The 41,158-nt window shown below is 51.7% G+C and carries 42 protein-coding genes, 2 tRNA genes and 1 rRNA gene (2 of these 45 cut by a window edge); 9 read left to right on the top strand and 36 right to left on the bottom strand.

Features of this window, described 5'->3' with window-relative positions; all coding sequences use genetic code 11:
* The 11 genes from EAW52_RS11080 to thrS all read right to left on the bottom strand — a co-directional run.
* A 16S ribosomal RNA gene (locus EAW52_RS11080) occupies positions 1–604 on the bottom strand (it extends 933 nt beyond the left edge of the window).
* A 1,141-nt stretch (positions 605–1,745) separates the two neighbouring features.
* A protein-coding gene (locus EAW52_RS11075; RefSeq protein ID WP_256680784.1) for an IS5 family transposase occupies positions 1,746–2,560 on the bottom strand; the annotation gives its coding sequence in 2 pieces (ribosomal slippage) (positions 1,746–2,245 and positions 2,245–2,560; 816 coding nt in all).
* Between the two features lie 405 nt (positions 2,561–2,965).
* Positions 2,966–3,042: transfer RNA gene (locus tag EAW52_RS11070), tRNA-Pro, on the bottom strand.
* Positions 3,043–3,109: 67 nt separating this feature from the next.
* Positions 3,110–3,466 carry a MerR family transcriptional regulator gene (locus EAW52_RS11065; protein ID WP_122042440.1) on the bottom strand — a complete coding sequence of 119 codons (357 nt, stop codon included), beginning with the start codon at positions 3,464–3,466 and terminating at the stop codon, positions 3,110–3,112.
* A complete protein-coding gene (gene ihfA / locus EAW52_RS11060; protein ID WP_010794558.1) occupies positions 3,447–3,749 on the bottom strand; it encodes an integration host factor subunit alpha in 303 nt (100 codons plus the stop codon). Before ihfA ends, EAW52_RS11065 begins: the two co-directional genes overlap by 20 nt.
* Before the next feature lie 3 nt (positions 3,750–3,752).
* On the bottom strand, positions 3,753–6,131 hold the full coding sequence (gene pheT / locus EAW52_RS11055) for a phenylalanine--tRNA ligase subunit beta (RefSeq protein ID WP_122042439.1): 2,379 nt from the start codon (positions 6,129–6,131) through the stop codon (positions 3,753–3,755).
* Positions 6,132–6,148: 17 nt separating this feature from the next.
* Entirely contained in the window at positions 6,149–7,153 is a 1,005-nt protein-coding gene (pheS, locus tag EAW52_RS11050) for a phenylalanine--tRNA ligase subunit alpha (RefSeq protein ID WP_122042438.1), read from the bottom strand.
* A 94-nt stretch (positions 7,154–7,247) separates the two neighbouring features.
* Complete coding sequence (gene rplT, locus EAW52_RS11045) at positions 7,248–7,604, bottom strand: 50S ribosomal protein L20 (protein WP_010794561.1); 357 nt, start codon at positions 7,602–7,604, stop codon at positions 7,248–7,250.
* Positions 7,605–7,630: 26 nt separating this feature from the next.
* A complete protein-coding gene (gene rpmI, locus EAW52_RS11040; RefSeq protein WP_010794562.1) occupies positions 7,631–7,825 on the bottom strand; it encodes a 50S ribosomal protein L35 in 195 nt (64 codons plus the stop codon).
* Positions 7,826–7,886: 61 nt separating this feature from the next.
* Positions 7,887–8,438: a translation initiation factor IF-3 gene (infC, locus tag EAW52_RS11035; protein ID WP_010794563.1), complete on the bottom strand. Its 552-nt coding sequence runs from the start codon at positions 8,436–8,438 to the stop codon at positions 7,887–7,889.
* Positions 8,438–10,360: a threonine--tRNA ligase gene (thrS, locus tag EAW52_RS11030; RefSeq protein ID WP_122042437.1), complete on the bottom strand. Its 1,923-nt coding sequence runs from the start codon at positions 10,358–10,360 to the stop codon at positions 8,438–8,440. Before thrS ends, infC begins: the two co-directional genes overlap by 1 nt.
* A gap of 900 nt (positions 10,361–11,260) precedes the next feature.
* On the opposite strand from thrS, the gene EAW52_RS11025 reads away from it, so the two are divergent.
* From EAW52_RS11025 to EAW52_RS10980, 8 genes are all read left to right on the top strand, one after another.
* A complete protein-coding gene (locus EAW52_RS11025; protein WP_162997623.1) occupies positions 11,261–12,469 on the top strand; it encodes an integrase family protein in 1,209 nt (402 codons plus the stop codon).
* Complete coding sequence (locus tag EAW52_RS11020; protein WP_122042435.1) at positions 12,466–13,113, top strand: hypothetical protein; 648 nt, start codon at positions 12,466–12,468, stop codon at positions 13,111–13,113. The genes EAW52_RS11025 and EAW52_RS11020 overlap by 4 nt, the downstream gene beginning before the upstream one ends.
* 580 nt (positions 13,114–13,693) lie before the next feature.
* Positions 13,694–13,909, top strand: a complete 216-nt coding sequence (locus tag EAW52_RS11005; RefSeq protein WP_122042432.1) for a hypothetical protein — start codon at positions 13,694–13,696, stop codon at positions 13,907–13,909.
* The gene (locus EAW52_RS11000; protein WP_256680783.1) at positions 13,909–14,253 is read left to right on the top strand and encodes a helix-turn-helix domain-containing protein; all 345 of its coding nucleotides are present in this window, start codon (positions 13,909–13,911) and stop codon (positions 14,251–14,253) included. Before EAW52_RS11005 ends, EAW52_RS11000 begins: the two co-directional genes overlap by 1 nt.
* Positions 14,250–16,181, top strand: a complete 1,932-nt coding sequence (locus EAW52_RS10995; protein WP_122042431.1) for an AAA family ATPase — start codon at positions 14,250–14,252, stop codon at positions 16,179–16,181. Before EAW52_RS11000 ends, EAW52_RS10995 begins: the two co-directional genes overlap by 4 nt.
* Positions 16,182–16,736: 555 nt before the next feature.
* A complete protein-coding gene (locus EAW52_RS10990; protein ID WP_122042430.1) occupies positions 16,737–17,108 on the top strand; it encodes an HK97 family phage prohead protease in 372 nt (123 codons plus the stop codon).
* Positions 17,030–17,404 carry an HK97 family phage prohead protease gene (locus EAW52_RS26810; protein ID WP_122044777.1) on the top strand — a complete coding sequence of 125 codons (375 nt, stop codon included), beginning with the start codon at positions 17,030–17,032 and terminating at the stop codon, positions 17,402–17,404. Before EAW52_RS10990 ends, EAW52_RS26810 begins: the two co-directional genes overlap by 79 nt.
* Complete coding sequence (locus tag EAW52_RS10980) at positions 17,397–18,521, top strand: phage major capsid protein (RefSeq protein WP_122042429.1); 1,125 nt, start codon at positions 17,397–17,399, stop codon at positions 18,519–18,521. The genes EAW52_RS26810 and EAW52_RS10980 overlap by 8 nt, the downstream gene beginning before the upstream one ends.
* 367 nt (positions 18,522–18,888) lie before the next feature.
* On the opposite strand, the gene EAW52_RS10975 is transcribed toward EAW52_RS10980, so the two are convergent.
* The 3 genes from EAW52_RS10975 to EAW52_RS25935 form a co-directional block, all read right to left on the bottom strand.
* A complete protein-coding gene (locus tag EAW52_RS10975) occupies positions 18,889–19,788 on the bottom strand; it encodes a hypothetical protein (RefSeq protein ID WP_122042428.1) in 900 nt (299 codons plus the stop codon).
* Between the two features lie 66 nt (positions 19,789–19,854).
* Positions 19,855–20,448, bottom strand: a complete 594-nt coding sequence (locus EAW52_RS10970) for a type VI secretion system-associated protein TagO (protein WP_162997622.1) — start codon at positions 20,446–20,448, stop codon at positions 19,855–19,857.
* Positions 20,449–20,642: 194 nt separating this feature from the next.
* Positions 20,643–20,768 (bottom strand) — tRNA-OTHER (locus EAW52_RS25935).
* A gap of 164 nt (positions 20,769–20,932) precedes the next feature.
* Between EAW52_RS25935 and EAW52_RS10965 the strand changes: the two genes are divergently transcribed.
* The gene (locus tag EAW52_RS10965; protein ID WP_122042426.1) at positions 20,933–21,427 is read left to right on the top strand and encodes a hypothetical protein; all 495 of its coding nucleotides are present in this window, start codon (positions 20,933–20,935) and stop codon (positions 21,425–21,427) included.
* A 436-nt stretch (positions 21,428–21,863) separates the two neighbouring features.
* On the opposite strand, the gene EAW52_RS10955 is transcribed toward EAW52_RS10965, so the two are convergent.
* The 22 genes from EAW52_RS10955 to EAW52_RS10845 all read right to left on the bottom strand — a co-directional run.
* Positions 21,864–22,208, bottom strand: a complete 345-nt coding sequence (locus EAW52_RS10955; protein ID WP_122042424.1) for a hypothetical protein — start codon at positions 22,206–22,208, stop codon at positions 21,864–21,866.
* Between the two features lie 8 nt (positions 22,209–22,216).
* Positions 22,217–24,034 carry a hypothetical protein gene (locus tag EAW52_RS10950; protein ID WP_162997621.1) on the bottom strand — a complete coding sequence of 606 codons (1,818 nt, stop codon included), beginning with the start codon at positions 24,032–24,034 and terminating at the stop codon, positions 22,217–22,219.
* Between the two features lie 135 nt (positions 24,035–24,169).
* The gene (locus EAW52_RS10945; RefSeq protein ID WP_122042422.1) at positions 24,170–26,230 is read right to left on the bottom strand and encodes a hypothetical protein; all 2,061 of its coding nucleotides are present in this window, start codon (positions 26,228–26,230) and stop codon (positions 24,170–24,172) included.
* 128 nt (positions 26,231–26,358) lie between these two features.
* A complete protein-coding gene (locus tag EAW52_RS10940) occupies positions 26,359–26,910 on the bottom strand; it encodes an HNH endonuclease (RefSeq protein ID WP_122042421.1) in 552 nt (183 codons plus the stop codon).
* Positions 26,911–26,918: 8 nt separating this feature from the next.
* Complete coding sequence (locus EAW52_RS10935; protein WP_256680782.1) at positions 26,919–27,440, bottom strand: hypothetical protein; 522 nt, start codon at positions 27,438–27,440, stop codon at positions 26,919–26,921.
* Complete coding sequence (locus tag EAW52_RS10930; protein WP_256680781.1) at positions 27,437–30,142, bottom strand: host specificity factor TipJ family phage tail protein; 2,706 nt, start codon at positions 30,140–30,142, stop codon at positions 27,437–27,439. Before EAW52_RS10930 ends, EAW52_RS10935 begins: the two co-directional genes overlap by 4 nt.
* A 37-nt stretch (positions 30,143–30,179) precedes the next feature.
* Positions 30,180–30,599, bottom strand: coding sequence for a hypothetical protein (locus EAW52_RS25930; protein ID WP_162997620.1), 420 nt, complete (start codon positions 30,597–30,599; stop codon positions 30,180–30,182).
* Positions 30,600–31,037: 438 nt separating this feature from the next.
* Positions 31,038–31,523, bottom strand: a complete 486-nt coding sequence (locus EAW52_RS10915; protein WP_122042418.1) for a DUF1833 family protein — start codon at positions 31,521–31,523, stop codon at positions 31,038–31,040.
* Positions 31,520–34,405, bottom strand: coding sequence for a phage tail length tape measure family protein (locus EAW52_RS10910; RefSeq protein WP_122042417.1), 2,886 nt, complete (start codon positions 34,403–34,405; stop codon positions 31,520–31,522). Before EAW52_RS10910 ends, EAW52_RS10915 begins: the two co-directional genes overlap by 4 nt.
* A gap of 2 nt (positions 34,406–34,407) precedes the next feature.
* Positions 34,408–34,632: a DUF1799 domain-containing protein gene (locus EAW52_RS10905; RefSeq protein WP_256205713.1), complete on the bottom strand. Its 225-nt coding sequence runs from the start codon at positions 34,630–34,632 to the stop codon at positions 34,408–34,410.
* An 86-nt stretch (positions 34,633–34,718) separates the two neighbouring features.
* Positions 34,719–35,036: a phage tail assembly chaperone gene (locus EAW52_RS10900; protein ID WP_122042416.1), complete on the bottom strand. Its 318-nt coding sequence runs from the start codon at positions 35,034–35,036 to the stop codon at positions 34,719–34,721.
* A gap of 8 nt (positions 35,037–35,044) precedes the next feature.
* Entirely contained in the window at positions 35,045–35,689 is a 645-nt protein-coding gene (locus tag EAW52_RS10895; RefSeq protein ID WP_122042415.1) for a phage tail protein, read from the bottom strand.
* An 82-nt stretch (positions 35,690–35,771) separates the two neighbouring features.
* Positions 35,772–36,182 carry a phage tail terminator-like protein gene (locus EAW52_RS10890; protein ID WP_122042414.1) on the bottom strand — a complete coding sequence of 137 codons (411 nt, stop codon included), beginning with the start codon at positions 36,180–36,182 and terminating at the stop codon, positions 35,772–35,774.
* Positions 36,179–36,586, bottom strand: a complete 408-nt coding sequence (locus tag EAW52_RS10885; RefSeq protein ID WP_122042413.1) for an HK97 gp10 family phage protein — start codon at positions 36,584–36,586, stop codon at positions 36,179–36,181. Before EAW52_RS10885 ends, EAW52_RS10890 begins: the two co-directional genes overlap by 4 nt.
* Positions 36,583–36,813: a hypothetical protein gene (locus tag EAW52_RS10880; protein ID WP_122042412.1), complete on the bottom strand. Its 231-nt coding sequence runs from the start codon at positions 36,811–36,813 to the stop codon at positions 36,583–36,585. The genes EAW52_RS10885 and EAW52_RS10880 overlap by 4 nt, the downstream gene beginning before the upstream one ends.
* Positions 36,810–37,175 carry a hypothetical protein gene (locus EAW52_RS10875; RefSeq protein WP_122042411.1) on the bottom strand — a complete coding sequence of 122 codons (366 nt, stop codon included), beginning with the start codon at positions 37,173–37,175 and terminating at the stop codon, positions 36,810–36,812. Before EAW52_RS10875 ends, EAW52_RS10880 begins: the two co-directional genes overlap by 4 nt.
* 1 nt (position 37,176) lies before the next feature.
* Positions 37,177–37,677 carry a DnaT-like ssDNA-binding protein gene (locus EAW52_RS10870; RefSeq protein ID WP_122042410.1) on the bottom strand — a complete coding sequence of 167 codons (501 nt, stop codon included), beginning with the start codon at positions 37,675–37,677 and terminating at the stop codon, positions 37,177–37,179.
* Between the two features lie 5 nt (positions 37,678–37,682).
* Positions 37,683–37,997 (bottom strand): hypothetical protein, encoded by a 315-nt coding sequence (locus EAW52_RS10865; protein WP_122042409.1) that lies wholly within the window; start codon positions 37,995–37,997, stop codon positions 37,683–37,685.
* Between the two features lie 48 nt (positions 37,998–38,045).
* A complete protein-coding gene (locus tag EAW52_RS10860; protein ID WP_122042408.1) occupies positions 38,046–39,065 on the bottom strand; it encodes a coat protein in 1,020 nt (339 codons plus the stop codon).
* A gap of 11 nt (positions 39,066–39,076) precedes the next feature.
* Positions 39,077–39,805 (bottom strand): hypothetical protein, encoded by a 729-nt coding sequence (locus tag EAW52_RS10855; protein WP_122042407.1) that lies wholly within the window; start codon positions 39,803–39,805, stop codon positions 39,077–39,079.
* Positions 39,806–39,875: 70 nt separating this feature from the next.
* A complete protein-coding gene (locus EAW52_RS10850) occupies positions 39,876–40,982 on the bottom strand; it encodes a minor capsid protein (RefSeq protein ID WP_122042406.1) in 1,107 nt (368 codons plus the stop codon).
* On the bottom strand, positions 40,957–41,158 hold the end of the coding sequence (locus EAW52_RS10845) for a DUF4055 domain-containing protein (RefSeq protein ID WP_122042405.1). The gene runs 1,247 nt beyond the window's last position; 202 of the gene's 1,449 nt are visible here — the last part of the coding sequence; its start codon lies beyond the right edge, outside the window — the gene reads right to left on this strand; it ends in the stop codon at positions 40,957–40,959. The genes EAW52_RS10850 and EAW52_RS10845 overlap by 26 nt, the downstream gene beginning before the upstream one ends.

Here is a 41,158-nt window from a genome sequence, read left to right as displayed (position 1 = left end):
ATTTCACATTCAACTTACCAAGCCACCTACGCGCGCTTTACGCCCAGTAATTCCGATTAACGCTTGCACCCTCTGTATTACCGCGGCTGCTGGCACAGAGTTAGCCGGTGCTTATTCTGCTGGTAACGTCAAAGCTGCAACGTATTAGGTTACAACCCTTCCTCCCAGCTTAAAGTGCTTTACGACCCGAGGGCCTTCTTCACACACGCGGCATGGCTGGATCAGGCTTTCGCCCATTGTCCAATATTCCCCACTGCTGCCTCCCGTAGGAGTCTGGACCGTGTCTCAGTTCCAGTGTGACTGATCATCCTCTCAGACCAGTTACGGATCGTCGCCTTGGTGAGCCGTTACCCCACCAACTAGCTAATCCGACCTAGGCTCATCTGATAGCGTGAGGTCCGAAGATCCCCCACTTTCTCCCGTAGGACGTATGCGGTATTAGCGTTCCTTTCGAAACGTTGTCCCCCACTACCAGGCAGATTCCTAGGCATTACTCACCCGTCCGCCGCTGAATCAGAGAGCAAGCTCTCCTCATCCGCTCGACTTGCATGTGTTAGGCCTGCCGCCAGCGTTCAATCTGAGCCATGATCAAACTCTTCAGTTCAAACATATCCGGGTTTTGAGAAAACCCTAAACTTGGCTCAGCAATCGCAAATAAACTCTCGAATTCACGAGTGTTACTTGTCTTGCTGATAATCTTGTCGATCCATCAGTCTTACAGCACAAGCACCCACACGAATTGCTTGATTCAACTTGTTAAAGAGCGGTTGGTTAAGACCTTGTCTCAACCGAGGCGCGCATTCTACGCTAACCTCTTGTCCTGTCAAGCTTTTTGTTCAACCGGTCTAACCAGCCGAACCGCTTGCCGGACCTGCCGGATCAGAAAACCTGTTCTGGCAGCGGGAGGCGTATTCTACACAAGCCCAGGGGCTTGTCAACTACCGCTTCCCTCTTTCCACTTCTGCCAGACCGGAGGCCTGACCTTGACTAAACAGCTAAGCCATTGATCTACAAGGCTTTTTGCTGTTCCGTTGCAGCGGAAGTGGGGCGCATTATAGGCCCCTCCGCTCACAGGTCAAGCTTTATTTGAGAACGAACCCAGGATCAGCTATCTATTTATCAGCATTCTTTGAGGCCTAGCGCAGAAAGCCCCCCCGTAAAGCGCATCATTAAAGGCACTACATCTATGCATTTTACTAAATTGGAACAGCACATTTGTATTACATGCCTAAAGCATAGGCGACACATAGGTGCTCGCCGAAGCAAGACCTTACATAGAAATTACTAAGCTACTAGTATCAGCAGCTCTTTGAATGAATATCAGAGATTGATATAGCCTCAAAAACATCAACCTAATAGCTCTCAAGCCAAAGGAACCAACCCAATAACAGCTCATTTACTTTTAAACAACATTGATGCCTCCGTTACCGTCACCCCGGACATCGGCTCACACCGGACCAACTAAGAGTCACAGACTGCCAAAGCATGCCCTTAGGAGCGAACCTAGGCGTCATGGTGATAAGGAGCATTGAAACATCGTCAAGCCTATGAAGTGCTGCCGAATCAGGATGGACAAAGCAAAACCAATAAAACCAGTGATCTTGCTAGGACCGCCTTGAGATGACATCACAATTGGCTGAGCTAGTAACCGTCTATCGATCCGGCGGAGCATTTATTTAAATGCGAGGGAAAAGATCACCGGATGGCAACTGACGAGAGACTCCGGAAGAAAGCTTTTAAGGATATTAGGATTTGTCTGAAAAGTCGGCATGCATGCATCGCTCGATGCAGGCCAGCGTTACCATGGCCTTGAAGCTGTTAGCCAGCTTGTCAAAGCGAGTACAGCGCCGACGCTTCTCCTTTAACCAACCGAATAGCCGTTCGATTACGTTACGCTGTTGATACTTGGGCCTATCAAACAGGCGAGGCAGACCTGGCCGGGGCTTGCGGTGCATCGTGCGCTGGGCAATCACCGGCTGCATACCGAAGCGGTCGAAATAGCGACGCAACCCTTCACTATCGTAGCCCTTGTCTGCGATCACTGTCCGGCAACGCTTGCGTGGTCTGCCCTGAGAGCCAGGAAGACGTACCTGATCCAGTAACGGAATAAAGTTGCGCGAATCGGCCTGCTGACCAGGCGAGAGGGTAAAGCTCAGCGGATAACCATTGGCATCGCAAAGCAGGTGAATCTTGGTACCTAACCCACCCCGGCTGCGTCCCAGGCAGTGATCTAAAGGTTCGTCCGCCCCCCCTTTTTTCCGCCTCCTGCCGCGGCACGGGTAGCTCGAATGATCGTAGAGTCCACCATCCAGGTATCCAGATCGATAAAGCCATCCTGGCGAAGCCGCAGATGCAGACGAGTCAATACGCGCTCAAACGTTCCGTCGTCCCGCCATTGGCGAAAACGCTGATAGACCGTTTTCCAAGGGCCGTAGCGTTCGGGTAGATCACGCCACTTGGCGCCGGAGCAAAGGATCCAGAAGATACCATTGAGCATCTGTCGATCATCCCGGCGAGGACGGCCCATGGTCTGGGGAGGAGAAACGATGTCTTCAATCAATGCCCAGCGCTAACTCGAAAGCTCGTAACGACCTGTCATGTCTGCCTCCGCTTGCCACAACGACATTAGGCTAACAAACGCGACCTTTCAGACAAACCCAAGAGACGCAGCAGGCTACTAATGAAATGGCATTGAAAGGAAATGCTTGGTTTTCATTGGTAAAGGCAACACTGCTGGCGACCTATTACAAGCGCGAAGGAAGGATGGTAGTAACTGCCAACCATACTAGCGAGATAATAATTAAGAATTACCAGCGAGGCCATTAAGAAATTGTTCAGCCAGATATGAACAGAACCATATATCGAAAAGATATCTAGCGAATCACATATATACCGCAGCGTCTTCATGACGCTTAAAAGCAAAACGGGTCAACAATCATAGATTGTTGACCCGTTTTTAGATATTTGGTCGGGACGGAGTGATTCGAACACTCGACCCCTTGCACCCCATGCAAGTGCGCTACCAGGCTGCGCTACGCCCCGACTCTATCCCTTGCGAGATGGCGAACATATTAAGCTAAGGTTTTGATAAATGGAAGGTTTTTTTAAATTATTTTTGAAGAACTCCCAAAACATCCTCTAATTCGCTAATCATTTGCTTTATTAGCTGACGATACTGGGTAGTATCATCCTTAGCATCATCACTCGACAACCTTAGACGAGCCCCGCCTATGGTAAAACCTTGGTCATAAAGCAGAGCCCTGATCTGACGGATCATAGTGACATCTTGTCGCTGGTAATAACGACGATTACCTCGCCTTTTTACCGGGTTAAGCTGAGGAAACTCCTGCTCCCAGTATCTAAGGACATGGGGTTTTACCAAACAGAGGTCACTTACCTCACCAATAGTGAAGTATCGCTTACCCGGTATAGCAGGTAACTCATTGTTATGGCTTGGTTCCAGCATACGCTTCTACCCTGGCCTTAAGTTTTTGCCCAGGACGGAAAGTCACCACACGGCGTGCCGTGATTGGTATCTCTTCACCTGTTTTAGGATTGCGTCCAGGGCGCTGACGCTTGTCTCGCAAATCAAAGTTACCAAAACCTGATAGCTTAACCTGCTCGTTCTGCTCTAAAGCATTTCGAATTTCTTCGAAAAACAACTCCACTAGCTCCTTGGCCTCACGCTTATTCAGACCAAGCTCCTCATAGAGACGTTCAGCCAACTCAGCTTTCGTCAGAGCCCCCATACGCTATTTCCTTAATGTGGCGTTAAACCTTTTTTCTAGGGAAACGAGGATTTTCTGTGTCGTTTCGTTGATTTCTTCATCAGTAAGAGTGCGTGATGGATGCTGCCAGGTCAAGCCAACTGCAAGACTTTTTCTAAGCGGATCAATGCCCTTGCCTTGATATACATCAAACAGCCTTAAATCAACCAGACACTCACCAGCCTTGCCCCGTACAACCGACAAAACATCCGCCGAAGATACCTCTATATTCACTAGAATTGCCAAGTCTCTACGTACTTCTGGATAACGTGACAGCTCTTGGAAACGCGGTAGGCATCTCTGCTCCGCCTCACCTAGCAACACTTCAAATACATAAACAGGTTGATCTAAATCCAAAGCTTTTAATAGCTCGGGATGTAATGCTCCCACATAACCCACCAGCCGGCCGTCACGCTCAATGCGTGCAGTCTGTCCAGGATGCAGCGCAGGATGCTCTGCCGCGACAAAGGTAAAATCACCTACATCCTCACCGCAACCTAACAGCGATTCAACATCGCCTTTGATATCGAAAAAATCTACACGCTCAGAACCAGAGCTCCAGCTTTCTGGAAAGCGTGAGCCCGAAATTAGACCAGCCAAGACACGCTCTTGCGCCAAATCATCTAGTGAACCGACAAAACGAAGCCCTGACTCAAACAAGCGCACCCGACTCTGCTGGCGATTAAGATTGTGCTGCAGCGCCTTGACCAAGCCCGGCCAAAGTGAAGCGCGCATAGCAGCCATATCTTGAGAAATCGGATTAGCCAACAATACTGGATCAAGCGCTGGCGAGAATAGCTTGAATGTCTTTTCGTCTATGAAACTATAAGTAATAGCTTCCTGATAACCCCGAGCAACCAGCTGGTGTCGAAATTGCGAAAGGCCAGTACGCGCCTCGGCATATCCTTTTGGAGCCAAGCGTGCTTGTGGAAAACGAGTCGGAAGGCGGTTATATCCATAAAGGCGCGCCAGCTCTTCTATCAAATCGACTTCGATTGCTATGTCGAAACGATGACTAGGAACGCCAATTTGCCATTGGCTTTCATCAGTAGACTCAACGGTCAAAGCAAGACCTTTTAGCAGGCGCTCAACTTCATCACTTTCAAGACGCAGACCTAGCACTTGCTCGATGCGCTCACTACGCAAAGTAATAGGGGTCTTAACAGGCAAATGTTCAGCACTTGCTATCTCTATCACCGGACCTGGTTCGCCGCCGACAATATCTACCAGTAGGGCTGTAGCGCGCTCCATTGCACGACGAGGCAGATCAAAGTCTACACCGCGCTCAAAGCGGTGCGAAGAGTCAGTATGAAGACCATAGGAGCGTGCCTTACCAGCAACAGCAATAGGATCGAAGAAGGCGCTTTCCAGGAACAGATCCACGGTAGTGGCGCTTACACCACTGTATTCCCCCCCCATGATCCCAGCTATAGCTAGCGCGCGCTCATGGTCGGCGATAACTAACGTATCCGGGCGAAGAGTAATCTCTTGGCCGTCTAACAGAACCAGCTTCTCGTCGGGCTGCGCTAAGCGAACACGAATGCCGCCCTTGATCTCGTTGAGATCAAAAGCATGCATAGGCTGCCCAAGCTCAAGCATAACGTAATTAGTTACGTCGACTGCAGCATCAATGCTGCGAATCCCGGATCGCCGCAGGCGCTCTACCATCCATTGTGGCGTAGGGCGGGAGAGGTCAACATTTTTTAGCACACGCCCTACATAACGAGGGCAAGCAGAAGGCTCAACAACCTCAATTGGGCGTACATCGTCTATACTTACTTGTGCAGGTGGAACATCAAGCTCATGCACCGGGACGCCATAGAGCGCACCAACTTCACGAGCGAGGCCGGCGATTGATAAACAATCGCCGCGATTAGGCGTTAGATCAACGTCTATAGAAACGTCGTCCAACCCCAAGTAATCACGGAAATCCTTGCCTACTGGTGCATCTGACGGCAGTTCCATCAGACCTGCATTATCTTCTGATACGCTCAACTCACTAGCAGAACACAGCATGCCTTGAGACTCAACGCCGCGCAGCTTGGCTTTCTTTATAGTGAAATCACCTGGCAGCTTGGCGCCAATCATAGCGAAGGGAATCTTCAGACCAGCACGCACATTTGGCGCACCGCATACGACCTGAAACTCTTCCTGGCCATTACTAACACGGCATACATTCAGCTTATCAGCGTCAGGATGCCGCTCAGTAGCGAGCACCTCTCCTACTACCACACCGCTGAACTGCCCGGCCACCGGCTCGACGTCGTCCACTTCAAGACCTGCCATGGATAACTGAGCGACTAAATCGTCCCGAGAAGCCGGTGGACTTACCCAAGATCTCAACCACTGTTCACTGAATTTCATTGTGCCCCCTATTAAAGCTAGCGGAATTGCGCCAGGAAGCGCAGGTCGTTATCGAAGAACAGCCGTAAGTCATTTACGCCGTAACGCAGCATGGCTAGGCGCTCAACGCCCATACCAAACGCGAAGCCCTGATATTTCTCAGGATCGATACCCGCCATTTGCAACACGTTAGGGTGCACCATTCCGCAACCTAAGACTTCAAGCCAGCTAGGGGTCAGCTGGCCATCTTTATTGACATGTCGACGGATGTCGACTTCTGCAGAGGGCTCAGTGAATGGGAAATAAGAGGGCCTGAAACGGACCTCTAGGTCTTCTTCAAAAAACTCGCGTAGAAAACTCACTATCGTGCTCTTGAGGTCGGCAAAGCTGACCTTCTTATCAATCACAAGCCCTTCTACCTGATGAAACATCGGCGAGTGCGTCTGATCGGAATCGCAGCGATAAACTCGGCCTGGGCAGATGATACGAATCGGAGGCTGCTGCTGTTCCATGACACGAATCTGCACGGGTGAGGTATGCGTACGCAGTAGACGTGTAGCATTAAAATAAAACGTATCGTGCATAGCACGAGCCGGGTGGTGACCTGGAATATTAAGCGCCTCGAAGTTATGGTAGTCGTCTTCGATTTCAGGGCCTTCAGCCACGCTGTAACCAATACCTGTAAAAAGTCGCTCGATACGTTCCAAAGTACGGGTAATAGGGTGCAAACCACCCGTTTTTTGCCCTCTGCCAGGCAACGTTACGTCAACCCGCTCCGCTGCTAATTTTTCAGCCAAAGCGGATTCTTCTAAAAACTGTTTGCGGGCGTTAAGCGCATCTTGCACACGCTCTTTAGCCGCATTGATCAGCGCACCGACTTTCGGCCGCTCTTCTGCAGGCAGATTGCCCAGCGTCTTCATGACTTGGGTAAGCTCACCTTTTTTCCCTAGGTAGCCAACCCGTAGCTGTTCAAGAACAGTCGTGTCTTCAGTTTGCTGCACGGCCTCCAACGCTTGGCTGACCAGTGCCTCCAGGTTTTCCATTCACTGACTCCAGATACAAAATAGGGGAAGAGCTTTAGGCCCTTCCCCTACTGGTGACGTTACTGTCGGGCCAAGGCCCTGATTGACACAGGGCTTAAGCCAAAGAAGCTTTAGCTTTCTCGACAATCGCAGCGAACGCTACTTTTTCATTTACCGCCAGATCGGCCAGAACCTTACGGTCGATCTCGATGGCCGCTTTCTTCAAGCCAGCGATGAAACGGCTGTAAGACAGACCGTTCATACGAGCACCAGCATTAATACGAGCGATCCATAGGGCGCGGAACTGACGCTTGCGCTGACGGCGGTCACGATAGGCATATTGGCCTGCCTTGATCACAGCCTGCTTAGCAACACGGAACACGCGAGAGCGAGCACCGTAGTAACCTTTAGCCAGCTTCAGAATTTTTTTATGACGACGACGGGCAATTACGCCACGCTTAACACGAGCCATGAGTTATACCTTTACCTTGTGACCGATTAACGAACGCGCAGCATGCGCTCAACTTTTTGAACGTCAGACGGGTGCATCAGAGATGTACCACGCAGCTGGCGCTTACGCTTGGTGGTCATTTTGGTCAAGATGTGACTCTTGAACGCGTGCTTGTGCTTGTAGCCGGAAGCGGTCTTTTTAAAACGCTTCGCTGCACCACTTTTGGTTTTCATCTTTGGCATGTTCATATACTCCGCATTGGGTGATTACGCATAACCGCAAGGCCTGCCAGTGCCCTGGTGGTTACTTTTTCTTTTTAGGGGCGATGACCATAATTAGCTGGCGTCCTTCCATCTTAGGATGCTGTTCTACGGCACCGTATTCAGCAAGGTCAGCCTCGACCCGCTTTAACAGCTCCATACCCAGCTCCTGGTGAGCCATCTCACGACCACGGAATCGCAAGGATACCTTGGCCTTGTCCCCCTCATTAAGGAAACGTACCAGGTTGCGTAGTTTTACCTGGTAATCCCCTTCTTCCGTCCCTGGACGAAACTTGATTTCTTTTACCTGAACCTGTTTTTGGTTCTTTTTCGCTGCTGCGGTCTGCTTCTTCTTCTCGAAAAGATGCTTGCCATAATCCATGATGCGGCACACAGGAGGTACTGCATCGGCGGAAATTTCCACCAAGTCCAGCTTGGCTTCATCAGCAGCGCGTAGCGCTTCATCAATCGAGACGACGCCAATCTGTTGGCCGTCAGCACCAATCAACCGGACTTCACGAGCCGAGATATTCTCGTTGATCGGAGCCTTGGGTTGAGTTCGCTTATCCTGTCTCATTTCACGCTTAATAGTCATTACTCCAATTCTTGTCGACCGCGACGAGCAACTGCTTGAGCTAGAAGCTCCTTGAAGTCCGCAATAGGCATTGAGCCCAGATCAGCACCTTCACGCGTGCGTACAGCCACGGCTCTTGATTCAACTTCCCGATCACCTATAACAAGAAGATAGGGAACCTTGAGCAAAGTATGCTCCCGAATTTTAAAGCCGATTTTCTCGTTTCTCAAGTCAGCTTTAGCTCGGAAACCGCTTTGATCAAGAATTTGCACCACTTCGTTAGCGAAATCGGCCTGTTTGTCAGTGATATTCATGACCACTGCCTGAGTTGGAGCAAGCCACGCCGGGAAAGATCCCTCGTAATGCTCAATCAAAATACCGATGAATCGCTCAAAAGAACCAAGGATAGCACGATGCAGCATTACTGGGTGCTTACGGCTATTATCTTCACTGACGTATTCAGCACCAAGACGAGACGGCAAATTAAAATCAAGCTGTAGCGTACCGCATTGCCATACTCGACCCAGACAGTCCTTCAAAGAAAATTCAATTTTTGGACCGTAGAATGCACCTTCTCCCGGCTGCAAGTCATAGGCCAGCCCTGCATGATCAAGCGCCGCAGCTAATGCTGATTCTGCCTGATCCCACAAATCATCTGAGCCAACACGCTTTTCAGGACGGGTAGAAAGCTTCAGTTGTATATCAGTGAATCCGAAATCAGCGTAAACCGCTAAAGTAAGCTTAATGAAAGCAGCCGCCTCTTCCTGCATTTGGTCTTCTGTGCAGAAAATGTGAGCGTCATCTTGAGTAAACCCTCTGACACGCATAATGCCATGTAAAGAGCCTGATGGCTCATTACGGTGACAAGCGCCGAACTCTGCCAGACGAAGAGGCAGTTCCTTGTAACTCTTTAGCCCCTGATTAAACACCTGCACGTGACACGGGCAGTTCATTGGCTTAATGGCATAGTCACGACTTTCCGATTCAGTCGTAAACATGTTGTCGGCATAGTTAGCCCAGTGGCCGGACTTTTCCCAAAGGGAACGATCCACAACTTGTGGCGTACGGATTTCGGAGTAGCCGTTTTCATGCTGAATACGGCGCATGTATTGCTCAAGCGCCTGATAAACAGTCCAGCCGTTAGGATGCCAGAACACCATTCCTGGCGCCTCTTCCTGAGTATGGAAGAGATCCAGCCGCTTGCCCAGCTTGCGGTGGTCACGTTTTTCAGCTTCTTCAATGCGCTGAATATAAGCTGCCAGCTGCTTTTTATCGGCCCAAGCCGTACCATATATACGCTGCAGCTGTTCGTTTTTGGAGTCGCCACGCCAGTAGGCACCAGACAGCTTCGTTAGCTTAAAAGCCTTCAAAAAGCGGGTATTGGGCACATGCGGACCACGACACATGTCCACATACTCTTCATGATGATACAACCCCATTGCCTTTTCATCAGGCATGTCTTCAATCAAGCGGAGCTTGTAATCTTCCCCTCTCGCTTTAAACGTCTCGATAACCTGCTCTCGCGGAGTCATACGCTTGATGACGTCGTAGTCCTTATCGATCAACTCACGCATCCGCGCCTCGATAGCAGCCAGATCATCCAGCGTAAAAGGACGCTCATACGAGATGTCGTAATAGAATCCTTCATTAATAACAGGACCAATTACCATCTTCGCTGTCGGGAACAGCTGCTTTACAGCATGACCAACCAGATGAGCACAAGAGTGACGGATGATCTCCAAACCCTCTTCATCTTTAGGCGTAATAATTTGCAGGGACGCGTCATGATCAATAACGTCGCAAGCATCCACCAGACGTCCATCTACTTTGCCTGCCAGAGTAGCTTTCGCTAATCCAGCGCCTATAGACTGAGCGATCTCTGTGACTGTAACAGGATGATCGAATAAACGTTGGCTACCGTCGGGAAGAGTAATAGTGGGCATGGCGCCTCCTTTAACAGTGGTGACCCATACCAAGGGCCACATGGTTCGGATGAGCCAGTAAGCTACAGCATCGAATTATATATCCTACCGAACGATGGCAGGCCTATGCACTTTTCAATTAATCGATGAAGGATCACTGGAGCAACAAAGAATATATATGCTTTCAGAAAATGATTGGCTATACAACCAAGCATTAGGCCACACCTAAAAATATTAGCCCTCCACACCAAGCTAGTCAGTCTAGCTACCTAGTGGTTTTCACGCAGCACAACTTGAAAGCAAGCCATCACCTGGGCACTTGATCAAAGATCACTTTTGGCATGCCGTAGCTGTAAAAACTACTGGATTGAAACTGAAGAATAGCCAACACAGGCCGATAACTCGCATAACCAAAGCGGGATCGACTTGCCGTGATCATTCCAGACATACCGATTGTAAGAATAAGCCTGAAAGACTACGCGTTGTTAGCAAGGGCGCTAGATTCAACGGTGTTTTCAATTACATTGAAAACAGACGAAGGAAAGCCCATTGCCTGGCGCTTTTCAAAGGGTTACTTCACGAATAAAAGAATGTTTGAGCAGATAGTAGGCCGATTGCCACTATAAAGCAGCCAGACCTTGCCTCAAAAAATAAGGGCCTGACCAATCAAGTCAAGCCCTTATTACAACTGGTGCCCGGAGCCGGAATCGAACCGGCACGGAGTTTCCTCCGAGGGATTTTAAGTCCCTTTCATATACGTTTGAAGCTGCTTGAACCTGTTTGAGTAAGCATCTACACCCCTTGATTTTCCTAGCCTTTAGCGCACAATGATCCCATTCGTGGTTTGAAGTAGCCCCTGCTTACTTTAAATGAGCCGCTTACTATCTGCTTACTTTGATCGCAGACAGAGGGATGATTGGCGTGACTAACAAGCTGAAATTCACCAAGGGTGCTATTGAAAAAATTCTCGCCCCCTCCTCCGGCCAATACTTTTATTGGGATACAGAGGTGCGCGGTTTTGGCTTGCGCGTATCGGTCAGCGGCTCGAAATCCTTCATTTACCAAACCCGCGTCAATGGCAAAGAAAGACGGATTACCATTGGTCGATTTGGCTCTATTACAGTCGAGCAGGCACGAGATCAGACACGCAAACATGCCGCCCAGGTTGCCAGTGGGATCGACCCGGTAGCAGAGAAACAGAAAGCAGGCCGCAAAGGGATAACCCTTGCCCAGGCAACAGAAGCTTACCTAACCGGGCGCAACCTCAAAGATTCCACCAGGAAGGACGTTGAGCGCGCCATGAAAGGATTTAGCGACTGGAATAAAAAAGCCTTGGTTGATATCAAGCCAAACATGATTGAGGCTCGACATAAGGAGCTATCAGAGGCCAGCCCTACCCGCGCCAACCTTGCCATGCGCTACCTACGCGCCGTCGTGAACTATGCCAATGCCAAATATAGTGGGGATGAAGGCGAGCCGCTTCTCTCATCCAACCCGGTAAAGCGTCTTTCAGTGATCAAGTCCTGGAACCGCGTTAGTCGCCGCCGTAGTTTCGTCAAGCCATACCAAATGAAAGCCTGGTTTGATGCTGTGAACACCGGCCTTACAGCCCTTAAGTTTGGTGCAGAGCTTCGTGACTGCTTTTTGCTTTCCATGCTTACTGGCGTGCGTCCCTCGGAAGCATTACAGCTTCAGTGGAAAGGCGTGGACTTTAAGCACCGTACCCTCACCTTCTTTGACACCAAGAACCACAGCGACCACGAGCTACCACTCACTGACTGGCTAAAGGACCTGCTTGAAGCTCGCAAGGCCATTGCAGGCCCGGAGTATGTGTTTAGCACTGCCGATGGCACCAGGCTCAAGGACACTCGCACCGGCATTGCCAAGGTTATCGAGATATCTGGCGTTGAGTTCATGCCAACAGATCTGCGCCGTTCGTTTATTACTGCAGCTGAGCGCCTGGATATTGGTCCTTATACGCTAAAGCGAATGCTAAACCACACGATTAGCAACGACGTAACCGCTGGCTATATCGTCCCGACTACTGACCGACTGAGAGAACCTATGCAGCAGATAGAAGACGTGTTGTTGCGGGATGCTGGCGTTAAGGAAGCGGAGGCACAAGCATGAGCATTAAGGGCAAGCGCGCACAAGCACTACCTATTCTTGATCCTAGCAACAAACGGCGGAGCGGGGGCGCGTTTGATGACTCTCTACCAACCGAAGCCCTGGAGCTGATTGCCCGTCAAATTAGTCATGACAAAGAAGATTTTATTAAATGGCTTAGTGAAGAAATGCTGAATTTCCGAATTCATGAATTTGCTAAGGACCAAGAAATCCCTCTTTCACAAGAGTTGAAGCTCTTAGCAGAACTTCAGTCTTACATGCTTGAAACCAGAAACCGCCTACTAAACCTGCCAGCAACTGCCATGGCCTATCTTGAACAGGAGCAATGGCAACTAAGCAAGACAACTTTTTTCGAATGCCAGCACAACCTCGCAGACCAGCTAGTTAAAGCATGGGCAGTGCTCGGCAGCGCCAGCAATGAAATCGAAAAGATTCCTAATCAACCAGGCGCCCGGGAAAAGCACAGTAGAGATAATTTGCTTGCCGCCACGGCAGCTCGGTTGCACAACCAGCACGGGATTAAGATAAAGCGACGTGCAGCGGAAATAGCAAGAAATCTACTAGTCCTGTGCGGGGTTCAGCTCCCAGAAGACATTAAAGAGGTTGAGCGCCTGATAAATAAGAGGGGGGGGAAAAATTACTCGTAACTACATCGAATTCTGCACGGCGATAAGTTTTTAACTCACCCATAGAGTGTGTATAGCCAGACAAAAGGAGACACGGCTATGCACCTAGCAACACCAAGCAGCAAGCAAGGCGATCGTCAATTTTGCCCTACTCAGCTAATAACCTTTAACGAGGTATGCAACTTACTACGCAAATCACGAAGTGGCATCTACAAGCTTATGTCTGATGACCCGACCTTTCCACGCTCACTTAAAAGCAGCCACTCCCGCTCAGCTAGGGCGTTCTTTATAGCTGAGGAAATTGCAGTCTGGCAGCAGGCGAAGGTTAGCGCGAGGGATAAGCGATGAGCATAGATAAAGGCCAACTACGCCTAAGCAATCAAAATACTCTTCTAACTACAGTCACCCTCCCCGCGCTAATGGATCAACGAGCCGTTGCCGCTTATCTAGGCAAGTCTATTGCCTGGATGGAACGATCAAGATGGGATGGCACAGGAATCAGATACGTAAAAGTTGGCAAGGCAATTCGCTACAGAGCAATAGATGTTTTGGACTTTGTTGAGCAAGGCCTACGCACCAGCACTAGTCAGGAGGTGCGCTAATGAGCCCAAGCCGCGTTTTCCAAAAGATCATTGCTGGAACTGAAAAGGCAACAGATCACGAAACTTTGTTTCATCTGGCTAACACGTTTGATGTTGCGATAGCCCTTTTCACTGAGACGAGCTGCATAACAGTTAAAGAAGCCGAAGAGCAAGTTCGAAGCTTTAGAGAGGTATTTGCAGCAGCAAAAGGAAGAATCAACAGAGAGGTTCATTGATGATGAACCTAGATAAATCCCTCACCCCGGCGGCAACCGGGGCTGAGGGCACCTCTGCAGGAGTTACAGGAGTCACTACCTTGCACCGGAATAATAGCAGTACTGATGCTATGCGTCAGCGCCAGCGACTTTTAAATGCGTTGATTGAGCTAGGCGCTGTAAATACGTTGTTCGCTCGCGACAAGCTTAACTGCATGGCCCCAGCTCCAAGAATTAAAGAATTGCGAGCGTTGGGCCATGAAATTTATACAGACCGAATCACTATCAACGACCGTGACGGGCGAACTCATAAGCGCGTAGCGCGCTATGTGCTGCTCAAGCTGGCCAAGGATGCTGTGATATGAACAGCGTTCGCACCTTTGAGCCAAACAGCAATATTCCAGAGGCCCTTAGAGAGCGCGCAAATTGGATTTGCTGGAGCTACGTTGAGAAATCGCCTGGTGCAAAGCCTGATAAGGTCCCTTGCCATCCAGACAAGATGTTTGCCTTAAGCTGGGATAAACCTTCTGCATGGATGAGCTATGAGGAGGCTGTAGCCGCCTATGAACGAAACCTTAAGCTATCCGGTATTGGCCTTGCCCTTACTGGAGGGCTGGTTGGCATCGACATCGATCATTGTCTGGATAAGCAAACAGGTCAGTTCGAACCCTGGGCACTGGAGCATATTCGCGAGTTTCAGACTTACACCGAGGTAAGCCCTTCGGGTGAAGGCATTCGTATGTTTATCGAAGGTAGCTTGCCTGAGGGCTGTCGTAAAAAGAGCGGGCCTCGGGAAATCTATGACAGTGGACGTTGGTTAACTGTTACTGGCAAGGCTATTGATGACAGTCCTGTCGCCAAGGACCGGCAAGGCGCGGTTAGCCATTATCTTCAAGCTATGCAGCCTAGCAAGACTGGTATTGCTTCAGAAGCAGGGGACTCGAATGAGTCTTTGGTGGTAAGCATTCTGACGGGTCAAAATCTCCACGACTCGACGCGCAACCTTGCTTTTCGGTACATCGCTGACGGAATGACTCCAGGCAAGGTTGTAGAGACAGTACGCGGGTTTATGCTTGCTATGAATGATCGCGGAGACCCTGCTCGTTGGCAGGCTCGTTACGATGACATTCCTAATCTAGTGCGAAGTGCCCAAGCGAAGATCCCAGCAGCTAAAGTTGAGGCGGCTGTAAACAATGCCTTTGATTTAGACGCGGCCAGGGTTACTCCAGATTGGTTTACAGCCGAGCCTCCCGCTAGAGAATGGCTTGTTAAGGATTTGTTGCCGCATGGCGTAGTGGGCATTCTCGCTGCTCCAGGTGGTGCAGGTAAGAGCCTTCTTCTTCAGCAGTTGTCCTTGGCTGTGGCAAGTGGCACCTCGTTTCTTGGTTGCGAGATCCAGAAGCCAGGCGCGGTTGTTTATCTAAGCGCCGAAGATGATCAAAACGAGTTACGTCGCCGCTTATACGCTATCGGGAAGCAATATCCTGGTATTGATACTGCCAGCGTTGCCAGAAACCTTTACATGCTGGATTTGGTGTCGGCTGGCTTCAAGCTTACCCACTCCCCAGATGGCGGACGGGTTATCACAACCAATGCGCTGCTGATTGAGCAATTGCGGCAGTTCATTCAAAGCATTGGTAACGTTCAACTCGTTATTGTCGATACTTACAGCCGATTCAATGGCGGTGAGGAAAACGACAACGTACACAGCGCAACCTTTGTACAGGCATGTGAAATGATCCGTAAGGACACTGGGTGCAATGTCATGGTGTCGGCTCATACAACAAAGGCAACGATGGGAACAGTTAAAGCTACTGACGTAGCAGGCGGCGCCCGCCTGGTTGACTCCGCGCGTTGGATGGGCGGCTTAGACCGATATCTATACGCAAAGGATAGCGAGCCAACTCCAGAAGATGCGCGTCATGTCCGTCTGACTGTAGGCAAGTCAAATTATGGTCAGATCGGCGCTCAGTTCTATCTAGAGTTCTGTAATGGCGCCTTGCTACATCGTGATAAGGCGGCGAAACGCGAGAGTAGCGATACAGTAGAAAAGAAGCGCACTAGCCGGTATGAGGAAGCGCTACCAAAAGTGAAAGCTTTTATTCTACAAAAGCAGGCTGAAGGTAAAAGCGTGACGCGGGAATTACTCCGTACGTATGCAGATACGTTTGGTATGAGTGAGAAGACGCTACGGGAGCAGGTCATCAATCGCGCCATTGAGGAAGGTGAGTTATTAGAGACTGTGGTTAGCTCTAAGAAGAGACTGATTACGGTATGGAACCGTGAGGCATGACTTGACCAATTACCCGTTGAATAGCCCGGCTCATGCCGGGCTTTTTGTTTAAGCCTGTCGGGTAGACGGGTAACGGGTAAATTACCCGAACTAAATAAAATTACCCGACGCAATCCCAGTAGCTATGCGGGTTAGGGTCGGGTACGTGTGTCGGGTCGGGTAGTTTTGCAGTTACTCGACTCTAAGCCAGTAACCATGCGGGTCGGGTACGGGTAATTTTTCTCCCCTAAAGGGGAACGGATTTTTACCCGACCCATTAGGGAGGCGAGGTAAACGCCTAGCCTCCTGAGGCCAGGGGGCTTCCAAAACTCAGAGGCTACGGCTGGAAATACCACTCTCGAAAGCCTCTTATCGTGCTTATCCCATTTTTCGATACCCCGCACAGCCCTCTACTTGTGCGCGCACGCGCGCGAATAAATGAAGGCATTAGCGCCTGGCAAATAAAGTTCGCGTTTGAATTGAGTGATTTTGAAGCCATTTGAAAGCTAACTTCGGCTATTTCGCTACATAAAATAAAATTAGACCTATCAGATTAGTCATCGAGATGATTGACGAATGAAGCTCCAATGCAAACTTCCGCTCCAGGTCAAAAGCGTTGCCGAACAAGGCCAGTTCGAAGGCATAGCTAGCGCCTATAACCTGGCTGACCCTGATCGTGATGTGATCCTTCCCGGTGCCTTCTCCGACTCCTTAGCTGCACACCAAGCCCACGGCACCATGCCTGCTCTTTTGTGGCAGCACAAAGCAGACGAGCCGATTGGTAACTGGCTGGCCTTTGAGGACACACCCGAAGGACTACTGGCACGCGGCAACTTAGCTATGAGCATTGCGCGGGCGCGCGACGAGGCATATCCGCTTCTGAAGTCCGGCGCGCTATCGCTGAGCATTGGTTCACCGCAGATCCTGTCAATTCATTTACTGAGCTAGGAACCCGTTACTTTCGCGCCGTTGAGCTGCTGGAAGTTTCCCTGGTTTCGGTCCCGGCAAACCCAGCCGCCACGATTCGCCAGGTCAAGGCGTTCAAGGATTGCCAGAACATTAGAGATTTTGAGTCCGCTGTGCGTGAGGCACTGGGGCTTAGTGCGAAGCAAGCGAAAGTTCTAGCTGCGCGCGGATGGCCTGCCCTTCATCGAGACGAGGAAGAGACGGCTATTGATATCGAAAAGGCAGTGAGCCTCCTCACCGCCGCAACTAAAACTTTGAGAGGCATCAACCATGTCTGAAGTCATCCTGAAGGCAGTGCAAGAGCACGCCGACGCTGTAACGCAATTCAAGCAAGCCACCGAAAACAAGCTCAACGTTCTTTCGGCCCAGATTACCGACATCGAGCTTAAGAATGCTCGCAAAGGTAGCAAGCGCTCCGCCGCCACTATGGCAAACACTCTGATTGAGTCGTTTACCAAGTCGGCTCAGCTCCAGTCCATGCGTGAAGGCGCAAACACTACAGGCCGCGTAACGCTACAAAACGGCTCTGTTGAGATGCTGCGTAAAGCAGCCATCGTGAACAGCGGCACCGGCGGAACTGGTGATAGCGAATTTGCAGTTCCTGCTCAACGCGCCAATGGCTTGTATGGCGATGCTCGCCGCCCATTGAGCCTGCTGGATGTACTGCCAAGCCTTGAAGTAACGAGCGGCACATTTGAGTTCATGCAGCTGAGCAACTACCAAAACTCTGCCGCCGTACAAACTACAGAAGGCAGCGTTAAGGCTGAGGCTAACATTCAGTCGGTTCCAGTCCAGGCGCAGATCAGCACGATTGCCCACTGGGTACGCGCATCGACTCAGGTTCTGCAGGATGCACCAGCCCTTGAGCGTCAGCTGGGCGACCTGCTGGCTTATGGCGTCCAGGCAAAGCTTGAGAATGAAATTATCAACGGCACCGGCGGCCAAGGCCGGATTCTGGGCCTGGTTCCTCAAGCCACGCCGTACATCCCAACACCAGCCCTTTCTGCTGCTGACCGTATCGGTGAGGCTGCTACAGCCTTGTCCGCGGCTGGCTGGCAGCCTGGCCTGGTTGTAATGAACCCTGTTGATTGGTTTGCGATTGCAAGTGAGCGTTCGGAAGGTGATGGGCAATATGTGTTGGGTTCGCCGCGTGATCCATCCCCGCCGAGTGTTTGGGGCTATCGAATCATTACTAACCCAAGCCTGGCCAGGGGCACGGCGCTGGTCTTGGATCCGGCCCAGGTTGCCGTATTGGATCGCATGGAGCCTACCGTTATGGCTAGCCGTGAGGCTGGTGATGCTTTCGTTACCAACACCTGCATTCTCCTAGCAGAGCTGCGTGCTGGTCTTGCAGTGTTTGCGACGGGTGCAGTGGTCTCGGTAGCACTGGCTTAAAAATTGAGCGGAGATGCTGCACAGGCCGCTCAATGCTCCGGTTCACCTGTCAGCGCTGGTAATTGCTAAGCGCCAGCCGAAGAAAAGCGAAGCACAGCCCTCATCGTTCGCGGTGAGGGCTTTTTTATAGGGCTCGGGTATGCGTATTGATTTTGAAGGTAAAGACTCTGGCGAGCGTCGTATGTGGCTTGCGTCTATTGGGCTATATGCTCAGGACTGTGCCTCACATCTGGCAGGTCGTAACGATCCAAACCTGGAGTTTCTGCTCGCCTGGCGAGACCTCAACGGTACGCGCCGGATCTTGAGAAAGCTGTGTGAGCCTGTTGGTTTGGAAGCAGAGCTTATAGGTGAATTACTTTCAAAGAGTTTAATAATTAGTTTGAGCAAGCGACCTAAGTAGACTATTAAATGACTCTTTAGTAACATCATTATCTAATAGCGCCCTTTCAAGAAAGGCGTCAACCAAAACAGAACTTCTTGATGAGGTAAAGCTATCTATATAGGAGCCAACATAAATATGACTATCAGAAATTTCATACTCATAGCAGTCAAAGTCAAGCCTGTTAAATCCAAATAGCTTAGCAACACTGTAAACTTCAACAAGAGCAGCTTTGCTTGCATCAGGTGTATAGCTAATTGTTAATTCTTTCGGCAAAACTTTATCCTCATTATTGGACCCGAAAGTTCTTTCAACGGAAAAACCATTTTTTATAAGTGCAAACCTTATTTCGTTATAATGAGGAAGAAGGTCATTAAGCGCTATCCGCGCCATAGCCTTTTCTTTAATCTTCTCTAGAGAGTTTATTGCGCTCTTGCTTTCTGCCACTTTGTCTAACACCGGATCCAGCTTATGATCCCCATCGTTTACATGATTCAGCGCAGAGGATATGTATTCAAGATTATCACTTAGAATCTTAAATTGGGCCAAATTAGCTTCTTGAGCTTTCTTCAACTCTTCGGCCAAAGCATTTTCTTTATAAGAGCTTACTTTTATCTTTCCAGTAACCTTTTCAAGGTGTTTGGAGTAGAACGTATCCTCTTGGAGCTCAGCTCTAAACTTCGTTTGCAACGAAAAAATCAGATAAAGAAAAATAGGTACGTTAAGGATTGCCGCAACAACTAATACACCTGGCACCCAAGCAGGAGTGTTAATAACTTTAGCCGCACCTAGAAAAGATCCATTAATTAGTACTAGCCCTACTAACCAAGCTGCTAATAGCTGTATCGGCTTAGTAACCTGATGTGGCTGTATTTTTTGTTCCGACATTAAAAACCTATAATATTTTAAAATATCATTAATTATTGTCTAATTTATTTTTAGAATCCTAACACTCTACCAACCACACTCTTTTCTAACATCCTTGAGCGCACTATCTGCACCAGATGTATCGAATATCGCAGTAATTGGATTTTCATTGTATGGCGTAACATTGGCTACAAAGCTTGTGCTTTCAGCCAACTGTTTTAATAATTTGACTGGAGAACCTGGATAGAAAGCTGCCTTCTTATCCGTTGAAAGTTGCCAAGTGGATTTCTGAGCCTTTTGTTTATCTATTCGGAAGATAATTTCAGCTTCTCGGCCTAAATAGGAGTTCCAATTGATAATTAAATCGGTCTTATTTTCAGCACAACGGATGAGCATGACAACCTTGTCACCGTAGCGTCCTGAGCCTGTTGCTGCACTTAGTCCCGCCAAGTAAACATTCTTATCGTTAAGTGGGTCTACTTTCGTAGTCACCTCCCAGCTACCTATGCCCTCTATTGCTTTTGCTTCAAGTATTGGAGCTAATGAATGCTTAGCAGCAATAGAGTCATAGCACTCTAAGCGCTCCACAGCATTGTTTACAGCCGCACAGTATGAAACCTCCTTATCCTCAACCGCTAATGCCGAGATCGGAAGCAGAGAAAGGATCAACAGTTTACGCATAACGCCTCCATGCTTTTTATGCCAGCAGAAAGATAGTCGGTATATCCAAGTAGCTATCGGCGACATAGCAATAAGCTTTAAAAGATTTTTCGACAGACGGCGAGACTATTTCCAAACTGCTTACTATGCGCTTACTTTTCTTGCAGGCAATAAAAAAGGCCTAGGTCGAAAACAACCTAAGCCCTTGATATATATGGTGCCCGGAGCCGGAATCGAACCGGCACGGAGTTTCCTCCGAGGGATTTTAAGTCCCGAGACAAAACCAGCATTCATGCGGGTTACAGCCCTATTTCCGGTCCGCAAACACTCAAAATCCAGCCCTCTCCAGCCCAACGGCATCAATGGGTCCAAAATAATTGCGGACCGGAACCATATAGTTATGAATCATAACGATTCAAGGGATGAACTTCACCTAGCAGGTGCCCACTAGCCACCCTCCCTCTTTCCGACTACTGTATGCATCCTCAGTAGAACGGACCCTCTTATGAGCACTTCAATTGCCGAATGGGATCGACTGGCTAACGACCAGCATGCCCTTGTGCGCCTACCTGAACACCATACCTCTTACATGAAAGAAGTTGCCGACCGATTGCTGAGTACTGGAGCGATCAACAAAGACCGTTGGTCGGACATGATGGAGGTCATCGACTCGGCCAAGCTATGGGCAGCTGAGGCATTGGCTACCTACTCCCCCGACTTCCTCAAAGGAGGAATCTACGAACTCAGGGACACGAACGGCAAGCTGGCCGGCATCATTGAGCAGTCGGCTTTCGAGTTTTACAACCTGAGCGAAGATCATGGCGTCGTGAGACGAGATCCGAATGGCCGCCTGGAGTTTCATGAGCGAAATGCTGGGCTATATGGTTCGGTCGATGGGATGAGGCTGACGCGAAAGGATGGGCAGCAGTTCGACCTTGTGATGATCGGGCGTGTGATCAACGGTGAGCGCATGCTTTGTATCGAGACGCATACAGACTAGCTGATATACTGCCGCATTATGTGAGACGGATCACACATGAGCAGTTACAGCAAAGCCAAGTCAGTCATCATCAAAGGCCTGTCGCCTCTGAAGATAGAGTTCGAGCACCGAACCCATAATAGCCCTTTGATATTTGTCGCATATGATACAAAGGGAAAGAGGCTGTTTGAGTCAAACGCCCTACCCCCTTCCCTTTGCCAGAACCCAAAGTCCGTCGAGATGCTGGTGGCAATGGCCCGGAAGGAATTGACGAAGCAAGGTTTCGAGCTTGACCCTTGGGATGTGGTCATAAGCCTGGAGCGCCTTGCTTGCTGGTCATGGACACAACGCAAGCATTCAAGATGAACAAGACGATCCGCAACATCCTAATCCTGTCTATCCTCATGGCTCTTTCAGCCCTTGCTGTCGTCAACAAGGGCCTGAAGAATGGATGGTTCTAGATGCAGTGCTTGGCTGCAGCAAGAATATCCTTTGGGCGGATCGGATTATTAGCTGATCGCTCATGAACACTGATCTCAATCCCTCGTGATGTTCTGTCAACGAATATCACGGCTGCAGTCATGGGCGATACAAACTGCGGTACCACAATCTTCTTGTGATCAGCATCCCCGCTGACCTCGACCTTGCGCCTGGAGTCTTCCAGCTCTGGAATCAGGCATTCCATATAGGCTTCAACAGTCTTGCCAGATATTGACTCCATGGACGGCGGACGCTTCTCGATTCTCCCTTCGCTTGCACACCCTGCAAGCAGTGCAGCACTAATGGCAATAATCTTGCGCATACATTCCCTTATAGATATTTCACGCTCAAAAGTGCCAAACCTGGATCATCCTGTTTAAGCTTATTCCATACGAACTGGATATCTACCTCACCGCTGTCTTTTACAGCTTCATCAGGGATAGCCGCTTCATATTCAATTGGCGAGCCCCATTCCATACGATCTGCTTTCAAGTCGTTGAGCTTTATCCCATTCATATAGACTTCAAAGGTCCGCTCATCAACCCCCTTTGGGAGGTTAGGAACAATCTCAGCAATGAATTTGGCTGGTCTTTGCTCTGCAATAAATGATAAGTGAGCAGGAGAGTTTGCTGCCCAGACGTAGCGGTCCTCTATGGGCCACCATCTCTGGTCAATCATTCTTTGGGCAACTGAGCGGTTCTCTCTGTCGTTTCTAAATTTAATGCGTCGGTCTGATGGGATTGCAGGAATAACACCGATAAATGACTTTGCAGAAAGATACTTATCAGATTTGCCCGCAGCCCTCATCCAATTCCACGTTTCATTATCGTACGGGATCTCGAGGATAGACCGAGCGATAAAGTAGTTGATTGCTGGATGGTCAACCACAAGCCCTGGATAAATACGTTCTGATGGAATGGACTTCACTCCGCTCTCAGCAAGGATAGCTGTTTCAAGGTCAACTGCGGGCCTTGTAATAGGAAGCTGAGCAGCAATGCAAATAACCAGACCTAAAATGGAAACCTTCCAGGTAGAGACTGAAGCTACCTTTGCCCTACTGCATAGCAGCGCGAGGAATAGGAGCATCTCTGGTATTAGGGTATATACCCATTTCGCTACTGGATACCAGTTTCCACCCTTAGTAATCGCCGTGTATGCAGATGCGGCGATCAGAGGGCCGAGACAGATAAATCCAGCTCCATACCACATAGCCTGCTCTAGGGTGACTCTCTTTTGGATGTATGCCTGAGCGAATACGATCAGCGCAGCAGCGTATATCACTGCCGGCACTACAATAACCATCCTCTCTCTAGAGATGCTTCCATTCCAGGCAGCAAGCGCTCCACCCGTGCCGGCAACCTTAAGCGTCTCCATCAGCCCTTCAGAGGAAAACAGAAAGGCGGCAAATATCAGGACTCCAACGCCAGCGAGCACTATTCTTTTCAGAATAGTAGCCCTCGGCATCCCTAATGACATGACAATCAGCACCCCTATACACCATACGAAGCCCACCATGTGTGTCTGGGATAAAACGAAGGAAGAGGCGATCATGATCGCGCAATGCTTAACAGCACTTGGTCTGACAGCCGCAAGGTATATGAGCAGCTGCGCAATACCCAGTGATGCGGCTTGCGATATAAAGGAGTTTGTGACTATCAGGTTTCTGAAACCAAGGCACAGATAATTAGCTGATATATACAGCGATAGGACGATAAAAAGCTTTGCTGTCGCTGACACTTGTCTCTCGGAAAAGAGAGTGCATAGTCTCAGCGCAAAAAATACGCAGGCTTGAATTATGGAAAGATGCGTGACTAGCGTTAAGCCTTGCAAATCGCTTATTCCAAGCGCCTTCGCCAGCCATGCGGACGTTTCATATGTTAAGCGTGGATAGTAAGCGAACTCTTCCAGAGTTGCTTTTACTGCCGGGGAATCAAAGTCCTTACCCAGGTACACAGCCCTGGTCGTAGATGCATGGCTTGACCAGTCCGGGTGAATAGCTGGCATAAATCTGCCAAAGCCAGAGCTAAATACCTGAAATAGAAAAAGGCATATTGATATCAATACTGCCGAGGCGAGGAGCTTTACCTTGTTTTTTCGGACTGCGACGGTGACTGCGCTAAAATCCTTTTCCGCCATTAATAACGTCAATTATCACTACTCAATTGTATGGATTCAGAAACAATCGAGATGATAGACAAAACAATCTGTGTATCCAAGAAAAGCCGATGATTGACGCACATCACAGATCTTATGAGATGCGTGTCAATCATTGCCGGTCAGCTTTTAAAGCTTAAGCTCCCAATCGAAAGCGACTGCCGTATTAACCAGAGCCGCAGTACCGTTGTAGAAGTTGACAGTAAATGTTGTGGAGGTCTTTGCAGTAACTTGAGCTGTGGCACCATTGCCACCGCCAGTTACGGCAACAAACACCTTGCCCGGTACATATCCAGCTCCATGAGTAACGACAACCTGTCCGGCCCCATTCGTGGTAGCAGATGTGCTTCCGCTTTCTCCAGGCGCTCGAATAGTGCCAGCCCCCGCATAGAAAGCGCCGTTATTGGTATCCCCTATGCGGACGCGGCCAACGATGTCTACCCGGTTATTGGCACCCACTTCAACAGCTGGATATCCGAGGGACGATTTGTTGAAGCTCGCCATCTTAGGGTTGCTGACAACGACGCTGTTATTCGTGCCATAGACCCTGAGGCAGTTGCCGTTGTAAACCCGCAGATCAGGAGCTTCGAAGGTGAATTCGCCGCCAGTTCCGCTCAAGAGAATGCCGCTATTGTTTCCGGTCACTCCGCTCTCACCTTGAGCTGAGAAGCCTACAAATAGAGCGGATGCGCCGCTTGATGTCGAATCCTGTACGATGCCATACATGCCACGATCAATGTCGGCTCCAAAGACTTTCGCCTTATTTGTTGTTCCTTTGTCGCTACCCAGGATATTGAACCCAATATTATGGAAGATCGAGAAAATATTCTGATAGAACGGGTTGTCGTTCCGTACGGATACAAAGGATCGCAGATTTGCCAGAGTGTAATTCCAGACGCGCTGATCGTGGCTCCAGAAGGGCCAGAACTGAACGTCCAGAATACGGCATGTATCATACGACTCTTCAATCACGACACCTTGCGAAAGAGGCTGGCCTCTTAGTCCTCTGATAGTCAGGCGACCATATGAGCCGTTTACAAGACGAACTGCCTTGTATGGATTCAGTGTCGTAACGTTCTCCAGTGAAACGTCGGCATTATTGACGTCAAAATCATAATCAGCCTCGGTTGGGGTAAACGCAGTGGTAGCTCCGGCAACGAGTGTATGCTTGCGAATTGTGCCTACACCGTTGAACTGCACGCCAGTAGAGGCCGAATTATTATCTGACGAGGTGCCGGCGCTTATCGAGAACCCCTTTCCCGTATGGTCCAGGTAGAACCAAGAGCCGCTGCCTCTGGAATTTTGACCTGAACCGCTGACGGATGTATGCGGCTCGCATCCTTCCCCAGAAATCTTAAGCCCACCATTGATAGTGATAGGCGCGGTTATCCGGAATGACTTACCAGGGCCCACCTTGGGAATAAGAATCTCGAATGCGTCAGTTGCAATAGCTAGGTTAACCAAGGCCTGAACTTTCGCTGTGTTGTCAGTAACGCCATCGTCTACACAGCCAGCCTGATAGAGATCCACATGACCATCATGCTCCAGCTTCCAGCGACCGCCGTCGGCCGCGACGATCACGGTAATAGCGTTGTCAGCACTGGTCTTGTCAGCTGGATCAAGATAGAAGTCCCCACTTCCGCCGTCACCTATGGTGTTGTAACCGAGAACCAGGGCCGAACGACTGCTTATAGACGGAAGTTTTCTAAGGGCGGCGATGTTAGGTACGACTCGCGCAACACCTGCAATTAAAGAAGCCCCTTTAGTCAGGTCAGTATTGTTAGTTAGATCCTGACGTAGCGCGTCCTCCTGATTCTGCAGGACAAAATTACCTTTCTCGAGATCCCAATTGCCGGTCGTGGTATAGGGTATCGTCGTGGCATATGAGAGCCGATAAAGGTAGCCATCCCGAACTATAAGCTGGCTGCGAGAAGTCAGCGTGATGTTGGGGCCATAGTCGCCCACAATGACGAATCCAGAGCGCTGAAGGAAGTCTTCAAATGCTGTAGCTCGCCCCGCCTGAGCGTTATTGAAGTCCTCCTCCATGCCTGACCACGACAAGCGCTGACGCCCAAGTCGATCAGCATAGAAAGGATCTGATCCATTGATGAGCTTGTCGAAATTCGTTGCGTTGTCGTATAGGTCGCGCGGGTCGGTAGAGCCAACAGGATGACGGGTATTAAAAGCCATGTACTTTTCTCCAGACGAGCAAATGCCCACAGCGTCCGTGGGGCCGTGTCTAAATAGGGATTAGGTTAGGTACGGTGTAGGTAGGTCAAGCTGGCAGACTTCAGATATCTGCCAGAATCATGGTTCTATCAAGCACGAGAGCTACCGTGCCGATCTGTATATCCAGCGCCTTTTTCGTTAAGCGCATCAATCATTGCTTTTCGATAACGTATTGCTTCATTTAATGCTTCATCCGGGGAAGCATATTTGTCGCATCGGAAGCATTTGTGCTTTTTGACTCCATGACCTAGGTCCCAGTAGGCCTCATAAGCATCTCTCGATGCCCTGTAACGAACCCCAGTAGCTCCTGATTTGTTAGCGGCACTAAGTCGCTGATTTCGCGCGTTCAAACAGCTTGTAGCTGGCCTTAAATTCTCCAGCCTATTATCAGCTTTATCGCCGTTTAGATGATCAATCAGTTCTGGAAGGTAGCCTAGCGAAACCAACATAATCAGCTGATGCTCAAGGTAAGTCTTGTTATCAATACTGATCTGTCTGTAACCATCTGGCCTTACTGTGCCAGCTATTTCTCCAGCCTTGCGGTTACATATATCGCTTTTCCTGATAAACGTTCCCGTATCAAGATCTATATGAAAAATCTCAAGAACCCTGTCCCTAAGAGACGCCTCATTAATAGACATACTGCACCCTATTCGCTCTTTGATTCTGGCCAGCGATATATACCATCATCAAAGGCGTCCATATAAGTTTGATATCTAGATTCCGGCCACTCAGCGTTTAAAGCTTTGTCGAAGATGTTTGCCATCAATATGTATTTAGGCGCGTAGATCGCCCAGCCCGGCTCAATAAGCGGCCGCTTTCTCAGTTCAAGGGTTGCGGTGAACTGCCACCATCCTTTGGTTATCTGGATGGGGCCGTCATACATACCTCTAATCCGTGCGGTATAAGGTGCGAACCCCAGCGGGGTAGATAGCTCGCACTCAAACCACTTGGTACCGGATACCAGGACCTCTTCAAACCAAGCCTCGAAGTATCGGGCCTGCGATTCGGTCATCAGCCACTTGACCGACGCCTGGGTTGGAACCGAAGTGAACGCCCGTCTTTCGATCGTGCGTCCGCTCTGGAAAGAGGTCTCAACCTTTGGGCTTGCGGTCTGTAGCTCATACCCATCCTGTAACGGCCTGGGCAACTCCTTTGGGTATGTGATCATGCGTCCTCCGGCGCGACGTTATTGTCATCGGCATAGACGCGCTCGTCATAACCGACCGCCTCTACATCAGCGGTGTATTCGCCTGGTTCAATTGAAGTAATCAGAACGGGGTAGCCGGAACGCTTCACGGTGCCGAACAGCAAATGAGGCGGCTCAATCTCCCAGCTGGTATCCGGAACGAAATCCAGATCACCAATGGTCATCCGGTAATCGTCAAGCTTGGATGCAGGCCAGGGACCACTGGTGGATCCATCTGGGCGGCGCAGTAGAACCACATGCTGCTGATCTTCCTGCCACTGAAGCGGCTCAGAGCTCACCAGCACACTCATGCCATCCATTGCCATGAAGTCTTCCAGGATCGCGCTCTGGGCATAGCCTGGAACGTCATCGGCCACTACGTCATAGCTCAGATACCCACTGTTAAGCGCGGCCAGTTCCGTAGAGAAGTTGTAGCTTTTGGTGCGGTAGGCATATTCCCTGCGGCGCCGCATCCCTATCCTCCAAGCCCGGTCTCGGTTAGTCACGCCGTTAAGAGTGATCTCCTTAACCGTGTTCCCCCCATCCCCAGGCAGTCGGCACTTAACAGTCTCGTCTGCGTAGGTTTTCTCGTCGGTGTACTTGATATCCACCCCGTCGTAATCATCGGGAGATGGAAGCGTAAAGCTGCGCTTTAGAGGCTCGGTCATATTCTGGGGCGAGTACATCTGCCCATACACGCTCCGAGGCTCATCCCGCACCGGCTTGAGCTTGCCGCGCTCAAGGGTGAACTCAGCAAAGCCTGCCGTCAGCGCATCACTGATGCATTCCTTGACTGTGCTGCTGTCCTCAACGGCATAGTCGAAGTAATCACGTCGATCGCTCCAAACCTCTCCAAGCCGCTCCAGTTCGTCCAGGTCGAAGTCATCATCGACATAGCCTATGGATTTGGCGATATACCCAACCCAAGGAACGATATCCCTGGTAGCGACTGGATCCGTCCAAGTGCCACCCACGAGGCGCGGCAGCTTACGGGTGGCTACCACTGAAACCTGACTCTCAGATTGGGCTGAAAGCTGATCACCGCCACGGATGTAGACGGACATCACTGTGACGCCTTCATAGGCCTTTGGAGCCTTGTCCAGGCGGGCTTTTAGGGCATACCACTGAACGCGGTCATACTTGTCGGTAGCGGTAGACTCCTGGCCGATACGTCGCATTCTGACCTCTGGCCGGATGGCCGAAGGCAGATTGACGCGCTCGGTGTATCCAAGCTGGTCAGACGTCTTGTTGGTATATTTAAACCGTACTGAACTCCAAGCGTTAAGCGTATCCATATCCCTATACTGCAGCTCAACGGTACAAGAGAACGGTTTTTTGCTGCCTTTCTTGGTATCGAAGTCGACCAACCCTTGCGGGAAGAAAATATCGACCTCCAAGGCTTGGGTGACTTCACCCTCCGGGCAGGCTGCAAATGGTCCCGCCCAGTCACCTTCAATAGTTGAAGCATCCAGCACTATGACTGGTGTCGCGTTATTGAACGTATCAAAGCCGGGCCATTCGTCATCAACAGCACCAGTATCCGTCAGCCGCTCTACTGTAATAGTTGACGGGCCATGGTCGACAGTAGAATTGTCATCATCGCTTACAGAATCATCTGACACGGATGTTATACGGTAACGCAGACCAGGATAACCGATACAGCTGTACAGGTTTCCGGTTTGCAGGCCATTAGCCGGCGCACCACTCGCATAGTTGAGCGTTATTGTGGCCGGAGTATCGTCCTCCCCTAGCCCGCCTTCCTCGAACGGCTGATAGCTGGCTACCACGTAGAAGCCTGCGTTATCTCCAGTGATTTCAATAGGCATACCTACATAAGGGTTAATCATGGAGATATGCGGGCCACTGATAATAATTGCCCCGCCATTACTTGGACTTGTATAGGTGTAGGGATACATCACCTCTACTCGTGCAATGAGGCCGGGCTGCCAGCCAATGGGGAACCAGCCCGCCTCAGTGGGAACGCTTATCTGATAGCCAGAGAACAGGTATGTATCAGCTGCGGGCTGCTCATCAATGGCAAACGTGGACTTAAGCGTCAGGCCTGCGCCGCCAGTACTTGTGGATCCAACCTCGGTGGATGGATGCCACCAGTCTGCAGCTGTTTCGCCAGAAAGATCCTCGCCGGGGCCGAAGATCTTGTAGGACGCGGTATTACCCAGCGATGCAAGCGAGGTCTCACCAACCTTTACCGCGCCCGGGTCAATCTGAAATTCGCCTACGCCTACGCACAGCAGCAGTTCCGCCCACTGAATCCGGGTGTTTTCGAAGTAATGACGGGGAGGAAGTAGGTAGTCAGGGTATATCCTATTCTTGCCGGCAGCCTCACGGATGACGTCCCCAATCTTGACTTGGTTGCCCTTGCTTCGGGCCAGATTGAGCGACTTGCCTTGCTGGTCGAACGACCCAGGAGTCTTGACGTTAGGCCGCAGAAAGATAACCGCAGCCACAACCGCCGCTGCCGCCGCCGCTGCAATGATGCCGATTGTTGCTGCTTCGAGGCCCTTGGGCTCAGGGTAGATCCGAACGTCGTCTTCTGGGCTAAACAATTTCGAATCCCAATTCTCGGGATCAATCAGCAAACCGTTTATTTCAATGCTGATAGGCGGAGATGCACGCCGTTCATAGCTCTTGACGTTGATCGAAAGCCACTTATCAAGCGTCATCACCGACTCGGTGTAATGCTTTTCTAGAGGTTCGCCCTCAAGCTTGCTTGGGTAAATGCTGATCAAAGTGAAAGCTCGCTCTAGGATATCGTTCAAGAAACTTGTTGAGTGGCTTCACGGAAACACCCGTTTGAAGCATTTCCATGCCGTGGAGCCGACCGTCTACCTCAACCACCACCCCCACATGGACACAGATCGAGCCTCGCCAAAGGCAGACGATTGCGCCCACCCTTGGCTCGCAGCTGACCATAGTTCCAACTCCTTCATGAGCAGCCTTGGTGAACTCTCGAGCCATGGTGTGCCGGATATGCCCCCAGCTCGGCAGAAGAGGCAGCCCGTAGACCTCATGCCTTACCGAGCGGACAAGCCCCCAGCAGTCCAACCGGCGAATGCCGTCCACGGTTTCGCCTCTTCCGCCATCCAGGTAGACGGCAGAGAAATAGTCATTCAGGGTCATATTTCGCCCAATAAAAAACCCGCCGAAGCGGGTTTATGAGTAGGTCTGTTTAGTATCCGTATCTAACGGATGGCTGCCCGTATTGCGTGGTTGAGTAGCTGGCAACCTTTCCATCTTGCCCAATGACAACACTGAGGCCAGTGGACTTCACGTTGCTACCCATGAACCCCACATGGGCATAGGCCCACGTTAGGATCTCTGTGCCGTCTGAGTTGGACATAACCGACTGCGGCCGACCTAATAAGGAAAGAAGCTCAGGCTTTGTGGTTTGCCCTTTAACTATCTGATCTATCTGCTGCTGCGTTATCTCCTGCCCGCTAGAAGCACATGCAGACAGGAATATAACCATCAAGCAAACCAGTATTGCCCTGACTCTCATAAGCCAACCCCTTCGCGAAAAGTGAGAACCATATCCCACCAAGTCGCGAAATCCCAGCATCACACGTACCGTAGGCCGGGAGCGAAGTCCAAGGTGTACTTGCGGCGGGGCCAAGCAAGGTTCAACAGGTCGTAATAGCCGGAAGACAGCTGAGAGGTGACGCCCTGTATATACCCGCCCTTCACCTTCATTCGGTAAGGCTTTTCAGCTGGGCCGGACAGGTCGCTGGATAGATACACCCTGAACACCAGACTAATCACCTGTCTGGTATCCAAGGCTTCATCGATCAACTTCTGAGATTCGCCGGTGACGTTATCAATGGCGAAGTTCAGCGTCTGATTCCCGCTGTTGTCCCGCTTGGGCAGGGCCACATCCATACCGCAGCCTTGGTATGTCACCACCTCGCCAGTTTCGGTTGCAGCCATCACATCCTCATAGGCCTTACACAAATAGACAGGTTTCTCCCAGGCGGGACAGGACAGCTCCAGGGTGACTATCTTTACATCCGATCCGCCTGATGCGTAAAACTGCTCCAGAACCGTCATCGTCCTACCCTTCTAAGTCCATAGGTCTGCTCGAATGCCTTGGCTGCCGGCCCGCCCTGGTGAATGTTCGATACGAACACGTCCATGGTCATGCCGCCGCCTGAGTTGTTGATCTGCTGAACCTGCCCAGCCTTGTTGGCGTCCTCGTGAAGGTTCACCACTACTCCGCCACCGCCTGACTTGCCCGGAGCCGTACCAGCCAGGCCGGCATTGCCATTCGGCGCGTAGCCTTTACGCAGTGACTCAACCGTCGCTACACCACCCGCACGTGCAATATCAGCCTGCGACCAGACCACCTCGCCTTTGTGGACGATACCGGCTGGGTCGTACTTACCACCCGGACCGGTATAACCACCCTCAGAGAAGCCACCCGTGGCAGCCCCTGCAATTGCAGAAGAAGCTGCTGCAATCGCTGCCGCTGCAAATGGTGCCGTAGCTGCCGCTGCTGTTGCCGCTGCCGCTGGAGCCAATGCAGGACCAACGATAGGAATAGCCGCGGTAGAGGCGAAGGCGTTCAATGCAGCAAGGTTAACCTCGGCTGTAGACTGGCCTGTCACAGCAGCGGCATAACCTGCCCCTGCGGTAGCACCCAGCGCTGCCTTGGCGGTCTGCACGGTGGTTAAACCAGCAACCTCCAACGCTGCGTTGATGGCGTACCGTGCGCCCATCTCAATCAGTGAGCTAACCACCTGGGTAAGGATCGTCTCCCCCAGGTTTGCCATCGCATCACCAAGGTCTTTGGTGTGGGTTATTGCATCGGTCAGGCTGTCAGCAATGCCTGTCGTCAGATTCTCAAGCGTTCCACCAACAAAGCTCTGTGTCTGGTCCGCTATGTTTTTGGCTTGCTCGCTGTACTCGCTTATTGCACGTTGAGCGCCTACCGCTGCATTGCCGTTCAGTTCATCCAGCGCGGAGTAATACTCCTGCTGCATTGCCAGACGTTCGTCCAGGTTCTGCTTGAGCGCTTCGGTCTCCGCCCGGTAGGCATCCTCAGTTATTGAGCCGTTGGTACGATCGCGCGCAGCCCGCTCAAGCTGACGCTGATAGTCCTGCCTGATCTTCTGCTCGGCCTGGAGCCTTTGCCGTGCCTCTGGGCCTAGCGTTGAGCCGGCCAGTTGGTCGGCGTATCCCTCGCGCTCCTGAGCTCTGCTGGCCTCAAGAGACTGCTGGAAGGCTTGCAGCTTGTTCAGCTGTTCGCGCCTCGTTATCTGCTTTTCCAGTTGGATGTTTTGATCAAGCTGCGCCCTGATTTGAAGTTCGTCAGCGAGTAGGCTTTTCTGTTGAGCAGTTAGAGTCTTCTTCTCTCGGATATCCGCTATCTGCTGCGTAAACTGAGCAAGCGCTTTCTCGGAAGCAGTAAGCTTGTCTGTTGTAGAGAGTTGCGCTCTAAGAGTCGCTTCCTGCTCTTGCAGACTAAGAAGCATCCGAGTGGCTGCGTCGTCCTGATAGGCTGCAGGCTTTCTGGCCCTAGGTCCTTTCGGATCGGCGTATTTCTCGTTCAGGTCGGCAATCACCCGATCGACATTGCTTTGCTTCAAGCGCTCGTCGTTCGGATTGACCTTCCTGATGTCCTCAAGAAGCTTCTTGTAGTCAGTGATGGCCTTGTTGCGCTGCTCAGCCTTGCTTAATGATGACTGAGTGATCGTGTCGATCTTCTGCTGGGCAGCAATAGCCTTTTCGTTCTGTTCGGCCGACAGTTTCTGAGCTGCTGCAATGCCTTGCTGTGTGGCCTTTTGCTGCTCCAGGAACTGAAGGCGCAGCTTGAGGCCAGCCTGAGCCTCTGGCGTGATGAAGTCACCCTGGCCCAGCGCCTGATCAACGAAGCTTCTGGACTTCTGATTGGCAGCTTTCTCAAGATCTGCCCGGACAGAAGCGATCTGCTCGTCAATCGTCTGCTCACGACCGACGTTAAGCATGGCATCCCATGCCGCCTTGGCCGCGCCTTTGACGCTATTCCAGGCACCCTCAATAGCACCTAGATTCTGCTTGACCGCATCCGCCCGCGCTTTCAGTGCGTTGGCGTAGGTCTCTTCGGCAAGGTTCGCCGCACCTACTGTGTCGCCCTGCTGCTGGAGAGCTCTAATCTGCTCATAAACCGCAGCAGTCAGGTAATGGTACTGCTCGTTAAGCTCAGCGGAAGCCTTGGCCGGATCTTCTGCAAGCTTCTGGAACTGGGCAACCGTATCCTCGACTGCTTGCCCAGTAGCACTTTCAAACGCCACCGCAGCGATAGCGATGTTCTTGAACTGATCGCTGGCAATCTTGCCGGTGGCGACGATCTGCGTCAGTGCATCCGCAGCTGCCCCGGTGGTTCCAGTTACCGAGCTGACCTGCTTGGCAAGGTTCGCCATGCTGTCAGCGGTCTGGCCCGACTGGTTGCCGGTAACAATCAGAGCACGCTGGAAGGCTGAGCCCTCATCACTGCCCTGCTTATAAGCTACGGCAAGCGCGGCGGCTGCTGCGGCAGCAACAGTAAAGGGGTTGATCAAGCCCGCAACATATCCACCCAGGGCGCGCGCAGCAGGAGCAATCCCGCCGAACATGTCCTTCAGCTGCCCGCCTTGCTGAAGCAGTACAGTCAGAGGACTTTGCCCGCCCTGTAGGGAGACGGCAATATCAGTGAACTGAGCCGGCACGCCTCTAAGCGCAGCGGCTGTCTGCTTGGCTGATATTTCAGTCTGTTTTAATGCAGCATTAGCCTGATTTAACGACTGATTAGCCGCCCTAACCTTTTGCGTGGTCTGGTCAGAAGCGGTGCCTATGCTTTTGACTTCCGCCTCAGCCTTGGAGCCGGCTTGAGTGAACCGCTGTAGGCTTTCCGTGCCCTTATCTACTTCGCTTGAGTCAACCCTTAGGCCAAGGGAAGCAATATCATTTGCCATGGCTATTTCTCTTGGTGAATGGCTTCAAGCGCGGCGCTCTCCATCACGCGTACTGCGTCGAAGACTTCGCCATGGTCTGCTTCAGGAATGGATAGATACCGCATGACAACCGGGATCTCGCTGTACACAAGGCCGGTAGGGCCTCCGGGACCACAACGCCATTGCGTCATCATGGCCTCGAAGACTTGGAAGGCCTGCATGTTCTCAGGCCATAACGGGTAATCGATGCTGCCCAGGAGGTCAGGGGTAAGCCCGAACGCCGCTAGATCAGAAGCCTTTGGCTGCTTCCGATACAGCGCCCGAGCAGCGCCGATCAGTTTAAACGCTTGGCCTGGTACAGCTCTTCAAGGTACTTGACGTAGATCGCCGAGCCCGCCCCGATGTAGTTGTTCAGCAGACGCCCAATGTTCTCGTCGTTGAACTCATCGTCCAGTTCCCAGCCATCCGCAATGGATTTCACCAGTGTGGTGTCGTCCATATCCTTGTTGGTGCTTAGGAAGTCTTCCAGTTCCGTCTTGGAGCGATGCTTGAACGTGAACTTCACGTCTGCCTTGGAGCCGCCCGGGACAGGGATGGCAACCAGCGCTTCGAAGGTTGGGTTGGGATCAAGCTTGAAAAGTACCTTGGTCATGCATCACCTCAGCGAGCGTAGCGGACTACTGGACCGGCAAGCGCAAAGGCTACCGTAACTGTAGCGGCGGTATTGATATCGCCTGTAGGGTTGTTGTTGAAGCCTACGTAAACCGGGTAGAGGTTCGTGGAGCCGTCAGCATTGTTGAATCTAACAACGCGAATCATCAGGTCTTGGTCTGCCTGCTCCAGATCCGGGTAGAACGGAAGAGTGGGATCGTCTGCAATGGTCAGGGTGAAAGCCATTGCCGCCTTGTAGGTCGGGATCTGCTTCTGGATGCGTGACTCAAGGAACTGGTATTGGAAGTAGTTCTGCTCACCACCGCTGAAAGCCAAGTTGGTAACCTGACTGATGCGCACCCACTCTGATACTTGGCGCGCTGTGCCTACACCATTGCCTTGAGGGAAGGCGACAGTATTCGTGGAGTTCAAACCGGCAACCGTAAACCCGTCAGCAGTAGCGTTGCTCACGCGGAAAGCACGGTCGTTTACGCTCTCCCATCCTGAGTTCAGGAGGATAACGTCGCCATTTGCGAAATCGTTTGCTGCAGTAGCCACGGCAGGGTTTGCGTTCGTCAGCGCGGTGACAGTCGCCTCATCCGCGAATGATCGCGAAAAATCGATAGTCAAGCCGTTAATCAATGTAACGCTCATGTAATAGTCCTCTCTGCCGTTGGCAGTTTTTAGTCAATAAAAAACCCGCACTAGGCGGGTCTTGGCTTGCCCAACGGGCGGGTTAGATAGTGTCTGCTCGGTAGGTAAATGAGCACGGCACGGTAAAGCTGGTGTCACCCTGGATAGCTCTAGCTACTGCAACAGGCGTGATGATCTGGACGATAAACGCACCCTTGCTTAGGCGGTCATTGAGCGGATACAGAGCGGCAAGCTCATCCGCCAAGGCTTCCCCTGCCCCGGCGCCCTTCCCTGCTGGGGTCACAACGCTGACCTGAAAGATGCCGGTGTATTCCCGATGCGTTCCGTCCAGCGTTTCACTGTCGGTCAATGCGGGAAGTGTGGCAGTCGCTAAGTAGGTCTCGCCTGCGTCCGGTGTGAAATTCTGGTTCTGATAAGCGACTCTGAGATTCTTGGTCTTGGCCCAGGCAGCAAGCCGGGTTTCCATTAGCGAGCGGATAATGCGATGGCTCATACCTGATTCAACCTTGCCGCCTCTCGGACGATCTGCTGGAAGCGGGCCACGGTCACTCTCACCATCCCCTGCGGTGCTTTTTGGCTGTGCCCATACTCAAGCTCGACCGCATAAGGCAGGTTGTTGACGATGTAAGCCACTTGGCCGGCAGTGAAGCTATTAGCCTCTGCCACTAGCCTGGATATGGTTTCAGCGCCGTCCTTGTCAGTGGTCTCCAACTGTCCCAATGCCGGAGCATCCAGATTGAACTGCCAGTTGCCGCGGAATCGGCCAGTGTCGACAGGAGACATGCGGATAACAGAGGAGCCGATCTCGATCACTATCGCTCGAATCGTCTCATCGATCGCGCCTTCCGCCTTCTCCGCCCATTCCCTGATGTTTAGGGCAAAGTTGGTTTCTCTCATAGCGTCGGCACTATCCTGACCTTTCCTTTGAGCGTTTCCTGCTGGATCTCGCCATTGGCTACCATCAGGCTGCTGTCTGAGTAGGTCTTGTACCGGACCACCACGCCTTCTTCCTCGTCTGCTGTGATACAGAACCGGACCTCTTTGCCACCGAGGAATACTGTGCTGCGGCTATAACGCTGGTAGTTTTCGTACCCAGGGTCGTCTTCACGTATCGACATTCTCATGATCTCACCTGCAGCGTGTAGACCAGCGGAGTACCAGCTGGGTTGGTCTCGTTAACGTTGATGACGCTATAGGCCTTGCCTTGGATGACTGCTTTGTTGGCTAGCTCAGGAGGCCACTGGAGGTCCTTGGCAGCGATCTTGAGCTTCTTGTCGCCCTGCTGGATCTGGGTGTTGTTCTGAAACTCAATGCCTTCATAGTCGAGCAGGATGCCTTGAGCTGGCTGCTCTTGTGCCACTCCATCACCCGTTGTGCCGGTCTCAGGATCGTATTCGCCTGCTTCGGTACGCTGGAGTGTGACGGTCTGGCCGAACTCTGCAATCAGCTCCAGGGCAACGTCGGCCATCTCATCGTAGAAAGCCATGCTATGCCCTCACTGCGAAAAGCCCGCGTCGGTCCAGGTAGTCGGCAAACTGTGTCTGGCTTGGCCGGTTAGGAGCCGCTGGAAGCAGCCTGCCTGACGTGTTGTTGATCTGGGCATACTCAACCTCTACCGCACCCTCTACGCGTTTGCGAATCACCGCGCCCTGCCGTGTTTCAGGTGGCGTCAGGTCATCCGCATGGATCTCGCCAGCCAGAGCTAACTGGCCGTAGAAGATCTCTCGCGGGATGTAATTTGAGCGCTTGTATGCACCGTCAACCTGAACACCCTCACGAGGCCAAGCCAAAGCCTGTTCCTCGTGAGTGCGTCGTCCCTTCCATTTCATGCCATTCATCGCAAGGGCGGCACGGCGCAGCAATGCTTCCTGAGCAGCTTCCTCAGCAGGAATGGTCACGCCGAACTTAGTGGCATATGAGACCAACTCCGCTGCTGTTGCGTAACTCTCTGCGTCTGGATCTCCGGCCCCAGATTCGATGATCAGCATGTTTCTTACTCCTGGTTAAGCAGTTGCAGCAGTTCGGCCTTAGTGGCCGTGGCACTGTACTCGATACCTTTGGCGTCAAGCTGGGCTTTGATCTGGTCTTTGGTCAGGCTGTCGCTTGAGGATGCTGCGGTACCAGTAGCTTCGTCAGCACCGCCGCCGTTGTTACGGGCCGCCGTCTCATCTACCGGAGTACGGGCCGTCTCTACGCCGCCGGTCTCGCCAACAGTCTGCGGTCCGACAGTGATATTTTCAGCCGTGCCGCCAAAACCCCAACGAGCCTTGTCATTCGGGTCAATGTACTTGTCTTTTTCGATGGTCATGCGGTTTCTCCTTTAGATCAGCCAGCCCCCGAAGGGGCCAGCATGGGATCAGGCAGATACAGTGGAGGTAACGAAAGCCAGCGGGACTTCCTTCCGGTTGAACTTGCGCTCCCAGTTGGTAGCCAAGGCCAGATCAGCCCAGCTAGCCGACACAGGACGGCTAGTGCCTGGGGTGCCGGTGATAGTAGTGGACAGGAAGGAGTAGCCCAGCGGGTGGATGACATAGTTACGGCGAGTCCACAGGGTCTCGGTACCGCCACCATTGCCACGATCCGGGGCGCGCTCGTACTCAAGGCCATCTTCGCCTGCCGGCTGCTGCTCTTCGTAACCGATGGCACCTGGGCCAAAGATCACAGACAGGTAGCGAGCTTCGGCACCGGTACCGATCACAGGCATGCCGTCGTCAACCACAACACGCATACCCTGGAAGCGGCCAAACTCTGGCACTTGATCCGCAAGCGGGGTGAAGTCGATCAGGTTGAGAATCTGCAGCTCAGTCTGTACTGCCGAGTGCATGGCAATCACGCTCAAGCCGCCCAGCTGACCGGAGTAGTCGCCCATGGTGGCCTTGGCACGGATGATCGAAGCCGCATCAATGGTTCCGGGCGCAGCTACAACCATGTCACCGCCGTTGTTAGCGACGTTGGCGTTGTAGATACCGATAACGCTGGCAATGGTGCGGCGCTGAGCTACACGCTGCCAGTAGCTGGTCAGGCGACCGGCGACGAACTCCAGCGGGTCCTGCTTGGTGATGTTCTTCACCAGATTCATGCAGTTCCAGCCTTCGTTCAGGTAGGCCGCACGCGCCTGCATGCTTGCACTGGTCACCGCCAGAGGTACTGCGATGTCGGTGTACACGTCGTTCGAGTAGTTCGACTCGATAGACGCATCCAGATCCACCCACCATGGAATGGTGAAGGTGTTGGAAGGGCTAGCCAACAGCTGAGCCATGTCGTTGTTCTGAACCAGAATGCCTGATTCGAAGAACGCGGTGCGCTCGGAGGTGTTTACGTTGATGTAATCGCGGAGTTCGTCGCGGAAGACCACATCAGAGAGAATGGTAGGCATTGCTTATTTCCTTAATGAGCTGCCGACTGCGCTTTCAGGCGCTCGTATTCGGCGGGATTGGTACGGCGGAGCTCTACTCGCTCCATTCCAGTTAGTTGATTGAAACTCTTTGCGGCCCCGCCGCTACGGCTACCACCGGCCCCACCGCCAGTAGCCTTGCTACCAACAATCAGCGGCGCAAACGCCGGATCGTTGATGAACTCGTTTTTCAATTCCTCAAGGGTCAACGCAGATGGCCGCCCGTCATGGTCAAGCACGACCGTAACCGGCTTGCCATCGCGTATTTCCATGCTCAATCTGGACTTGATGTGAGGAAGAAGCGCCCTTGAGCTGCCCTGAACCGCCAGTTCCGACGCTAGGCGATTGGCTTCTGAGCCAACAGTTAACGCCTGGATCTGAGCTTGCAGGGTGGCAAGCGTCTGCTCTTTCTCAGTCAACACCCTGGTGTGCTTCTCTTCCCAGGACTTTTGCAGAGCTTCGATATCACCTGATTTGCGGGCTTTCTCTTCCTCAGCAGCTGCACGCTCTTGCTCAGCCAGCCGCTCAGCCTCTTCACGACGACGCTTTTCTTCCTTGCGCTCGTTAAGGATCTCGTTCAGCTTGCGCTTGAGTCCCTCTGTCTCCGAGCTTTCAGGAATGCCTTCAATGGATAGGAAGAATTTCCCGTCTCTTTCGGTGTAAAGCGCGCGCACGGAGTCATCCAGCCCTTCCAGGCTGTCCAGTTGATATTTCAAGCTCATGGTGTCCCCCAAGGACGATTTGCAGGCCCAGCCCGCATAAAGAAAAAGCCCCGGAGGTCCGAGGCTTGGATTAAATACCCGCGCGCTCGAATGCCAAGGGCTCAAGTGCCCTCATCTCATCAAGCGTTAACGGTGAAAAATTCCTGTCCAGCTGGAGCTGAGAAAAGCGGTCAGCGCTCAATCCACCATCCCTGAACAGCTTTGCCCTTGCCTTGCCCAGCGCTTGGTCCTGAAAGCTCGCAGGCTGCGTTTTAAGCCACTCGTAATAGCTGAGTGATGCACTGACCTGCTTTCCACCTTCAGCGCCCTTAGAGGACCGTGTAGCGCCTTGGCTGAATAGCTTGCTGAACTTAGTGATCGGTACGATGGTTGACCGGCAGTTGATGTGGATCGGCGGCCTTGGCCCTGCATCAACCGGAAACCGTTGCCCGTCCAGCGTCTTGCACTGCGGAGTGGTCCGGCTGTCTAGGGTTGAAACCCATTCCACCTCAGTCACCACGTCACTATTGGCCTTCAGCGTCTCACTGCGAGCCTGACTGGCGACGTGCTGTACTGCCGTCCTGACCACTGCCGAAGCATTACGATCGGTGATAGCCAGAATGCCATCTTTGTACTGCTGAGCCTTTGTGCCTCGGATAGCCTGGATGATCTGCGTTGTGGTCTGGCCCTCGAAGAAGCCCTGACGTATCGCACCGACCACCCTTTGCCGTTCTGTCTGCGTCCAGCCTTGTATGAAGGCCTCCAGCAGCTTGCCGCCATCTACCCCTCTCACGCTCAAGGGATTGGTCAGGATTGCCGCCTTGATCGCCGCAGCACCGGGTAAGACCGCTTCGAACGTCACCGCTACTGAGGTATTGGCCGTAGCCACTGCTGCAGCATTATTCAGGCTGGACGCCTCGAACTGGGCTTCGTACATCGCAAGGTCAACTAGATCCAACTGCAGCTGGTCAGTGAAGCGGGAGAAGATACCTAGTAACAGGCTATCAACCTGCTCTAGCAGCTTCTCCTGCCGCTTGCGTGCGTACTCGGTGATGTCCGGGTCGCTCAGCTTTGCCCTGATCTTTCGATCCAGCTCCTTGAGGAAAGGGGCAAACTTGGCGACCTCATTGGCCTTTAGCTGCTCGAGTAGGACGGCATGGCGAACCGTGGCATCAAACAGCGCTGGATTCGCCGCCATTGTCGTCACCCTCGTCGTCTAAGTTTGGCCCGGGACTCGTGGTCTCAAGCTCGTCTCTGATCGCTTCGTCCTTCTTCTCAGGGTCAATCAGCTGATAATCACGCAGCTGACGCCAGAAGTCGGACTGAGGAATCAGCCCGGCCTGTACGCCCTTGATCAGGTTGGCAAGCAGGTTC

This window comes from Pseudomonas sp. LTJR-52 (genome assembly GCF_003691465.1).
GTDB classification, from domain to species: domain Bacteria; phylum Pseudomonadota; class Gammaproteobacteria; order Pseudomonadales; family Pseudomonadaceae; genus Chryseomonas; species Chryseomonas luteola.
Note: the sequence above shows the minus strand (reverse complement) of the source record. Positions and strands in the feature narration are given on the sequence as shown.

Coding starts and splice junctions, on each gene's coding strand:
- EAW52_RS11065 (WP_122042440.1), bottom strand. CDS start 3,466: ATGCTGGAACCAAGCCATAACAATGAGTTACCTGCTATACCGGGTAAG.
- ihfA (WP_010794558.1), bottom strand. CDS start 3,749: ATGGGGGCTCTGACGAAAGCTGAGTTGGCTGAACGTCTCTATGAGGAG.
- pheT (WP_122042439.1), bottom strand. CDS start 6,131: ATGAAATTCAGTGAACAGTGGTTGAGATCTTGGGTAAGTCCACCGGCT.
- pheS (WP_122042438.1), bottom strand. CDS start 7,153: ATGGAAAACCTGGAGGCACTGGTCAGCCAAGCGTTGGAGGCCGTGCAG.
- rplT (WP_010794561.1), bottom strand. CDS start 7,604: ATGGCTCGTGTTAAGCGTGGCGTAATTGCCCGTCGTCGTCATAAAAAA.
- rpmI (WP_010794562.1), bottom strand. CDS start 7,825: ATGCCAAAGATGAAAACCAAAAGTGGTGCAGCGAAGCGTTTTAAAAAG.
- infC (WP_010794563.1), bottom strand. CDS start 8,438: ATGACTATTAAGCGTGAAATGAGACAGGATAAGCGAACTCAACCCAAG.
- thrS (WP_122042437.1), bottom strand. CDS start 10,360: ATGCCCACTATTACTCTTCCCGACGGTAGCCAACGTTTATTCGATCAT.
- EAW52_RS11020 (WP_122042435.1), top strand. CDS start 12,466: ATGAGCATTAAGGGCAAGCGCGCACAAGCACTACCTATTCTTGATCCT.
- EAW52_RS11005 (WP_122042432.1), top strand. CDS start 13,694: ATGAGCCCAAGCCGCGTTTTCCAAAAGATCATTGCTGGAACTGAAAAG.
- EAW52_RS11000 (WP_256680783.1), top strand. CDS start 13,909: ATGATGAACCTAGATAAATCCCTCACCCCGGCGGCAACCGGGGCTGAG.
- EAW52_RS10995 (WP_122042431.1), top strand. CDS start 14,250: ATGAACAGCGTTCGCACCTTTGAGCCAAACAGCAATATTCCAGAGGCC.
- EAW52_RS10990 (WP_122042430.1), top strand. CDS start 16,737: ATGAAGCTCCAATGCAAACTTCCGCTCCAGGTCAAAAGCGTTGCCGAA.
- EAW52_RS10980 (WP_122042429.1), top strand. CDS start 17,397: ATGTCTGAAGTCATCCTGAAGGCAGTGCAAGAGCACGCCGACGCTGTA.
- EAW52_RS10975 (WP_122042428.1), bottom strand. CDS start 19,788: ATGTCGGAACAAAAAATACAGCCACATCAGGTTACTAAGCCGATACAG.
- EAW52_RS10970 (WP_162997622.1), bottom strand. CDS start 20,448: ATGCGTAAACTGTTGATCCTTTCTCTGCTTCCGATCTCGGCATTAGCG.
- EAW52_RS10965 (WP_122042426.1), top strand. CDS start 20,933: ATGAGCACTTCAATTGCCGAATGGGATCGACTGGCTAACGACCAGCAT.
- EAW52_RS10955 (WP_122042424.1), bottom strand. CDS start 22,208: ATGCGCAAGATTATTGCCATTAGTGCTGCACTGCTTGCAGGGTGTGCA.
- EAW52_RS10945 (WP_122042422.1), bottom strand. CDS start 26,230: ATGGCTTTTAATACCCGTCATCCTGTTGGCTCTACCGACCCGCGCGAC.
- EAW52_RS10940 (WP_122042421.1), bottom strand. CDS start 26,910: ATGTCTATTAATGAGGCGTCTCTTAGGGACAGGGTTCTTGAGATTTTT.
- EAW52_RS10935 (WP_256680782.1), bottom strand. CDS start 27,440: ATGATCACATACCCAAAGGAGTTGCCCAGGCCGTTACAGGATGGGTAT.
- EAW52_RS10930 (WP_256680781.1), bottom strand. CDS start 30,142: ATGACGCTTGATAAGTGGCTTTCGATCAACGTCAAGAGCTATGAACGG.
- EAW52_RS25930 (WP_162997620.1), bottom strand. CDS start 30,599: ATGACCCTGAATGACTATTTCTCTGCCGTCTACCTGGATGGCGGAAGA.
- EAW52_RS10915 (WP_122042418.1), bottom strand. CDS start 31,523: ATGACGGTTCTGGAGCAGTTTTACGCATCAGGCGGATCGGATGTAAAG.
- EAW52_RS10910 (WP_122042417.1), bottom strand. CDS start 34,405: ATGGCAAATGATATTGCTTCCCTTGGCCTAAGGGTTGACTCAAGCGAA.
- EAW52_RS10900 (WP_122042416.1), bottom strand. CDS start 35,036: ATGACCAAGGTACTTTTCAAGCTTGATCCCAACCCAACCTTCGAAGCG.
- EAW52_RS10895 (WP_122042415.1), bottom strand. CDS start 35,689: ATGAGCGTTACATTGATTAACGGCTTGACTATCGATTTTTCGCGATCA.
- EAW52_RS10890 (WP_122042414.1), bottom strand. CDS start 36,182: ATGAGCCATCGCATTATCCGCTCGCTAATGGAAACCCGGCTTGCTGCC.
- EAW52_RS10885 (WP_122042413.1), bottom strand. CDS start 36,586: ATGAGAGAAACCAACTTTGCCCTAAACATCAGGGAATGGGCGGAGAAG.
- EAW52_RS10880 (WP_122042412.1), bottom strand. CDS start 36,813: ATGAGAATGTCGATACGTGAAGACGACCCTGGGTACGAAAACTACCAG.
- EAW52_RS10875 (WP_122042411.1), bottom strand. CDS start 37,175: ATGGCTTTCTACGATGAGATGGCCGACGTTGCCCTGGAGCTGATTGCA.
- EAW52_RS10870 (WP_122042410.1), bottom strand. CDS start 37,677: ATGCTGATCATCGAATCTGGGGCCGGAGATCCAGACGCAGAGAGTTAC.
- EAW52_RS10865 (WP_122042409.1), bottom strand. CDS start 37,997: ATGACCATCGAAAAAGACAAGTACATTGACCCGAATGACAAGGCTCGT.
- EAW52_RS10860 (WP_122042408.1), bottom strand. CDS start 39,065: ATGCCTACCATTCTCTCTGATGTGGTCTTCCGCGACGAACTCCGCGAT.
- EAW52_RS10855 (WP_122042407.1), bottom strand. CDS start 39,805: ATGAGCTTGAAATATCAACTGGACAGCCTGGAAGGGCTGGATGACTCC.
- EAW52_RS10850 (WP_122042406.1), bottom strand. CDS start 40,982: ATGGCGGCGAATCCAGCGCTGTTTGATGCCACGGTTCGCCATGCCGTC.